This window comes from Testudinibacter sp. 'clade 2' (assembly GCF_006227735.1).
GTDB lineage: Bacteria > Pseudomonadota > Gammaproteobacteria > Enterobacterales > Pasteurellaceae > Chelonobacter.
This window is the reverse complement of record NZ_VDHB01000018.1, coordinates 1-50,125: the sequence shown is the minus strand read 5'-3', so window position 1 is coordinate 50,125 and position 50,125 is coordinate 1. Positions and strand designations below refer to the sequence as shown.

The 50,125-nt window shown below is 45.1% G+C and carries 54 protein-coding genes; 17 read left to right on the top strand and 37 right to left on the bottom strand.

What is annotated here, in order from left to right:
- Positions 1–46 precede the first annotated feature (46 nt).
- A complete protein-coding gene (gene topA / locus FHQ30_RS02500) occupies positions 47–2,653 on the bottom strand; it encodes a type I DNA topoisomerase (RefSeq protein WP_139611353.1) in 2,607 nt (868 codons plus the stop codon).
- 294 nt (positions 2,654–2,947) lie between these two features.
- On the opposite strand from topA, the gene msrA reads away from it, so the two are divergent.
- A complete protein-coding gene (msrA, locus tag FHQ30_RS02495; protein WP_267963822.1) occupies positions 2,948–3,481 on the top strand; it encodes a peptide-methionine (S)-S-oxide reductase MsrA in 534 nt (177 codons plus the stop codon).
- An 83-nt stretch (positions 3,482–3,564) separates the two neighbouring features.
- Here the strand turns inward: msrA and FHQ30_RS02490 are convergent, their stop codons facing one another.
- The 5 genes from FHQ30_RS02490 to FHQ30_RS02470 form a co-directional block, all read right to left on the bottom strand.
- Positions 3,565–3,843 (bottom strand): virulence factor, encoded by a 279-nt coding sequence (locus tag FHQ30_RS02490; RefSeq protein ID WP_139611355.1) that lies wholly within the window; start codon positions 3,841–3,843, stop codon positions 3,565–3,567.
- 4 nt (positions 3,844–3,847) lie between these two features.
- A complete protein-coding gene (locus FHQ30_RS02485) occupies positions 3,848–4,039 on the bottom strand; it encodes a DUF5397 family protein (RefSeq protein WP_132966569.1) in 192 nt (63 codons plus the stop codon).
- Between the two features lie 167 nt (positions 4,040–4,206).
- Complete coding sequence (locus tag FHQ30_RS02480; RefSeq protein WP_139611356.1) at positions 4,207–4,857, bottom strand: 3-keto-L-gulonate-6-phosphate decarboxylase UlaD; 651 nt, start codon at positions 4,855–4,857, stop codon at positions 4,207–4,209.
- A gap of 23 nt (positions 4,858–4,880) precedes the next feature.
- On the bottom strand, positions 4,881–5,351 hold the full coding sequence (locus FHQ30_RS02475; RefSeq protein WP_139609648.1) for a PTS sugar transporter subunit IIA: 471 nt from the start codon (positions 5,349–5,351) through the stop codon (positions 4,881–4,883).
- Between the two features lie 63 nt (positions 5,352–5,414).
- On the bottom strand, positions 5,415–7,211 hold the full coding sequence (locus tag FHQ30_RS02470; protein WP_139611357.1) for a PTS ascorbate-specific subunit IIBC: 1,797 nt from the start codon (positions 7,209–7,211) through the stop codon (positions 5,415–5,417).
- 364 nt (positions 7,212–7,575) lie between these two features.
- Here FHQ30_RS02470 and ulaR point away from each other — a divergent pair, with 364 nt between their 5' ends.
- Both ulaR and ulaG read left to right on the top strand, forming a co-directional pair.
- Positions 7,576–8,337 (top strand): HTH-type transcriptional regulator UlaR, encoded by a 762-nt coding sequence (gene ulaR, locus FHQ30_RS02465; RefSeq protein ID WP_139611358.1) that lies wholly within the window; start codon positions 7,576–7,578, stop codon positions 8,335–8,337.
- Positions 8,338–8,408: 71 nt separating this feature from the next.
- A complete protein-coding gene (gene ulaG / locus FHQ30_RS02460; RefSeq protein WP_139611359.1) occupies positions 8,409–9,476 on the top strand; it encodes an L-ascorbate 6-phosphate lactonase in 1,068 nt (355 codons plus the stop codon).
- Between the two features lie 132 nt (positions 9,477–9,608).
- On the opposite strand, the gene araD is transcribed toward ulaG, so the two are convergent.
- The 8 genes from araD to yiaK form a co-directional block, all read right to left on the bottom strand.
- The gene (gene araD, locus FHQ30_RS02455; protein ID WP_139611360.1) at positions 9,609–10,304 is read right to left on the bottom strand and encodes an L-ribulose-5-phosphate 4-epimerase; all 696 of its coding nucleotides are present in this window, start codon (positions 10,302–10,304) and stop codon (positions 9,609–9,611) included.
- A complete protein-coding gene (locus FHQ30_RS02450; RefSeq protein ID WP_139611361.1) occupies positions 10,298–11,158 on the bottom strand; it encodes an L-ribulose-5-phosphate 3-epimerase in 861 nt (286 codons plus the stop codon). The genes araD and FHQ30_RS02450 overlap by 7 nt, the downstream gene beginning before the upstream one ends.
- Positions 11,159–11,208: 50 nt before the next feature.
- Positions 11,209–12,693, bottom strand: coding sequence for an FGGY-family carbohydrate kinase (locus FHQ30_RS02445; RefSeq protein WP_139611362.1), 1,485 nt, complete (start codon positions 12,691–12,693; stop codon positions 11,209–11,211).
- A gap of 176 nt (positions 12,694–12,869) precedes the next feature.
- Entirely contained in the window at positions 12,870–13,847 is a 978-nt protein-coding gene (locus tag FHQ30_RS02440; protein ID WP_139611363.1) for a TRAP transporter substrate-binding protein, read from the bottom strand.
- Positions 13,848–13,885: 38 nt separating this feature from the next.
- Complete coding sequence (locus FHQ30_RS02435) at positions 13,886–15,166, bottom strand: TRAP transporter large permease subunit (protein WP_139611364.1); 1,281 nt, start codon at positions 15,164–15,166, stop codon at positions 13,886–13,888.
- Positions 15,163–15,645: a TRAP transporter small permease gene (locus FHQ30_RS02430; protein WP_132966591.1), complete on the bottom strand. Its 483-nt coding sequence runs from the start codon at positions 15,643–15,645 to the stop codon at positions 15,163–15,165. Before FHQ30_RS02430 ends, FHQ30_RS02435 begins: the two co-directional genes overlap by 4 nt.
- Positions 15,646–15,665: 20 nt before the next feature.
- Positions 15,666–16,130, bottom strand: coding sequence for a NanQ anomerase/TabA/YiaL family protein (locus FHQ30_RS02425; protein ID WP_139611365.1), 465 nt, complete (start codon positions 16,128–16,130; stop codon positions 15,666–15,668).
- Between the two features lie 30 nt (positions 16,131–16,160).
- Positions 16,161–17,159 (bottom strand): 3-dehydro-L-gulonate 2-dehydrogenase, encoded by a 999-nt coding sequence (yiaK, locus tag FHQ30_RS02420; RefSeq protein WP_139611366.1) that lies wholly within the window; start codon positions 17,157–17,159, stop codon positions 16,161–16,163.
- Positions 17,160–17,378: 219 nt separating this feature from the next.
- Between yiaK and FHQ30_RS02415 the strand changes: the two genes are divergently transcribed.
- From FHQ30_RS02415 to FHQ30_RS02395, 5 genes are all read left to right on the top strand, one after another.
- On the top strand, positions 17,379–18,185 hold the full coding sequence (locus FHQ30_RS02415; RefSeq protein ID WP_139611367.1) for an IclR family transcriptional regulator: 807 nt from the start codon (positions 17,379–17,381) through the stop codon (positions 18,183–18,185).
- A 323-nt stretch (positions 18,186–18,508) separates the two neighbouring features.
- Positions 18,509–20,017 carry a sugar ABC transporter ATP-binding protein gene (locus FHQ30_RS02410; RefSeq protein ID WP_267963827.1) on the top strand — a complete coding sequence of 503 codons (1,509 nt, stop codon included), beginning with the start codon at positions 18,509–18,511 and terminating at the stop codon, positions 20,015–20,017.
- An 11-nt stretch (positions 20,018–20,028) separates the two neighbouring features.
- Positions 20,029–21,096 carry an ABC transporter permease gene (locus tag FHQ30_RS02405; protein ID WP_139611369.1) on the top strand — a complete coding sequence of 356 codons (1,068 nt, stop codon included), beginning with the start codon at positions 20,029–20,031 and terminating at the stop codon, positions 21,094–21,096.
- Positions 21,097–21,109: 13 nt separating this feature from the next.
- Positions 21,110–22,228 carry an ABC transporter substrate-binding protein gene (locus tag FHQ30_RS02400; protein WP_139611370.1) on the top strand — a complete coding sequence of 373 codons (1,119 nt, stop codon included), beginning with the start codon at positions 21,110–21,112 and terminating at the stop codon, positions 22,226–22,228.
- Between the two features lie 76 nt (positions 22,229–22,304).
- Positions 22,305–23,210 carry an SMP-30/gluconolactonase/LRE family protein gene (locus FHQ30_RS02395; protein ID WP_139611371.1) on the top strand — a complete coding sequence of 302 codons (906 nt, stop codon included), beginning with the start codon at positions 22,305–22,307 and terminating at the stop codon, positions 23,208–23,210.
- A 52-nt stretch (positions 23,211–23,262) separates the two neighbouring features.
- Here the strand turns inward: FHQ30_RS02395 and thiI are convergent, their stop codons facing one another.
- Positions 23,263–24,711 (bottom strand): tRNA uracil 4-sulfurtransferase ThiI, encoded by a 1,449-nt coding sequence (thiI, locus tag FHQ30_RS02390; protein ID WP_139611372.1) that lies wholly within the window; start codon positions 24,709–24,711, stop codon positions 23,263–23,265.
- A 155-nt stretch (positions 24,712–24,866) separates the two neighbouring features.
- On the opposite strand from thiI, the gene xseB reads away from it, so the two are divergent.
- The 3 genes from xseB (at position 24,867) to dxs (ending at position 27,990) form a co-directional block, all read left to right on the top strand.
- Positions 24,867–25,109 (top strand): exodeoxyribonuclease VII small subunit, encoded by a 243-nt coding sequence (xseB, locus tag FHQ30_RS02385; RefSeq protein ID WP_132966607.1) that lies wholly within the window; start codon positions 24,867–24,869, stop codon positions 25,107–25,109.
- Positions 25,102–26,025 carry a (2E,6E)-farnesyl diphosphate synthase gene (gene ispA, locus FHQ30_RS02380; RefSeq protein WP_267963823.1) on the top strand — a complete coding sequence of 308 codons (924 nt, stop codon included), beginning with the start codon at positions 25,102–25,104 and terminating at the stop codon, positions 26,023–26,025. The genes xseB and ispA overlap by 8 nt, the downstream gene beginning before the upstream one ends.
- Positions 26,026–26,124: 99 nt before the next feature.
- Entirely contained in the window at positions 26,125–27,990 is a 1,866-nt protein-coding gene (dxs, locus tag FHQ30_RS02375; RefSeq protein WP_139611373.1) for a 1-deoxy-D-xylulose-5-phosphate synthase, read from the top strand.
- 217 nt (positions 27,991–28,207) lie between these two features.
- Here the strand turns inward: dxs and FHQ30_RS02370 are convergent, their stop codons facing one another.
- Genes FHQ30_RS02370 through ribH form a run of 5 tightly spaced genes read right to left on the bottom strand, consistent with a single transcriptional unit; the run spans position 28,208 to position 31,339 of the window.
- Positions 28,208–28,846 carry a LysE family transporter gene (locus FHQ30_RS02370; protein ID WP_267963824.1) on the bottom strand — a complete coding sequence of 213 codons (639 nt, stop codon included), beginning with the start codon at positions 28,844–28,846 and terminating at the stop codon, positions 28,208–28,210.
- 12 nt (positions 28,847–28,858) lie between these two features.
- Entirely contained in the window at positions 28,859–29,368 is a 510-nt protein-coding gene (locus FHQ30_RS02365; RefSeq protein WP_139611374.1) for a phosphatidylglycerophosphatase A family protein, read from the bottom strand.
- A 26-nt stretch (positions 29,369–29,394) separates the two neighbouring features.
- Positions 29,395–30,393, bottom strand: a complete 999-nt coding sequence (gene thiL, locus FHQ30_RS02360; protein ID WP_139611375.1) for a thiamine-phosphate kinase — start codon at positions 30,391–30,393, stop codon at positions 29,395–29,397.
- Positions 30,394–30,437: 44 nt separating this feature from the next.
- Positions 30,438–30,854 (bottom strand): transcription antitermination factor NusB, encoded by a 417-nt coding sequence (gene nusB / locus FHQ30_RS02355; RefSeq protein ID WP_132966618.1) that lies wholly within the window; start codon positions 30,852–30,854, stop codon positions 30,438–30,440.
- Between the two features lie 11 nt (positions 30,855–30,865).
- Complete coding sequence (gene ribH, locus FHQ30_RS02350) at positions 30,866–31,339, bottom strand: 6,7-dimethyl-8-ribityllumazine synthase (RefSeq protein ID WP_139608103.1); 474 nt, start codon at positions 31,337–31,339, stop codon at positions 30,866–30,868.
- Between the two features lie 306 nt (positions 31,340–31,645).
- Here ribH and potA point away from each other — a divergent pair, with 306 nt between their 5' ends.
- From potA to cdd, 5 genes are all read left to right on the top strand, one after another.
- Positions 31,646–32,764, top strand: coding sequence for a spermidine/putrescine ABC transporter ATP-binding protein PotA (potA, locus tag FHQ30_RS02345; protein WP_139611376.1), 1,119 nt, complete (start codon positions 31,646–31,648; stop codon positions 32,762–32,764).
- A complete protein-coding gene (gene potB, locus FHQ30_RS02340; RefSeq protein WP_139608105.1) occupies positions 32,745–33,605 on the top strand; it encodes a spermidine/putrescine ABC transporter permease PotB in 861 nt (286 codons plus the stop codon). Before potA ends, potB begins: the two co-directional genes overlap by 20 nt.
- A complete protein-coding gene (gene potC / locus FHQ30_RS02335) occupies positions 33,605–34,372 on the top strand; it encodes a spermidine/putrescine ABC transporter permease PotC (protein ID WP_132966627.1) in 768 nt (255 codons plus the stop codon). The genes potB and potC overlap by 1 nt, the downstream gene beginning before the upstream one ends.
- 82 nt (positions 34,373–34,454) lie before the next feature.
- Positions 34,455–35,501 carry an extracellular solute-binding protein gene (locus FHQ30_RS02330; protein ID WP_139608106.1) on the top strand — a complete coding sequence of 349 codons (1,047 nt, stop codon included), beginning with the start codon at positions 34,455–34,457 and terminating at the stop codon, positions 35,499–35,501.
- 105 nt (positions 35,502–35,606) lie between these two features.
- The gene (gene cdd, locus FHQ30_RS02325; RefSeq protein WP_139611377.1) at positions 35,607–36,527 is read left to right on the top strand and encodes a cytidine deaminase; all 921 of its coding nucleotides are present in this window, start codon (positions 35,607–35,609) and stop codon (positions 36,525–36,527) included.
- 105 nt (positions 36,528–36,632) lie between these two features.
- Here the strand turns inward: cdd and rplT are convergent, their stop codons facing one another.
- From rplT to FHQ30_RS02235, 17 genes are all read right to left on the bottom strand, one after another.
- Positions 36,633–36,989 (bottom strand): 50S ribosomal protein L20, encoded by a 357-nt coding sequence (rplT, locus tag FHQ30_RS02320; protein WP_084257409.1) that lies wholly within the window; start codon positions 36,987–36,989, stop codon positions 36,633–36,635.
- 40 nt (positions 36,990–37,029) lie between these two features.
- The gene (gene rpmI, locus FHQ30_RS02315) at positions 37,030–37,227 is read right to left on the bottom strand and encodes a 50S ribosomal protein L35 (RefSeq protein ID WP_034613912.1); all 198 of its coding nucleotides are present in this window, start codon (positions 37,225–37,227) and stop codon (positions 37,030–37,032) included.
- 99 nt (positions 37,228–37,326) lie between these two features.
- On the bottom strand, positions 37,327–37,872 hold the full coding sequence (gene infC / locus FHQ30_RS02310; RefSeq protein ID WP_255296791.1) for a translation initiation factor IF-3: 546 nt from the start codon (positions 37,870–37,872) through the stop codon (positions 37,327–37,329).
- Between the two features lie 403 nt (positions 37,873–38,275).
- On the bottom strand, positions 38,276–38,473 hold the full coding sequence (gene iscX / locus FHQ30_RS02305; RefSeq protein ID WP_132966632.1) for a Fe-S cluster assembly protein IscX: 198 nt from the start codon (positions 38,471–38,473) through the stop codon (positions 38,276–38,278).
- Between the two features lie 19 nt (positions 38,474–38,492).
- A complete protein-coding gene (gene fdx, locus FHQ30_RS02300; RefSeq protein ID WP_132966634.1) occupies positions 38,493–38,831 on the bottom strand; it encodes an ISC system 2Fe-2S type ferredoxin in 339 nt (112 codons plus the stop codon).
- A gap of 20 nt (positions 38,832–38,851) precedes the next feature.
- Positions 38,852–40,708 (bottom strand): Fe-S protein assembly chaperone HscA, encoded by a 1,857-nt coding sequence (hscA, locus tag FHQ30_RS02295; protein ID WP_139611378.1) that lies wholly within the window; start codon positions 40,706–40,708, stop codon positions 38,852–38,854.
- Positions 40,709–40,824: 116 nt separating this feature from the next.
- On the bottom strand, positions 40,825–41,340 hold the full coding sequence (gene hscB / locus FHQ30_RS02290) for a Fe-S protein assembly co-chaperone HscB (protein ID WP_139611379.1): 516 nt from the start codon (positions 41,338–41,340) through the stop codon (positions 40,825–40,827).
- 27 nt (positions 41,341–41,367) lie between these two features.
- Positions 41,368–41,691, bottom strand: a complete 324-nt coding sequence (gene iscA, locus FHQ30_RS02285) for an iron-sulfur cluster assembly protein IscA (protein ID WP_132966640.1) — start codon at positions 41,689–41,691, stop codon at positions 41,368–41,370.
- Positions 41,692–41,771: 80 nt separating this feature from the next.
- Complete coding sequence (gene iscU / locus FHQ30_RS02280) at positions 41,772–42,155, bottom strand: Fe-S cluster assembly scaffold IscU (protein WP_132966642.1); 384 nt, start codon at positions 42,153–42,155, stop codon at positions 41,772–41,774.
- Positions 42,156–42,180: 25 nt separating this feature from the next.
- On the bottom strand, positions 42,181–43,395 hold the full coding sequence (locus FHQ30_RS02275) for an IscS subfamily cysteine desulfurase (RefSeq protein WP_139611380.1): 1,215 nt from the start codon (positions 43,393–43,395) through the stop codon (positions 42,181–42,183).
- A 36-nt stretch (positions 43,396–43,431) separates the two neighbouring features.
- Positions 43,432–43,908: a Fe-S cluster assembly transcriptional regulator IscR gene (gene iscR / locus FHQ30_RS02270; RefSeq protein ID WP_139611381.1), complete on the bottom strand. Its 477-nt coding sequence runs from the start codon at positions 43,906–43,908 to the stop codon at positions 43,432–43,434.
- A 115-nt stretch (positions 43,909–44,023) separates the two neighbouring features.
- Positions 44,024–44,764 (bottom strand): tRNA (cytosine(32)/uridine(32)-2'-O)-methyltransferase TrmJ, encoded by a 741-nt coding sequence (gene trmJ, locus FHQ30_RS02265; RefSeq protein WP_139611382.1) that lies wholly within the window; start codon positions 44,762–44,764, stop codon positions 44,024–44,026.
- Between the two features lie 7 nt (positions 44,765–44,771).
- Positions 44,772–45,065, bottom strand: a complete 294-nt coding sequence (locus tag FHQ30_RS02260) for a type II toxin-antitoxin system RelE/ParE family toxin (protein ID WP_267963826.1) — start codon at positions 45,063–45,065, stop codon at positions 44,772–44,774.
- A 2-nt stretch (positions 45,066–45,067) separates the two neighbouring features.
- Positions 45,068–45,346, bottom strand: coding sequence for a damage-inducible protein J (locus FHQ30_RS02255; protein ID WP_139611384.1), 279 nt, complete (start codon positions 45,344–45,346; stop codon positions 45,068–45,070).
- Positions 45,347–45,612: 266 nt separating this feature from the next.
- Entirely contained in the window at positions 45,613–46,884 is a 1,272-nt protein-coding gene (locus FHQ30_RS02245) for a NupC/NupG family nucleoside CNT transporter (protein ID WP_139611385.1), read from the bottom strand.
- A 105-nt stretch (positions 46,885–46,989) separates the two neighbouring features.
- On the bottom strand, positions 46,990–47,913 hold the full coding sequence (locus FHQ30_RS02240; protein ID WP_139611386.1) for a pseudouridine-5'-phosphate glycosidase: 924 nt from the start codon (positions 47,911–47,913) through the stop codon (positions 46,990–46,992).
- Positions 47,910–48,998 (bottom strand): PfkB family carbohydrate kinase, encoded by a 1,089-nt coding sequence (locus tag FHQ30_RS02235; RefSeq protein ID WP_139611387.1) that lies wholly within the window; start codon positions 48,996–48,998, stop codon positions 47,910–47,912. The genes FHQ30_RS02240 and FHQ30_RS02235 overlap by 4 nt, the downstream gene beginning before the upstream one ends.
- 268 nt (positions 48,999–49,266) lie before the next feature.
- On the opposite strand from FHQ30_RS02235, the gene suhB reads away from it, so the two are divergent.
- Positions 49,267–50,070 (top strand): inositol-1-monophosphatase, encoded by an 804-nt coding sequence (gene suhB, locus FHQ30_RS02230; RefSeq protein ID WP_139611388.1) that lies wholly within the window; start codon positions 49,267–49,269, stop codon positions 50,068–50,070.
- Positions 50,071–50,125 lie beyond the last annotated feature (55 nt).

Below are 50,125 nucleotides of genomic sequence, written 5' to 3'. Positions count from 1 at the left end.
TTGTTTTGTTTTGTTTTGTAAAGATATGCTTTTTTCTCGCGTTTGGCTATTTCTTTCGCTCGATCCACTGTCCGTTAAGATAATCGGCTATCCACTTAGTCGCTTTGCCGTCTTTTTCAGACGTCACATACTGACGTTTTTCCTTGCGGCTGAAACGTACTATCGTTTTATTTCCTTCTGAGTCAACAGTTGGCGCTTCAGTTAAATAGTGGAATTTTTCCGGTAACCGCTCTTTGAATCGTACCAGTTCCTCAACATAAGGGGCGCGAGTTTCACGGGATTTCGGGAAATTATGTGCCGACATAAAGACGCCACTGGCGCCATCACGCAGCACAAAATAGGCATCGGATTTTTCACACGGCAGCTCAGGGAAAGCCACCGGATCCTCTTTTGGCGGCGCCACTTCGCCGTTTTTCAAAATTTTGCGGGTATTACTGCAATTGGTGCAGCCCATATATTTGCCGAAGCGACCCAGTTTCAGGTGCATCTCCGCACCGCACTTGTCACATTCGACCACCGGACCGTCATACCCCTTGATTTTATATTCGCCCTGCTCGATCAGATAGCCGTCACAATTTGGGTTGTTACCGCAAATGTGCAATTTACGCTGCCCGTCAATCAGATAGCTGTCCATTGCGGTGTGGCATTTCGGGCAGCGTTTGCGTTTGCGCAAGGCATCGGTTTCCGAATCATCGTCCAAAACATTCAACAATTCTGCTTCCGGAATCAGATTAATCGTGGTTTTGCAGCGCTCTTTCGGCGGCAACGCATAGCCGGTGCAGCCTAAAAATACGCCGGTGCTGGCGGTGCGAATCGCCATATTGCGCCCACATGTCGGACATTTGATTTCAGTTTCGACCAGACTGTTCGGGGTCATCCCGCCTTCAAGTTCGTCCAATTCAGCATTAGACAACTTTTGTGAAAAATCACTAAAAAATTGATTTAACTCAGTTTTCCAATTGGCGTTGCCGTTGGCAATTTGATCCAACGAATCTTCCATATTGGCGGTAAAATCATAGCTCATCAGTTCACTGAACGACTGATTCAAACGATCAGTGACGATCTCGCCCATTTTCTCGGCATAAAAGCGGCGGTTTTCAACCCGCACATAACCACGATCTTGAATCGTAGAAATAATCGAAGCATAGGTCGAAGGTCGCCCGATGCCGCGTTTTTCCAATTCACGCACCAATGCCGCTTCGGTGTAACGTGCCGGTGGTTTAGTGAAGTGTTGCTGTGGAATGACTTGGCTCAAATTCAATTTTTCATTGACCGCCACTTGCGGCAATACCTGATCTTCTGCACTTTTACCCATAATCGGCAGTACTTTGGTCCAACCGTCAAAGCGCAAAATCCGCCCTTTGGTTTTCAGCTCGTACTCCCCGGCTTGCACGCTGAGTGTGGTTGAATCATATTGTGCCGGCGGCATTTGACATGCCAAGAATTGGCGCCAAATCAAGTCGTACAACCGCACCGCATCTTTATCCATGCCGTTTAGATCTTTATCTTTCACCGCCACATCTGACGGACGAATCGCTTCATGCGCCTCTTGTGCATTGTCCTTGCTGGAATAAAAATTTGGCTGTTGCGGCAAATATTGTTTGCCGAACTGCTTTTCAATATAGCTGCGAGCCATATTCAACGCATCTTGGCTCAAATTGGTGGAGTCGGTACGCATATAAGTGATATAACCGGCTTCATACAGGCGTTGTGCCATCATCATGGTTTTTTTCACGCCAAAACCTAAGCGCGTGCTGGCAGCCTGTTGTAAAGTTGAGGTGATAAACGGCGCTTTCGCTTTTGAACTGGTCGGTTTGGTCTCTAAGCTACTGACAATGTAGTCGGCTTTTTGCAAGGCCGCAACCGCCACATCGGCTTGCTGTTGGTTGACCGGTTCAAACTTTTTGCCGTTAAATTGAGTGACATCTAAGCGAATACCTTGTTGCTGTTGGGTCAAGGTGTCAACCGCCACTTCCCAAAACTCTTTCGGATCAAACGATTTGATCTCTCTTTCGCGTTCAACCAGCAGTTTCACCGCCACCGATTGCACTCGCCCGGCGGAGAGCCCACGCGCCACTTTTTTCCACAGCAGCGGGGAGACCATAAAGCCGACCACGCGATCCAAAAAACGGCGAGTCTGTTGGGCGTTGACTCGATCTAAATTCAGCTGTTCCGGTTTTTCAAACGCATTTTTGATCGCATTTTTGGTAATTTCATTAAACACCACGCGGCTATAGCGGGCATCATCACCACCAATCACTTCACGCAAATGCCAAGCAATCGCCTCTCCCTCTCTATCCAAGTCGGTTGCCAGATAGATATGTTCCGCTTTTTTTGCCAGTGATTTCAGCTCCGCAACCACTTTTTCCTTACCCGGCAGAATCTGGTAATTGGCTTTCCAACCGTGATAAGGATCGATGCCCATGCGTTTCACCAACGCTTCTTGGTCACGTTCAGCTTTCAATGCTGCTTTTTCTTCCACGCTCATGCCTTTGGTCGAAACCGCCTTGCGTTTTTCACCGGTTGCAGAACCGGCTGTCGGCAAATCACGAATATGTCCGACACTGGACTTCACCACATAATCTTTGCCTAGATATTTATTGATTGTTTTGGCTTTTGCCGGGGACTCGACAATCACTAATGATTTACTCATTTTCTTCCTATTCTTATACGTTAATACTTTTCAATGTTGTCTGACCGCACTTTGCAGCTTCACAATCAGCGTGTTCCAATCAGCGTGCCCGTTAATCAAAATTAACATCAAGACATCATAAAATGCGCTGACAATATCAAGGTTTGCAGGGGATTACAATAGCTTTTCCGCCAAACAGTACAATTCTGCAAGGCTTTAGTTTTTAATCGCCCGATTTTTTGCTTGTGCGCTACCGCACTTTCACGCAAAATATAAACAAACATCAACCAACCCTCGGGTTATGAATAAGGAAAGATGATGCAAACAGCGATTTTTGCCGGCGGATGCTTTTGGTGTATCGAAGCGGTATATAACCAAATGCAAGGGGTGCAAAGTGCGGTTTCAGGCTATATCGGCGGACACCTCGCCGACCCAAGCTATCGTCAGGTTTGTGATAGCGACACCGGACACGCCGAAGCGGTAAAAATCGAGTTTGATCCACAGCAGATAAGCTACCAAACGCTGTTGGATATTTTCTTCGCAATTCACAATCCTACCGAGCTGAACCGTCAAGGTAACGATGTCGGCACGCAATATCGCAGCGAAATTTTTTATTTGAACGATCAGCAAAAACAGCTTGCCGAACAAACCATCATCGAGCTGCAACCGCACTTTAGCGCCCCAATTGTGACGAAAATCAGCCCTGTCACAACATTTTATCCGGCAGAAGCCTACCATCAAGGCTACTTCCTACAAAACCCCAACACCGGCTATTGCAGCATGGTGGTTGCGCCTAAATATTTAAAGGCTAAAGTCAAATTTGCTGAGTTATGGAAAATAGATTTGTAGCTGATGAGTATTTGTTATGCAGAAAAAATTGTGATGTGCAGAAAATTAACTTCTGCACTTTTATTAGCTTTTAACAACTGGTATTAGCTTTTAACAACTGGCGTGAAATCCGACCATTGCTCAATTCTGAAAGCTCGAATATCACGAACCGAATCAGGAAACCATTCCATCATTTTGAGTGCGCTCATTGCTTGAAATAAATTTGCCATATTTTCATCTGAATTGATATATAGACTTCCTTGAACCCGTTCAAATCCAAATTTTCTTAGGGTGCTACCAATATCAAAGTAAGCCTGAGCCACGCCTTTAGAATGGTTTTTTTCAGTATCTGCGACAACTAAATCAAATGAAATTGCATACATGAAACTATTTCGCCTCAGGATCTTCCAATAATTTGGATAATTTATAAATCTCTTGCTCACCACTTTCGATCAGCGTGATATTAACTAAAATATCTCCGTCCGGTAATACTTGGGCTTGCTCACCAACCTGATATGGAATGCCATAAACACCAAAGGTTTTAATCGCACCAACTGGGATTTGTGCTGTATTTTCCATTACCCTCTCCTTTAGTCAAAACGACCTTAGATGAATTTTACAACGTTATTGGTCGATGTAAAGTCTACAATTTAAATATAAACTGACGGAAGTATAAAAAACCTGCTGTTATTCGCAGCAGGTTTGAAGCTAGTGTCTTTTATTATTTCACTTAGTATATTAAGCCATTACCAATATTTCGCAATTTCCGCTCTAATCGCTTCTGCTGTGGCTTTGCCTTTTTCACCAACTAAAGCACGGCCAGCGATGAAGGCTTTTGCGTTGCGAATGCCGGCAAACAGGTGGATATCTTCCGGCACAATGCCACCGGTGATCGAAAGCTCCAGCCCCAAATCAGACAGTTGTTGCATTTTCACCAGATCTTCCTCAGTCCAGCCCACGCCAGCCAGTTCTGCATCACGCGAGCGGTGATAAATCGCTTGGCGAATGCCGAGATCAACCCATTTTTGTGCATCTTGCAGCGTCCAGTTGCCGTATAATTCGATTTGAATTTCACGCTTGAATTCGTCAGCCACTTTCTTGCAAGCACCAATGGTGGCAATATGGGCGGCAGCGGAGACGGTGATCCAGTCAGCGCCGGCTTCAAATGCCATTCTGGCTAGAATCGCCCCCCCATCGGTGGTTTTCATATCACATACCAAAATATGTTTCGGGTGATTTTTTCTTAAGGTGCTGACCGCACTCATGCCTTCGGCAAACGCTAAAATCGTGCCGACTTCAATAATATCTACATAGCCCGCTACATTATCAGCGGTTTCAACTGCGGTTGTTAAATCCAAAGAATCCAATGCAATTTGCAATAAAGGTTTGGTTGTCATAATTTCTCCTGTTTACTTTACATTTATTTATTCAACGCTTGATCAATAACTTGATAGATCTCTTCTTTTGTCTGGCAGGCTTTAATTTTCTCCAAATCCACACCACTTTCGCTCTCTTCATCTTCCAGTATTTGGGTAATCTCCATTAATCCCTGCATATGCTGATTCGAATCGCTGCCTGCCAAAGTAATCAACACATCGACCGGTGTTTCTTCACCCTCGAAAGTGACCGGGGTGCTGAGTGTCACCAGTGCAAAGGCGGTTTTATTCACACCATCTTCCGGTCTGGCATGTGGCATTGCCAAGCCCGGCGCTAAAATAATATAAGGGCCTAATTTTTTGATACTGTCCACAATAGCATTATGATACCGCACTTCGACTGCGCCGGACTTCACCAGCATATCAGTACCGATTTTAATCGCTGCCTGCCAATCTGTCGCCTGCTGATTCAACTTAATTGAATCATTATCGATGAGTGATTGTTTTAAGTTCATAGCCTTCCTCTATCTTCCTTTTGTAAAATCAGGCATGACGAATTCGTCATGCCGATAGCCAGTTTATTTTGTTTTAAAATTCTGTTCAATGATAGCAATCAATTCTTCACCAAAAGAGTTTGGATTCAACATATTTTGCACGCCCAGAATATATTTTCCGTTAGGGACTTGCATCTCACCTGCCAGATGTTTGGAAGAGACGATGATATCAGTGCTGTCAATTTTCGATTTATAATCAGAAATTGCGCAAGAATCCATGCTGTTCGGAATCCCTTTTTTGTCTAAGTAAGCGCCGATTTTCATTTTCATCATCATGGACGATCCCTGTCCGTTTCCACAAACCGCCAATACTCTGACCGGTTTGATACTTCCTAGTTCGTTGCTGCTATTATTGCTATTGTTACTGTTGTTGTCATCACTGCCTGAGTCATCGATACCATAACCGTCCATTTGATCCAAGGTTTTGCCTGCGGCAAGTGCTGCGGCTTCATCAGCACGCAATTTTTTAGAGGCGTATGCCATATACACAAAAGAAACCCCTAAAATCGCAAAGAAGAAGAATGGAATACTGTTGATACCTTGCAAAATTGGTGGGAATACCAGCGCCCAGTCTGCCATGCCCATCCAGCCGTTGAAAGCCGTGCCATTGTCAGCGAAAATTTGAATCGCCCAAGCAGAACCCAGCACTTCAATAATCCCCATTACAAAACAGATTTTCATCACCGATTTCCAACCACCAAAATGGTTAGCAAATACGCCGATGGTGGCATTGGAGAAGAACATTGGGATAAACCCAGGAATGATCATAATCGGCGAGCTGAACAGCAGCAACCCAATCACTGCCACAAATTGTCCGATTGCACCCCACATAAAGCCGAACACCATCGCATTTGGCGAATACGCATAAATCGCAGCACAGTCAATCGCCAACACTGCATTGGGAATAATACGCTCGGAAACCCCTTTAAACGCTTCCGACAACTCTGCCACAAACATCCGCACCCCGGCGACAATCACTTGAATCGCCACCGCAAATTTCAACCCGGTTTCAAGAATATAGATAGTCCAATGCGTTTTGCCTGCCATCTCCTGTAAATTAGTCAATCCGAACGAAAGCAAAATGATACCGAAGAATACCGTCATCACAATCGCAGTAGCAGAAATGCTATCGTGGAAAATATGCAGCCATTTTGGCAATTTTAAATGATCGACCGAATCGTTTTTATCACCCAATTTCGGTGCAATTTTAGTCGCAATCCAAGAGGCAAACTGCTGTTGGTGACCGATGGAAAATCCAGCCCCGCCAGTGACCGCTTGAGTTGCTTTATACATAATGTTGGAAGAAATCGACCAGTACAGCGCCATCAGAATCGAAGTATAGATGATGGTTTCCCACATTGATGCGCCCAACACCATATAGAATACCGCAACCAAACCCGCTTGTTGGAACATAATATGCCCGGTCAGCATGATGGTGCGAATACCGGTAAAGCGACGGAACACGACCAACAGAATATTCAGTGCCAACGCCATCAACACCGCATAACCAACCCAAGAGTAGTTATCCCCCATGGTTTCCATCGTTGCCATCATACTGGTGTAGGGATCAATCACCGAACCGGTCAAATGGTGATACTCTGATAATTTTTCAATCACGGGTTTGAATCCACTTACCAGTGTAGAAGCCCCCACTTGCACCAACATAAAACCGACAATCGTCTTAATTGTACCTTTTAAAACGGTGGTTGTGTCTTTGCGCAGAAGAATATAGCCAATACACGTAACTAAACCCAGCAATAAAGGGGCTTTTGTCATAACTTGGCTATAGAAAATATAAAATATATTATATAGTGTTTCCATAATTCGACTCCATCGATTCCATAATGATCGGGGTTGATTGATTACATCTGATGACTTTCCTTGGTTTGTCAGGGCATTTGATTGTACAACCTCATCTCCCCTGATTCGACAATCATAATAAGTCATCATTCATGAAGAAATAAAGATTAATTTTGATTTTTTGTGATCCAAATCGCTTATTTTAATAATTTTATAACATTAAAAATATCTAAACAAAAATCAAAAATTTACTTTATTATTATTTATCATAGTGTTAATTGAAATAAAGCAATCAATGATTACTTTTGACAAATAATCATTGATAATCATAGAAATGATTGGTATAGTTAATTTCAATCACATTATGCTCATATGTGAGGTTAATATGACGGAACTAAAAAGACAAAATGCAATTTTAGAGCTGTTGCATCGGCAAGGTTCGTTAACGATCAATGAAATCGTCAATGGTTTCTCGGTGTCTCCGGCAACGGCACGCCGCGATATTACCAAGTTGGATACGCAAGGAAAGCTGAAAAAAGTCCGTAATGGTGCTTATGTTGCAGAGGAAAGTAACAAAAGCACTACTTGGTCGCCGATGAATATTCATCAAACCTCTAACTATGACGAAAAAAGCAAAATTGCTAAAAAAGCCGCTGAATTGTGTAAAAACGGCGAGAGTATTGTGATTAACTGCGGTTCCACCGCGTTTTTACTGGGACAAGAGATCAATGGAAAACCGGTACAGGTCATTACCAACTACTTTCCATTGCTGAACTACCTGATTGAACAGAACCACGATAATTTAGTGGTCTTGGGCGGACAGTTTTATAAAGAAAAAAATCTTTTTCTAAGCACCGACCAAACCAGTGATGCGTTTTATGCCGGGCACTACATGTTTACCAGCGGCAGTGGCTTAAGTGAAGAGGGGTTGTTCAAAGTGGATCTGTTGTCCGCTATGGTTGAACAAAAAATGGTAAAACACGTCAACAAGCTGGTCGCGTTAGTTGATAGCTCGAAAGTCGGCGGACGAATCGGTACCATTTTTGCAACCGCAGAACAGTTGGATATCGTTATTACAGGAAAGGACGCCAATCCGAAAGTAGTCGCCGCCTTGAAAGAAAAAGGTGTAGACGTGATTTTAGTCTAAAAGTGCGGTTAGCTCTCTTGCAATAACGTTGTGATCAATCAAATTTGTTAACCAAAATAAAGGTAAATATTATGAGTAAAGTTGATGAAATTACACGTGAATCTTGGATTTTAAGCACCTTTCCGGAGTGGGGAACTTGGCTTAATGAGCAGATTGAGCAAGAGCAAGTGCAAGCTGGCACAGTATCAATGTGGTGGTTAGGCTGCACCGGAATTTGGTTTAAAACCGCCGGCAATACCAATATTTCGGTGGATTTCTGGTGTGGAACCGGAAAACGCAGCGGTAAAAATCCATTGATGAACAAACAACACCAAATGATGCGGATGGGTGGTGTACGTAACTTGCAGCCAAACTTGAGAACCTCCGTGTTTGTGCTGGATCCTTTTGCGATTAAACAAATTGATGCTGTGATGGCAACCCACGATCACGCTGACCACATCGACCCGAATGTTGCCGCCGCCGTTCTACAAAACTGTGACGAGAAAGTTAAATTTATCGGTCCGAAAGCCTGTGTTGAGTTGTGGCAAAAGTGGGGCGTGCCGGCAGATCGTTGCATTACTGCTAAAGTCGGCGATGAAATCGAAGTTGGCGATGTCAAAATCAAAGTGTTGGACGCTTTTGACCGCACCGCACTTGTCACCTTACCGGCAGGCGAATCCTCGACTGATAAAGCGATTTTAGATGGTATGGACGATAGAGCCGTCAACTACCTATTCCAAACCAGTGGCGGAAATATCTACCATTCCGGTGACTCACACTACTCCAACTACTACGCCAAACACGGTAACGAGCATAAAATTGATGTTGCCTTTATGTCATACGGTGAAAACCCACGTGGCGTGACCGACAAAATGACCTCTTCCGATATTTTACGCGCTGCCGAGTGTTTGAATACCCAAGTCGTGGTGCCGATTCACCATGATATCTGGTCAAATTTCCAAAGTGATCCGCGTGAAATCGAAGTATTGTGGAATATGAAGAAAGAGCGGTTAGGCTATCAATTCCACCCGTTCTTCTGGCAAGTCGGTGGCAAATACACCTTCCCGACCGACAAAGATAAAATCTATTTCCAACACTATCGTGGCTTTGAAGACATCTTTATCGATGAACCGGAATTACCGTACAAATCGTTCCTGTAATTGAAAGGAATCTTACAAGGGTTGTGGCGACACAGCCCTTTTTAGTGCTGAGTGCTTTTAGTTCTGAGTAATATGAAAAAATCTGGGGCGATATAATCGCCCCTTCTATATCAGCTCACAAAAATACTTAACTTACTGTCCGTAATACGCATTTTTGCCATGCTTACGCAGGTAATGTTTGTCTAATAAGGTTTGCTGCATTGCGCCGATGGTCGGATTCAATTGGCAGGCAAACAGATTCATGTAAGCGATCTCTTCCAATACCACCGCATTGTGCACCGCATTGTGCGGATCGCTGCCCCAGGCAAAAGGCCCGTGCGAATTGACCAATACTGCCGGCACATCTTGCGGCTGAATTTGGCGTGTGGCGAAAGTTTCGACGATCACTTTGCCGGTTTCCAGCTCATATTCCCCTTGGATCTCTGCATCGGTCATCAAACGAGTGCAGGGAATCGTGCCGTAGAAGTAGTCTGCATGGGTAGTACCCAGTGCGGTCAAATCTCTCCCGGCTTGCGCCCAAGTGGTAGCATGACGCGAATGAGTGTGCACAATACCACCAATTTGTGGAAATTGACGATATAACTCCAGATGGGTCGGGGTATCGGAAGAGGGTTTTTTGCTACCTTCTACCACTGCACCGCTATAAAGATCGACCACCACCATGTCCTCAGCTTGCATCACATCATATTCCACGCCGGACGGTTTAATCACCACCAAGCCCTGTTCACGGTCAATGCCGCTGACATTGCCCCAAGTAAAGGTCACCAAACCATATTTAGGCAACGCTAAATTGGCTTCAAACACCTCTTGTTTTAACGCTTCTAACATACAAACTCCCCTTCTTTCATTTTTTGTTCAATCCAACGGCGAGCGTTGATAATTTCTGCAATCGGTTCTTCGGATTTTTCAGTCCACATTTCAATCAAAAATGCACCACGATAATTCAGTTTTTGCAAGGTTCTGAATACATTGACAAAATCGACACAGCCTTCGCCAAACGGCACATCTCGGAACTGCCCTTTGCACGTTTCTGTCACCGCATAGGTATCTTTCAAGTGAATCGCTGCAATCCGATCGATGCCTAATTCCAATTCTTTGCTGACATCATTGCCCCAAGCCGATAAGTTGCCGACATCGGGGTAAACCGTAAACCACGGCGAAGCCAACAGCTTATCCCACTGCTTCCATTTGGTGATCGAGTTCATAAATTCAGTATCCATAATCTCGACCGCCAACATGACTTGCGATGCCGCCGCTTTCTCCACCGCCCACTGCATACCGTCGATAAAACCTTGCAGCGTGCTGTCGTCTTGCTGTTCATAATAAACATCATAACCCGCCAATTGAATGGTGCGAATGCCGATATCACTGGCAAGTTGAATGGCTTTTTCCATAATTACATAAGCTTCTGACCGCACTTTTTGGTCATGACTGCCGAAGGGAAAACGACGATGACCGGACAAGCACATTGACGGAATGGTAATGCCGGTTTCCAACACTGCTTTAACGATTTCCAAACGCTGCGCTTTGCTCCAATCCAAACGAGCCAAACGTTCGTCGGTTTCATCGATTGATATTTCGACAAAATCAAAACCACAGGCTTTGGCAATGGATAAGCGATCCTGCCAGCTTAGCTGTTTTGGCAACGCTTTTTCATAGATGCCTAATTTATGTTTTCTCATTGACTACCTCTTTGCCTTTTTAAATCAGAATAAATCACAACATATCACATTTAATCATTACAATGATTATTAAAATGCGTCAAACTTTCAAGCAATAATTTGTATTTTTTGTATTTATTTTGATATTTGTCATACACGGTCGGATCCGGCGTAATATGCTTCATCTGCGCAGCAATGATTTGCTGTGCTTGCTTACTGTCGCTAAACACTTGGTTGCCGACCATTGCCATCAATGCCGCCCCCAAACAACCGCTCTCTTCCAGTTGCGGAATCTCCAACGGCAAACCGGTCAGATCTGCCAGCATCTGCATCCAAACCTCCGAGCGTGACGGCCCACCGGTCACTCGTAGTACTTTGGTATTCGGAAAACGTTGACGCATTCTTTCCAAATGGTACATCAGGCTGAAAATCACGCCCTCATAGATTGCTTGCCATAGGTGTGCTTGAGTATGTATGGATTGCAACCCGTAAAAACCGGCTTGCATCCCAAGTCCGGCATTGGAGCCATATAGAAACGGCATAAACAGCACACTGCTGTCGGCTTTTGGCAGTTCTGCCACCGCACGGTTGATTTCCGCATAATCATCCACTTTCCATTGCCGAGTAAACCACTCTAAATTGGCGGCTGAGGTCGGGCTGGCTTCGTGCACAATAAATTCGCCCTGCTGGGCGTAGCGTCCGTAAACAAACGGCAGGTTCTGGCTATCGTCAATATGAGAAGTGATGCCACTGACCACCGACCAGGTGCCAAGTACCGTATTGAGCTTGGTTTCATCGTCCAAACCGGCACAAAGTGCGGTCGAAACCACATCAAACAATCCGCCGACTACCGCAGTACCGACTTTTAAGCCGGTTTGCCGCGCTGCCTCTTCATGGATATACCCGGCAATTTGCGGCGAACCGATAATCGGTGGCAGTGCCGGCATAATCTCTTCAATATCCAGCAGTTTAGCCAGTTCTGCATCGTATTCGCCGCTCTGCATATTGTATAAATTCGATTCCGAGATATTGGTCTCTTCGCACGCAATTTCACCGGTTAAACAGAAACGCAAATAATCATGCGGCATCAACACGCTGCCGATTTGCGCATAGCGTGCCGGTTCATGCTGTTTTAACCAACGCAAAATCGACACCGGATGCCCGGTCCATAATGTTTGACGGGTAATCGGGTATAATTTTTGCGGCATTTGTTCGGCTTGCCACTGTTTGACTATCGCCAATGCCCGTTGATCTGCTGAAATCACGCCGTAACCTAACGGGGCTTGGTTTTTATCCAATAAATACAGTCCCTTGCCTTGCGCTGAGATTCCAACACCTTTGATATTTTCCACCGCCACACCTGACGAGCGAATTGCGCCGGCAATCACCGCAGCACAAGCTTGCCATAATTCACCCATATCACGCTCAGCCCAACCGGGCTTGGCACTGATAATCGCCAGATTTTGACGATAACTGCCACACTCTTTGCCGTTGCTGTCATAAATCCCGGCTTTAATGAAAGTGCCACCGCAATCTACGCCTAACCAAAAATCCATATAGACTCCTATACCTGATTGAATATCGTTGACTATGGCAAGAATGACTGCTGTCAATCAGTCTTGCCATAGCAACTCACCTTATTGAAACGATGTGAGCGCTTAAAAGTGCGGTTCTGAAACTTGAGAAAGCGGATCACCGGTTTGGTCATCCGCTTTGGGTTATTATTGTTGATTTATTGCGCTAAGGCATCCACTTGTTTAATTAAAGTATCGCCATTACGCTCGATGAAATATTGACGAACCGGTTGTTCTACAATATCACGGAACGGCTTAGTATCCACTTTTTCCACCACTTCGATACCGGCTTTTCTGAATTTATCCAAAATATCCAGCTCGTTTTTGGCATTCAGTTCACGCTGATAAGCACCGGCTTCTTTTGCCGCATCCAAAATCGCCTGCTGTACTTCCGGTGCGAAGCTGTCAAATTTTTGTTTGTTCATCACCACCAACAGCGGAGTGTAACCATGGTTAGTCAAACTCAAATATTTTTGTACTTCATACAGCTTGGTCGACCAAACGATGCCGATTGGGTGCTCTTGAGCGTCAACGGCGCGGGTTTCAAGTGCGGTATATAATTCTGACAACGGCATCGGCACCGGATTAGCACCCAGCAATTTGAACGCCTCAACATACATTGGGTTTTGGTTGGTACGAATTTTTAAGCCTTTAACATCATCAGGGGTGTTGATCGGATGTTTAGAGTTGGTGATAGAACGGAAACCCACTTCCCAGAAGCCTAGCCCTTTCAAACCTTTATCTTCCAATTCCTTCAGCAGCCCTTGTCCGATTTCGCCGTCCAACACCCGATAAGCATGTGCTTTATCTTTAAAAATAAACGGAATATCGATCACATTCAAATTAGAAACCAAACCACTGAAATTTGGTGAACCGGACATTTCAATATCAATAGTACCGCCACGCACGGCGCTGATCATGGTTTGTGCATTACCCAGTGTGCTGTCTGGAAACAGCGATAACTTCAATTCACCTTTGGTTTTCTCTTTTAATAATTCGTCAAATTTTTTGGCAGCAATATGTTGAGTATCACTGCGTGGCGCTTCATAACCAAAACGTAACGTCGTTGCAGCTTGAGCGCTAACCGTTGCGGCAGCCAGCGTTAATCCGGTTAAAAGTGCGGTAAGTTTTTTCATAACATTCTCCTATTAGAGGTTGAAGTAAAACGTTTAAATTAAGGTTGTAGCCAGCTGAGTGGCGTTAAAATCAACGATGGAAACAAAACAAAAGCAAACAGCAGTCCCAATAGCATGAGCATATAAGGAAAAATCCCTTTTGCTGCCTGATCAAACTGCAATTTCGCCACGCCGGTGATCACGTTCAAGACATTGCCGATCGGTGGTGTAATCAAGCCAATTGATGTATTCAAGATAAACAGCACCCCGAAATAGACCGGATCAATTCCGGCTTCCTCCACCAGCGGCATCAGCACCGGGGTTAAAATCAGTACGGTCGGGGTCAAATCCATCACCATCCCGATAATAAAAACGGCGATCATAATGACAATTAGCAGCAAGGTTGGTGAGTCAATCAAGGGTTCCAACAGCTCGGTGATCATTTGCGGCAGTTCGGCAACGGTGATCAACCAACCGGAAACCTGAGCGGCCGCAACCAGCAGCATCACCACGGCAGTGGTTTTGCCTGCCGCCAGCAATACGCCGTACAGCTGTGTGATTTTTAACTCACGATATACAAACATGGAAACAATCAAGGCGTAAAATGCAGCTACCGCACCGGCTTCGGTCGGGGTGAAAATGCCCAAGCGGAAACCACCGATAATAATCACCGGTAACAACAATGCCCAAATACTGTTTTTAAACGAAATGCACAGCTCTTGTTTAGTGGCTTTCGAGAACGTCATCAAATTCAGGCGTTTGGATTGCCATGCCCACAATGCCGCCAAACAGCAACCCATCATGATGCCGGGGAAGATCCCTGCCATAAACAGTTTGGTGATCGATACACCACTGGCAACTCCGAAGATGATAAACGGAATCGAAGGCGGAATAATCGGTGCAATAATTCCTGCGGCACCGATCAAGCCGGCAGAACGTTCGACCGGATAGCCGGTGGTTTTCATCATTGGAATCAACATTGCTGCAACTGCCGCCGTATCCGCCACCGCTGAACCGGACAGACTCGCCATAATCATTGCGGCAATAATTGCCACAAAGCCCAAACCACCGCGTTTATGCCCAACTAATTTCATCGGTAAATCAATAATCCGTTTTGATAAGCCGCCTTCATTCATCAACTCTCCGGCAAGGATAAAAAACGGAATCGCCAACAGTGAAAAACTGTCTGCGCCACTGACCAAATTTTGTGCCAAGATTTGTGGATCAAACAGATCCAGATGCAGCATCAAGGCAACGCCACAGACGATCAAAGAAAAGGCAACCGGAATCCCTAACGCAATCGAACCCAGCAACACGCCGAGGAAAATAATAATTGTCATGCTAATTCTCCTTTGGCTAATTGGATCGCATTGGAAACCAAGCGAATCAGTAACAATAGACCAATTAAGCCGCTCATAATCACACCCGCCAGAAAATTAACCCCGGTAGGGATTTCCGAGATCGGCGCATAATTGCTCATATTCAGTTGCATTTGGGCATAGCTGCCGACAAAAATCAGGTAGCAGCAGTACAACATCACCCCATCGGTCAGGACGGTAAGCAGTTTACGTTTAAAAGGCGACAGTTTATCGATCAATACCGACACACTGACATGCCCATTCTCTTTAAAAACTAACACCGCCCCCAAAAAAGTGACCCAAACAAACGCATAGCGGGATAACTCTTCGGCAACAGTAATACTGGTATGGAAGCTGTAACGTAGCACCACATTGGTAAACACCATGATCGCCATTGCTGACAGCAGTAACACCACGATGGTTTCCAAGATTTTGCTGGTATAGAAAATGACGTTATTCATTTGAACTCCTGACAAACTGATTAAAGTTCACTGACGGCAATTTTGACGACAACCTTACGAATTTTCGCCATTTCGCCATCGAAGCATGCCGGACGGTGGATATCACTGGGGAAAAATACTGCAAAATTACCGGGGCGCATCACCAGTTCCGATTCAGCGTCAACATCTTGATAAAATAAAATATCACGTTCAGTATCGTAAGGTTTTGCCACCGTATTGCCGCCACGATCCACCGCAACACCAATCCGCTCTTGTCCGCTGTGCAGATATTGCACGTCGAGATAGCGACGATGAACTTCCGGCAAAATGTGTGTTTTCGGCTGCGTTTCCAAATCCAACACCTGGGCATAAATCAGCTCGCCCTTGATCGGATAGCGCCCTGCTGCCAATTGGTCGAAATCGGTATGCTTCAGAAAATCCAGTGCAGCAACCACCGCACCGGGATAGAGATGTTCCTCTACTTGTGAAATATGACCAAAAAACATAATGTATTCCTTAAGATTATCTTGTTCGGATTAGAGTGATTTCAATTTTGCCCAGACAGTATCATCGACCGGAATGCCATTGGCGCGGTTGTCTGCCAAAATGGTGGTAAATTCATGCCCCGGCAACCGCACTTCAATATTGGGATCGGCACGTTCTGCGGTTTTCACATAATCCATAATCCGTTGCAGCTTTTCGTCTTTGGTTTTACCATCAATCAAACGATCAACTTCGATGGCAATAAACACTTGTGAAACGCAATATTCGTCATCTTTCTCTTCGGTCACTTCCGCTACGGACAAGCCGTTGGAAAGCAAGGTTGCGATCATATCCAACACAATCGACAGTCCTGAACCTTTCCAATAGCCCATCGGCAATAGACGGCGATTTTTTTCGACCGTGCCCGGATCTTTGGTCAAATTGCCGTCATCATCAAATCCCGCATCGACAAAGGTTTGACGGCCGGCAAGACGATTGACTTCCAACATGCCGTAGGAATACATCGAGCAGGACATATCCACCATCGTAATCGGATTGCTTGGAATCGCAATAATCAACGGATTGGTACCAATACGACACTCTTTAGCGCCCCACGGCGGCATTACCGCAATCGAGTTGGTCCAGCAAATGCCGATGTAGCCATTTTCTGCCGCCTGCCAGCCATAACCGCCGCCACGCATCCAGTGGTTGGCATTTTTCAGCGCTACCACCCCGATTCCATGTTGATCAGCCAATGCCATTGCGCGATCCATCATCTCTTTTGCGGTTAAATTGCCGATTGCCTGATGGGCATCCCACTGCTCGATTGCGCCAAGAGAAAGCACTTTTGTCGGCTTAGCTGTCGGATCAATATCGCCTTTTTCCAACTGTTGGATAAAACGTGGGAAACGGTTGACACCATGGGAGTAAACGCCGGATTCGGTGGTGTCGGCAAACATGGTTGCACAGGCTTCCGCCGTGCCTTCTTCGACATCACGCGCCAATAAAACCCGTTTGAATTCTTGTTTTAATTCGCTGTAACTGACTTGCATAATAACCTCTACTGTTGCTTGAAAATTTCATATAGTGAAATGATATTTCATATATTGTATGAATTTTAATAATTAAGCAAATTTAATTTCAAATTAAAATAACTATAAATCAAATACTTATAAAATTTTATTGATATTGTGATCCTTATCGCATTTTTAGATTGACCTTTTCGATAAGAAAGAGGAATAATAGAGCTTGTCAATTATGAGAGCAGAAATATGTCAGATCACATTGAATCAGAAGGCAAAAAATCGGTTAATAATCAAAGTTTAGTTCGTGGCTTAACCCTGCTTGAAATTTTGAGTAACTTTCCTAATGGCTGTCCTTTAGCAAAATTGAGCGAGCTGTCTGGCCTGAATAAAAGCACTACCCACCGTATGCTGCAAAGCCTGCAATCTTGTGGTTTTGTCAAACCGACCAACACCATGGGGACTTATCGGCTGACCAGCAAATGCTTATCCATCGGGCAAAAAACCCTCTCCTCATTAAATATCATCAATATTGCTTCGCCGCTGTTGGAAGAACTGAACCTTGAAACTGGTGAAACCGTCAATTTCTCATTGCGGGAAAACGGACACGCCATCATGATCTACAAGCTGGAGCCGACCATGGGCATGATGCGAACCCGTTCCTACATCGGGCAACATCTGCAACTCTACTGTTCGGCAATGGGCAAAATTTTTATGGCGTACGACCAGCGTGATTACCTGCCACTGTATTGGGAAAAAAACAAAAGCAACATTAAAAAACTCACCTGTAACACTATTACCAAACTGGATGATATGAAAAATGAGTTGGCAACCATTCGTGATTTGGGTTTTGCGATGGATGCCGAAGAGAATGAAATTGGTGTCAGTTGTATTGCCTGCCCGATTTTCGATATTAACGGTAAAGTGGTTTACTCGGTGTCAATCTCGCTGTCGACCGCACGCCTCAACCAAATCGGCAAAACCGCACTTTTGCAACGCCTGAAAAAAACCGCCAATGCTATTTCCAACGAATTAGGCTCAACCAACAGTATTTAAATCAATCACAAACATCCCCTATTCATTGTGTGGCATCAGCGCCACACAATCAAAAATAACACTCAATTCTGCCTCCTATCTTTCATAAATTTAGTAGGGTCTGTTGATCTTTGTTTTTTGCTGTTAACCGTTTTTTAACGAATAAATTTTGATGTTGCTCACAAAATAACAATCTCACAATTTCAAATAACAAAATATTATTTCATAATTTGAAAAGAAGCCTCTCAAAGTCAACCCAGTGGGCAGCACTCAAGCGTGCTGTTTTTCCTCCAAACCAAGGAAACACTATGCACAATAATCACGCTGAACTCCCGCGCCTCAGTATGCAGCATATCGTGAAGCGCTTTGGCAACAATATTGCTGTCAATGATGTGAGTCTCAATATTTATCCCGGTGAAATCGTTGCCTTGCTAGGCGAAAACGGGGCGGGAAAATCCACACTGATCAAAATTCTGGCGGGCATTTACCCAAATGACGGTGGACAAATTTTGTTTGAAAACCAAGCTATTGACTCTGCGCTGTCACTAAAAACCGATAATCTGCAACCAATCTCCTTTATCCATCAGGATCTCGGCTTAATTGAATGGATGACCGTCGCTGAAAATATGGCGTTTGTGATGGGATTTCCAAAACGTTTCAGGCTGATCAACTGGCAAAAAGTGCGGTCTCAGGCAGAAAAAGCCCTAGCAGCAGTGGGCATTAATCTGGATCCCGACACTCGTGTTTTTGATCTGTCACGTACCGAAAAAGCCTTGCTTGCCATCGCTCGAGCGATTGCGGTGAATGCTAAAATTTTGATTTTGGACGAACCGACCGCCTCACTGCCCGCCAGCGACGTTAAACATCTTTTCACTGTGCTGCGCACCTTAAAACAGCAAGGGGTCGGCATGATCTATGTGACTCACCGACTGGACGAAGTGATTGAAATTGCTGACCGTATCTATGTGATGCGTGACGGTTTTCCGGTTGCAGAAGGGAAAACCAGCGACTATTCGGTGAAAGATCTGGTCGAGGTGATCGTCGGCGAACAGACCCGAGATCACCAGCGCCGTCCTCTACCGCAAGACACGCCACCGGTCATCACCCTTTCTGACGTCACCATCGGCGACACCGGCCCGGTGTCATTCTCACTACACCGTGGTGAGATGATCGCTCTCGCCGGACTGCGTGGTGCCGGGCAAGAAGAAGTAGGTCGCTTGTTGTTCGGCTTACGCCGAGCGGATCAAGGCAGCATTACCTTATTGGAACAGGATTACCGCCCGACTTCACCACAAGAGGCGATTCAAAAAGGAATCTCGCTGGTTGCCGGAGATCGCGCCAACGAAAGTTTGGTGATGTCGATGACCACCACCGAAAACCTATTCCTCAACCCTATCATTAAACAGAAAACCGCACTTCGATGGTATGATCGGGCACAGGAACTGAAAGAGAGCTGGTTTAAATTCCAACAATTTGATATTCGCCCTAAAAATATGTTTATCGAGGTCAGCGCCTTATCCGGTGGCAACCAGCAAAAGATCGTCATGGCACGCTGGCTACACCTCGATACCCCGGTGCTAATCCTGGAAGATCCCACTGCCGGGGTCGATGTCGGTGCCAGAGCGGAAATTTATGATGTGTTAAATAAAGCCCTGGCCAACGGCATGGCGATTATCGTGATCTCAACCGATTTTGAAGAGATCGCCCACCTTTGCAACCGTGCACTGGTATTCAACCGTGGTAGTGTGGTCGGCGAACTGTTTAATCAAGAGATCACCTTTGCGCGACTACTACAACTGGCTTCTGCCGCAACACCCCATCACACCTCACCCGTAACGCATTCAGCGATATAAGGATTGTTATTATGGCTCAAACTTCTGTCAAATCTACCGCACTTGAACAAGCCGTATCCCTGCGTCGGGACGGTTTTATGCCTTGGTTGTCGCAACAATCAACCCGTTATGGGCTGCTCTGGCTGTGTGTGATACTGGTATTGGTGTTTTCACTGACCACACCAACCTTTGCCTCGATGCTGACCTTGAATGCGATTTTGGAAACCAAATCCAAAATTGCGTTGCTGGCACTGGCGGCCACCACCACGATGATTGTCGGTAAAATTGATCTCAACGTCGGCTTTGGCATCGTGTTATGGCATATTTTAGCCATCAGCTTGCAGATTCAATTTGGTTTTTCGTGGCAAATGGCGGTGATCACCGTATTGGTTATTGCGGCACTATACGGATTATTAAACGGCATTTTAGTCGCCCTGGCGGACATTGACAGTTTTGTTGCCACACTCGGCTCCGGCACTGTTTTGTACGCGATTGCATTATGGCACTCCGGTGGGCGACAAATTGTCGGTGATCTGCCAGATGCGTTCTATGATCTCAACAGCACTGCGCTTTTCGGCATTCCGATCTCGGCTTTTTATGTGCTGATTGTTGCGATTATTTTGTGGATTATCACTGAACATACCCCGATTGGTCGCTGTATGTATGCAGTCGGTGGCAATCCGGCAGCCGCACGCCTGAACGGCATCTCAATCAAAAAATATACCATTGTCTCCTTTATCGCCTCCAGCACTTTGACCGGCTTCACCGGTGTGTTGATCGCCGCACAGCAAGGCGTAGGACAAGCCAGTGTCGGCATGGACTACTTATTACCGGCATTAGTCGGCGCATTTTTAGGCAGCACTACGATTCGACCAGGCAGAGTCAACGTCTGGGGAACGGTGGTCGGTATCGCCATTTTAGCCATCGGTATTTCCGGCATTCAACAATTTGGCGGTGCTTTCTGGGTCGAACCGTTATTTAACGGCACCACCCTATTGCTGTCGATTACCATCGCCGGATATGCTCAACGCAAACGTTTGTCAAACCAAAAATTGGTTCAGAAAAAAGAACCGATTACCCCTGAAACACAACCTCAATAATAAGGATAAGCTCATGAAACGCATCGCTAAAAAATCCCTTATCGCTACCGCACTTTTCGGCGTGGTCTTCAGCTTCAGCCAAACGGCTTTTGCCGAAGATGCCTTTGTTGCCCAAGCGAAACAAACCGTTGCTGCCGCCACTGCACCACAAACGGTTTGGGACGGCCCAACCAGTGGTCCGCAGCTACAAAAAGATAAGTCTGTCATTTTTATTGCTTCCGACATGAAAAACGGCGGCGTGTTGGGTGTCTTGGACGGTATGAAACAAGCAGCAGCCGTGGCGGGTTGGAAACTGGATGTGCTGGACGGTGCCGGTTCGGTCAGCAATCAATTGGCATCGCTCAATCAAGCGATCGCCAAAAAACCGGATGCCATCGTCATAGGCGGTTGGAACCCGAATGTGGCACGCAACCCGTTGAAAAAAGCCCATGAACAAAACATTACCCTGATTGCTTGGCACGCATCACCACAACCGGGCCCGATTGATCAATACAATGTCTTCTATAACGTGACTTCTGACTCCGACCAAATTGCTAAATTATCAGCGCTACTCGCCGTCGCCAAATCCGAAGGCAAAGCCCAAGTGGTGATTTTAACCGATTCGCTGTATGAAATCGCATTGCGCAAAGCCAACGTGATGAAAGAGACGATTGAGCAATGCAGTGGCTGTAAAGTGCTCGAATTCGTCGATACGCCACTGGCGGACACCTCCAGCAGAATGCCGGGTTTGACCTTCAGCACCTTGCAGAAATATCAGGATAATTTCCAATACACCCTCGCCATTAACGATCTCTATTTTGATTTTATGGCGCCGTCACTGCGCAGCGCCGGCATCAAGGGCGATGCCGCACCTTATAACATCTCGGCAGGCGATGGCTCCGTCACCGCTTATCAACGCATTCGCGCAGGTGAGCACCAAGTGGCAACCGTGCCAGAACCGCTAAATTTGCACGGCTGGCAATTGGTTGATGAACTAAACCGCGCATTTTCCGGTGAAAAACCGTCCGGTTATGTCACCCCGGTACATTTGGTCACCAAAGAAAATATTGCCTATGATGGTGGCGACAAAAATAACTATGACCCACAAAACGGTTATCAAAATGCCTATCGTAATATCTGGGGCGTGAAATAATCTGTTCAATAATCAACGGGATATCGACGGATATCCCGTAAACCTTATCGGTCATAATCACTCATGGATATCAATCATGACTATTAATATTTATGATTCAGCCTACGCTTATCTATTTGATCAAAATACTTCAGTGGAATGCCTGTTCACAGATGCCGTTTGGGCAGAAGGGCCGGTCTGGCTGCCGGACGAAAGTGCGGTTATCTTCAGCGATGTAAAAGGCAATAAAATGTTTAAATGGCGCGAAAAAGGCACTGAGATTTTTCGCAGCCCTTCCGACTTTGCCAATGGCAATGCCCTTTGGACGGATGGCTCACTGTTAACCTGCCAACATGGCAGCCGTAGCCTCAGCCACACCGATAAACAAGGCAAGGTGTCGACTTTAGTTGATCATTACGACGGGCGCCGCTTCAACTCCCCTAACGATCTGGCGGTGAAATCCGACGGCACGGTGTGGTTTACCGATCCACCCTACGGCATTCTTAGCAACGACGAGGGCTATCAAGCCGCCAGTGAGATAATCGGCTGCTATATCTACTGCTACTGCCCACAACAAAACCAGACTAAACTGGCAACGTTTAATACCATGCGCCCCAATGGGCTATTTTTCTCCCCTGACGAAAAAACCTTATATGTAGCAGACATGTCCAGCGTAGAATTCAGCGACGGGTTACACCACTTGGTCGCCTTTGATGTCAACGGATGCCAACTGAGCAATCGCCGCACTATTTGCGAAATCAACCCTGGTATTCCGGACGGATTTTGTGTGGATCAGAATGGATTAATCTATTGCAGTTGCGCTGATGGCGTGCTGATCATTACGCCACAAGGAAAAACCATCGCAAAAATCACGTTGGGCAAAACCACGTCAAATTGCACCTTAGGCGGCAAGGCTCAAAATCAATTGTTTATCACCGCCAGCAACTGCCTGTTCCGAGTGCGATTAAACACCAAAGGCTTTCAATATAATGCTTTTGATTAGGCTAACTCGCTTCGATACACCATGTTACGGGTGTATCGAGTAGCAATTCTACCTATAACTTCAACACTTTAACATTGTGATAGCCCAATTGGTGTAAATACAACGCTTGCAATTTGCTCATCACCCCACGCTCGCAATACAGCAGATACTGTTTGTCGGTATCTAGCTTGGCAAATGCGGTTGCCAATTTATAAAACGGGATGGCTAACATGGTTTTACCACTCAGTAATAATGGCTTTTCCTCAACTTCATCAACACTGCGCACATCAACCACCACGTCGTTCTCGCCAACCACGGTGGTGGTTTCTACCTCGTGGGTAATGTCGGAAGTTTGCTCACCGATGTTACGAATATCCAAATATTGTGCACTGCCGACCGCACTTTCTAATATACTGAAATCAAAATGCGCCTCTTCCTGCTCAATCTTCGTTTTAATCGCTTTTACGGTCGGATTTTTTGAGATCACGCCACAAAATTCCGGCATCGATTTAGCAATATCATCAGTGCCGATTTGTTTTGCCAATTCAATAATTTGCTCTTTATCGTGAGTAATCAGCGGTCGTAACATCAACGCTTCAGAGGCTTCATCAATCAAGCGTAAATTGGTCAGGGTTTGGCTGGAAACCTGCCCTAGCGCTTCCCCGGTGACGATGGCTTGAATCCCGAAACGCTCGGCAACTTTCGAAGCGGCACGCACCATCATCCGTTTTAACACCACGCCCATTTGCCCGTTATCGACTTTTTCCAAGATCTCTGCCACCACCGGCTCAAAATTGATTGCCACAAACCGCACTTTGTGCGATGAACTATAGCGTTGCCAAATATGGTACGCCATCTGTTTAACGCCAATTTCATGCGCTGCACCGCCCAGATTGAAGAAACAATAGTGCACTCGCGAACCACGTCGAATTAGCATATAACTGGAGACACCGGAATCAAAACCACCGGAAATCAGCGATAACACATCTTCCTGAGTGCCAATCGGAAAGCCACCCAATCCAGCATAACGCTGTTTAACCACCATCATATGATCGTCTTCAATATCAATCCGCACGGTGATATCCGGATTGGTCAACTGGACTTTGGCGCTGGCAATCTGTTGGTTCAAGCCACCACCGACATAGCGTTCTACATCAAGCGAACTGAATTCATGCTTGCCTTTGCGGCGCACACGTACACAAAAAGTGCGGTTTTCCAGTAGCTCACGTTTGGCTTGCAAAGTTTGTTCAAAAATATCGTGCAAACTGCTAAACGGCTTATCTTCCACTTCTAAAATGTGGTGGATACCCGGTGTGCGCTGCAAATATTCCAACAGCAAATCGCGCTGTTGCGGATCTTTACTCCGCACTTCGATGTAATCCCAATGGCGAACCACCGCCACGGTTTGATCGTATTTAGCCAAGGTATTACGGATATTGCAGGTTAAGATTTTGATAAAGCGTTTGCGCACCGACTCGCTTTTGATCATGATTTCAGGGAATAATTTGATGATAAATTTCATGTAGACAGACTGTTTTTAAAGGTTAAAAAAAATTTAGCGACATTGTACACGAAATTTATAAAAAAACACCGACAACAAATTGAATCTGAAGTACAATGTGCGGTTTATAAAACAATATAAAGATCAACAGACCCTAATCAGTAAGGACTTGTTTCATGGACAAACTCGGCAATGCAAAAAAAACCGATTTTGAATCAACACTTTCTCAATTGGAAAGCATCGTATCTCGTTTGGAGTCAGGCGAATTGCCGCTGGAAGAGGCATTAAGCGAGTTTGAAAAAGGGATTAAATTAGCGCAACAGGGGCAACAACGCCTACAAAAAGCCGAACAACGAGTGCAAATCCTGTTGGAAAAAAGCAGTGTCGCACCGCTTGCAGACTATGATAACAATGACTAATCAACACCACGATCAAGCCATGCCGAATTACTGTTTTAGCGACGATCTGAACAGCTTGCGCCAACGAATTAACGGCTTTTTACAGCAACGCTTGCAACGCTTCGACAGCACTCCGGCACCATTAGCCAATGCGATGCGTTACGGTATTCTATTGGGCGGCAAGCGTTTGCGCCCATTTCTGGTTTATGCCTGTGGTCGTATGCTGCACGCCGAACCGCAAGCGCTGGATTACGCCGCAACAGCAATTGAAGCAATTCATAGTTACTCGCTGATCCACGATGATCTGCCGGCAATGGATAATGATACGCTGCGCCGCGGGCAAAAAACCTGCCATATTGAATTTGACGAAGCCAGCGCTATTCTAGCAGGCGATGCGTTGCAGGCTTTTGCTTTCGAATGCCTGAGTGATATGCCGATGGTGTCCGCTGAACAAAAAGTGGCGTTGATCAAAACCCTTGCCGTCGCTGCCGGTGGACAAGGGATGTGTTTGGGCCAAAGTTTGGATCTCGTTGCTGAACAAAGTGCGGTCAGCCTGGAATTTCTACAACGAATCCATCACAATAAAACCGGCGCGTTAATTACCGCTGCTGTTGAAATGGGCTTGCTCTGCTCACCGCACTTTGACGATCTTGCTTTGCGTCAACGGCTCGTCCGTTATGCACAAGCGATTGGTTTAGCGTTTCAGGTGCAAGACGATATTTTAGATATCACCGCTGACAGCTCCACCTTGGGCAAAAATGCTGGCTCAGATCTGTTGTTAGACAAAAGCACCTATCCCAAATTATTAGGCTTGGATGGCGCCAAACAAAAAGCAGAACAATTAATTGCCAGCGCCAAAGCAGAATTACAGGATTTGAATTTTAATACTGAACCGCTAATCAATTTGGCGGATTATATTATTCAACGGCATAATTAATGCCCTTATTCGACTTTGAATAATAAAATTTAAATAATGAAGTTTAAATAACAAAGTTTAAATAATAAAGAACCCTTGATTTTAACGATGCAACCTACTATGCAAAATTACCCGATTTTAGCTTTAATCAACACCCCTGACGATCTGCGCTTGTTAAATCGCGATCAACTGCCAGCACTGTGTGACGAACTGCGACAATTTTTGTTGGAATCCGTCAGCCGCACGAGTGGGCATTTAGCCTCTGGTTTAGGCACTGTCGAGCTGACCATTGCCTTGCACTATGTCTATCAAACCCCGTTTGACCAGCTGATTTGGGATGTAGGTCATCAAGCCTATCCGCACAAAATTCTGACCGGACGCCGCAACAAAATGCACACCATTCGACAAAAGGGCGGCTTGCATCCGTTTCCGTGGCGCGAAGAGAGCGAATACGACGTGTTGTCGGTCGGCCACTCCTCCACCTCAATCAGTGCCGGTTTGGGCATTGCGATTGCAGCGGAAAAAGAGAATGCCAACCGCAAAACCGTGTGCGTAATCGGCGACGGCGCCATCACTGCCGGTATGGCATTTGAAGCCCTGAACCATGCCGGAGCAATGCACACCGATATGTTGGTGATTTTGAACGATAATGAAATGTCGATTTCAGAAAACGTCGGCGCGTTGAACAACCATTTGGCACGACTGCTATCCGGTTCGTTCTACTCCTCAATTCGGGAAGGCAGTAAAAAAATCTTAGAAAATCTGCCGCCGATTAAAGAGTTTATGAAAAAAACCGAAGAACATGTGAAAGGTTTTGTCTCCGGCGGTACGTTGTTTGAAGAGTTGGGTTTTAACTACATTGGCCCAATTGACGGTCATAATGTAGACGAGCTGGTTTCCACCCTGAAGAACATGCGCAACCTGAAAGGCCCACAATTTCTGCATGTGATGACCAAAAAAGGCAAAGGCTATGCCCCGGCAGAAAACGACCCGATCGGTTTTCACGGTGTACCAAAATTTGATCCAACATTGGGGATGCTACCAAAATCCAAAGCCAATATCGCCAGTTATTCGACTATTTTTGGCGATTGGCTGTGTGACATGGCAGCACAAGATACCAAATTAATCGGCATTACCCCAGCCATGCGTGAAGGATCAGGGATGGTCGAATTTTCCAACCGCTTTCCAGAGCGCTATTTTGATGTCGCCATTGCCGAGCAGCACGCCGTTACCTTTGCTGCCGGGTTGGCTATCGGTGGCTACAAGCCGGTGGTGGCGATCTACTCCACCTTCCTACAGCGGGCTTACGATCAACTGATTCACGATGTGGCAATTCCGAATTTGCCGGTGTTGTTTGCAATTGATCGTGCCGGGGTGGTTGGCGCCGACGGGCAAACCCATCAGGGCGCTTTCGACATCAGTTTCATGCGCTGCATTCCCAATTTGGTGATTATGACCCCAAGCGACGAGAACGAATGTCGCCAAATGCTGTACACCGGTTATCACTTGAATGCGCCTGCGGCAGTGCGTTATCCACGTGGATCCGGCATTGGCTGTGAGTTGCAGCCTCTAAATAGCTTACCAATTGGTAAAGCCAACAAAGTCCGTGACGGCAAAAATATTGCGATTTTAAATTTCGGTACATTGTTGCCACAAGCGCTAGCCGCCGCAGAGAAATTGAACGCCAGCGTGATCGATATGCGCTTTGTTAAACCGTTAGATCAGGCTTGCATCGCCGAAGCGGCGCAACAGCACGACATGTTGGTCAGCTTAGAAGACAATGCGATTCAAGGCGGCGCCGGAAGTGCGGTTGCCGAAACATTAAACCACTTGGCATTACGTGAAAAAATCATAATTCCGCCACTGCTACAATTGGGGTTCCCCGATCATTTCATTGCCCAAGGCGAACAGGCAGAAGTGTTAGCAGAATTGCAGCTGGACGCTGCTGGTATTGCGCAGCAAATTAGCGCATTTTGGCAGCAATAATCACTGTCGGATAATAAAAATAAAAAATGTTGAGATTTTTATGAACTTTTCGACATATCTTTAGTCTTAATTTATGCTAGTGCACTGCAAATGCAGTTGTCTTTTTACATTTTACTTATTGTAAGACCTCCCCCGATATTTATTCATTGAATATCGGGTTTTCTTTTTTATAACCGTTATTTTTTATAACCGCTTAAGCTTAAAATAAATGGCGCGCTTACACCATCAACTGAATCGCGCTGGCGATCAAAAATAATCCGAAGCCGATAAACACCAGCCCCGACAGATTATCAATATAGCGACTATAATTCAGATAAAACGATTTAACGCCTTGGCGGGAAAAAAGGTGGGCGATAAGATAAAAATAGATAAAACTTTCCAGCAGAATCATCACTGCAATAAAACCAATTTGCCAATAATCGGTTAAACTGCCGACTAATAAAGAAAAAATACCGCTGAAATAGATAATCGCTTTAGCATTGGCAAGATTGACCAATAAGCCTTGCCGAATGTTCGCCCAATCGGAAACTGGATTGAGTGCACGTTGATCACTGATCTGCGCCAGACTGATATTACTTTTCACCCGCAGCATCAGGCTGCCGAGATAGCTGAGATAAGCACCACCCAACAGCAATACCGCACTTTCAATCGGGGGATACAATTTGAAAAGTATCGCTAAGCCGAGCAGGCTTGCGCTCAGCCAAACCACTAAACCTAAGATAATTCCAACCACGCCCAACACCGCACTGCGCTGACTCTCACTGATCGCTTTGCGCGCTACAAAAAAGAAATCAGGACCGGGACTGACCAACGCAAACAAATGCACAAAAAACAGTTTAATCACTAAAGCAAGCATGGCTAATCGACTCTACAATCTGCCTAAGGTAAACAACAATAACAAGCAAAGTGCGGTATAAACCGCCGCCAGCAAATCATCGAGCATAATGCCGAGACCATTCTCGACATTTTTATCAAAATATTTGATCGGATACGGTTTCACAATATCAAAAAAGCGAAACAGCATAAATGCCAAACAATACCACAGCCAATTCTGCTGCGGCACAAACGCCAGCACCAGCCAGATCGCAATAATCTCATCCCACACAATCGCACCGTGATCGTGCACGCCCATATCGTGTGCCGTTTTTTCACACAAATAAATGCCAAGCACAAAGCCCGGCACTGCCAGCAACAATAAAAAAAACGGCGATACAAACTGTAATAAACCGATACCCAGTAACCAGCCGGCGAGAGTTCCCCAAGTGCCGGGGGCCGGTGACAATAATCCCGAACCAAAACCAAGCGCCAGAAAATGCACCGGATTACGCATGTTCAACTTGCTTAAGGCTCTTTTTTTATCATCTATTTTATCGTTCATTGACTGCCGTCCTTTTCTATTCAGATTTAAAAATGCTCAAAGCCTTGAACATCCGGCAGCGCCACTTTTTCAGCACCACGTTTTAAGCGAATCATTTGATTGGCATTTTGGCTGCGAATCTGTCCGATGCAGGTGTAATCAACCCCGATATGGGTTAATTCTCGTTCTAGTTTCGCGCAATTTTTATCTGCCACAGTAAAACATAGCTCATAATCCTCTCCCCCAGCCAACGCAAATTGCTCTGCTTTTTCGGCACCAAAAACCGCAATCAACTGTGGCGACAACGGCAGTTTGTCCAGCTTCAGGCTGGCGCTGACCGCACTTCGTTGTAAAATATGTGATAAATCTGCCAGCAAACCATCGGAAATATCAATCGCAGCACTGGCATAAGGCGCAATGCTTTGTCCGAACAGTACTCTTGGTACCGGGCGCAAATGGCGTTCAATGAGATAAGTTTCAGCTTGGCTAAGTGCGGTATCGCTGTTTTGCCCTCGTTTTTGCTGTAGCAAAGCTAAACCTGCCGCACTGTCACCCAAACTGCCGGTAACGTAAATCCAATCGCCTTTTTCTGCGCCGTGACGACACAACGCTTTGTCACGCGGAAGTAATCCGTGCGCGGTGATCGAAATCGAAAGCGGGCCTTTAGTGGTGTCGCCGCCAATCAGATCGACATTATAGTGATCTAAAATTTCAAAAAAGCTGCGGCTAAACGTTGCCAACCAATGGTGATCCACCTTCGGCAGCGTTAAGGCAAGCGAAATCCATGCCGGTTCAGCCCCCATTGCCGCCAAATCGCTCAGATTGACAGCAACGGCTTTATACGCCAAATCGGCAGGATCGATGTCGCTAAAAAAGTGGATGCCTTCGACTAAAGTATCTGTGGTGATCGCCAAACGTTGGTTGGCTTTGATCTCAGTGATGGCACAGTCGTCGCCAATGGCTAAGGCAACGTCCTTGCGCGGTGTGCGGGTGGAAGCGTTAAAATACTGACGAATAATACTAAACTCGTTATTTTGCTGCACCATTTAATCTCCTACCGCACTTTGTGATTTTAAATTTTGACTCTAGCTTATTTTCGTCCGAGCGCCGGTGCCAGTTTATCTAACACGCCGTTAATATATTTATGGCTCTCTTCTGCGCCGAATACTTTCGCCACTTCAATCGCTTCATTAATCACGACTTTATACGGCACATCCGCTTGATATTTCAATTCGTACGCTGCCATCACCAAAACCGCCCGCTCAATCGGATCCAATTCGCCGAATGCTCTGTCCAAGTGCGGTTCCAGTGTCTGTTGCAAATCGTCGCTATGCTCAGCACTTTGGCTCAATAGCTTACGGAAATACGGCATATCAACCCCTTTCATTTCTTGATCGGTAATGAAGGAGAGTTCTACTTCGGCAATCTCATTTTTAGAAATAAACCAAGAATACAGCCCTTGCACCGCACATTCTCTGGCACGGCGACGTGGTGATACTTTACTCATTATATTCTCCGTTAGGCGTTATCAATCGCATTCAGCAAATTGATCATTTCCAATGCAACCAGTGCCGATTCAGCGCCTTTGTTACCGGCTTTTGTGCCCGCTCTTTCAATCGCTTGTTCGATATTTTCCGTGGTCAATACACCAAACGCCACTGGAATTTCTGCCTGCATTGCCACTTGCCCCAAACCACTGCTGGCTTCCCCGGCAACATATTCAAAATGCGCCGTGCCGCCACGGATCACCGTACCCAATGCCACGATCGCATCATATTTTTTGCTGTCGGCTAAACGACGTGCCACTAATGGCAGCTCATAGGCACCCGGTGCGTATACCAGGGTAATATTTTCGTCTTTGACTTGTCCGATACGTTTCAAGGCATCGACTGCCCCTTCACGCAAACTTTCATTGATAAAACTGTTAAAACGGGCGATAACCACCGCAACTTTAGCTTCTGGCGCAGCCACGACACCTTGTAAAATTTTCATATGCTACCTTGTGAAATTGGAGAAAACCATGTTGTTAAATTAGTGTTGTTAAATTCGATCGCGGATTCTATCACAACATTCGATTTTATTCAGTACTAAATTCCGCTCAGTGTTGGCTTTAATTGATACACGCCTGCCCGGCTTTCCATTCTACTCAGTAAAGTGCGGTTTTTTGCCTCATTCACGCAATTTCTCTTTTTAATCTAGAAATCAACTGTGGTATTCTTAGCGCCGATTTATCCCTTTATTCAGAGACTATTGTTGATAATCGCGATAACGTGGTTATTTAGGAGGAAAACAAAGACAGTGGAAAACGTTGTTAAAACCAAACCGGTGATTGAGCTGCGTTCAATCCGTAAGGAATATGACGGCAAAGCCATCATTAACGATTTTGATTTATCCATCAATCATGGTGAATTTATTACCATTTTAGGGCCTTCCGGTTGTGGAAAAACCACGATTCTGCGCCTGATTGCCGGTTTTGAGGAACTGAACGGCGGACAAATTATTCTGGATGGACAAGACATTAGTCAAGTTCCGGCAGAACAGCGTCCGGTCAATACCGTTTTCCAAAGTTATGCGCTGTTTCCGCATTTGAGTATTTACGAAAACGTAGCGTTCGGGCTAAAAATGCAGAAAGTACCGAGCCATGACATCAAACCACGCGTGTTGGAAGCACTGCGCATGGTGCAGCTCGAAGAATTTGCCGATCGTAAACCGGCACAACTTTCCGGTGGACAGCAGCAACGGGTGGCAATTGCCAGAGCGGTGGTGAATAAACCCAAAGTGTTGCTGTTGGACGAGTCGTTATCGGCGCTGGATTACAATCTGCGCAAACAGATGCAAAATGAGCTGAAAGCGCTGCAACGTCAACTGGGCATCACCTTTATTTTTGTGACCCACGACCAAGAAGAAGCCTTGAGTATGTCGGATCGGATTATCGTGTTGCGTGCCGGCAAATTACAACAAGACGGTACGCCACGCGAAATTTACGAAGAGCCGAACAATTTGTTTGTGGCGCAATTTATCGGTGAAATCAATATTTTTGATGCCATGGTGATCGAACGTCTGGATGAAAAACGGCTCAAAGCCAATGTCGAAGGCCGAATCTGCGATATTTTCGCGACACAATCGGTTTCCGCCGGCAGTCAACTGAAAGTGTTGCTGCGTCCGGAAGATTTACGCTTGGAAGAGGTTAACGAAACCGAGAAAGTCAACGGCATCGTCGGTTATGTGCGCGAACGCAACTACAAAGGCATGACGCTGGAATCCACCATCGAACTGGAAAGCGGCAAAATGGTGTTGATCAGCGAATTTTTTAACGAGGATGATCCAGACGTGGATCACTCGTTGAACCAGAAAGTGGCGATCACTTGGGTTGAAAGTTGGGAAGTGGTGTTAGAAGATGAAGATAACAACGCATAAATTTCAGAATATCACCGTTGCCATTATTTTCGGCTGGCTGATTTTCTTTGTGTTGGTGCCGAATATACTAGTATTAGGAACCAGTTTTCTCACCCGAGACACCAGCAACCTGATCGATTTCACTTTTTCACTCGACAGCTACAAACGCCTGTTTGATCCGCTGTATGCACAAGTGATGTGGAACTCGCTGTATATGTCGGGTTTGGCAACCATCATCTGCCTGCTGATCGGCTATCCGTTTGCGTTTATGATTGCCAAACTGCCAAGCAAATACCGCCCGATTCTGCTGTTTATGGTGATTTTGCCGTTCTGGACCAACTCCTTGATCCGCATCTACGGCATGAAAATTTTTCTTGGTGTGCGTGGTGTGTTGAACAATACGTTGATGTCGCTAGGTATTATTGATTCGCCGATTCGAATTATCAATACTGAAATCGCGGTGATCATCGGTTTGGTGTATATCCTGCTGCCGTTTATGATTCTGCCGCTCTACTCTGCGATTGAAAAATTGGACGGCCGCTTGCTGGAAGCCGCCAAAGACTTGGGCGCCGGCACAGTGCAGCGTTTTGTACGGATTATTCTGCCGTTGACGATGCCGGGCATTATCGCTGGCTGCCTGTTGGTGCTGCTGCCGGCCATGGGCATGTTCTATGTCGCTGATCTATTGGGTGGTGCGAAAGTGCTGTTAGTGGGGAATGTGATTAAGAGTGAGTTTTTGGTTTCACGCAACTGGCCGTTCGGCTCGGCTATCAGCATCGGGCTAACCATTCTGATGGCGTTGCTGTTATATATTTACTACCGTGCAGGTAAGTTGTTGAATAAAAAACCGGAGTTGGAATAATGGGTCGTTTACTACGCAGTGGTTTTATGTTTGTGGTATATGCCTATTTGTATATACCGATTATTATCCTAATCGTCAACTCGTTCAATGCCGACCGCTACGGCTTGAGCTGGAAAGGCTTTAGCTGGAGCTGGTACGAACGTCTGTTCAACAATGACACCTTGATTCAAGCCGCAATTCACTCGGTGACGATCGCATTTTTTGCCGCCACTTTAGCCACCATTATCGGCGGCTTGACCGCAATAGCGCTTTACCGTTATGCCTTTCGCGGCAAAAAATTCGTCGGCGGCATGCTGTTTATCGTGATGATGTCACCGGATATTGTGATGGCGGTTTCGCTGTTGGCGCTATTTATGCTATTCAGCATCAAGTTGGGCTTTGCGTCTTTATTATTGGCACATATCACGTTCTGCCTGCCGTATGTGGTGGTCACCATTCTGTCACGCCTAAAAGGGTTCGATGTCAAAATGTTGGAAGCCGCCAAAGATTTGGGTGCTGGCGAATTGACGATTCTCGGCAAAATCATTCTGCCATTGGCCTTGCCGGCAATTGTTTCCGGTTGGCTGCTCAGCTTCACCATTTCGCTGGATGATGTGGTGGTGTCGTCCTTTGTGACCGGCGTAAGCTATGAAGTGCTGCCACTGAAGATTTTCTCAATGGTAAAAACCGGCGTCACTCCGGAAGTCAACGCCTTGGCGACCATTATGATCTTGCTCTCGTTATTCTTGGTCACCTTAAGTCTGTTTATCGGACGCAAAAACAAGTAGTATTGGGTTACCCGCATTACAAAAGTGCGGGTATTTCTTGCTGCTATTTATCTTCTCTATTTTTTTGTTGGAGTATTTTACGATGAAAAAACTAAGCGCAGTCTTTACCGTCGGCATTCTTGGCTTAGCCGTGCAAGCCGCTGCAAATGCCAAAGATGAAGTGATCTACCTCTATGACTGGGCTGAGTATATTCCGCCCGGACTACTGGAAGATTTCACCGCAGAAACCGGGATCAAAGTGATTTTTTCCAGCTTTGAATCCAACGAAACGATGTACGCCAAAATGAAGACCATGGGCGACAGCGGTGGCTACGATGTGATCGCACCGTCCAACTACTTTGTTTCCAAAATGCGCAAAGAAGGCATGCTGATGCCGTTGGATCACAGCAAGCTGCCATCGCTGCAAGAGCTGGATCCGGAAATGCTGGATAAACCTTATGATCCGGGCAACCAATACTCTGTGCCGCAAATCTTCGGCGCCACTGCGATTGCTTACAACAGTGACGTTTATCCTGCCGGTACGTTTAACTCTTGGAATGATTTATGGAAACCGGAATTTAAAGACAAACTGCAATTGACCGATGATGCCCGTGAGCTGTTTCACATGACCTTAGTCACCATGGGCGAAGATCCGAACACCACTAATCCGGAATTAATCAAAAAAGCCTACGAAAAATTGCTGACCCTACGCCCGAATGTACTGACCTTCAATTCTGACAATCCTGCCAACTCGTTTATTGCCGGTGAGGTCAATGCGGGCATGTTGTGGAACGGCTCAGCGTTCATCGCACGCAAAGAAGGCATGCCGATCAATATCAGCTGGCCAAAAGAAGGCGCGATTTTCTGGATGGACACATTGGCAATTCCTGCAACCAGCAAAAATCCGGAAGCTGCCCACAAGCTGATTAACTATCTGATCAGCGCCCCGGTTGCCGAAAAAGTGGCATTAGAAGTCGGTTATCCGACCCCAAATCTACTGGCACGAAAAAAACTGCCAAAAGAAATTGTGGAGGACAGCCAGTTGTATCCACCATTGGAAGTGATGAAAAGCAGTATTTGGCAAGACGATGTCGGTGATGTTTCTGCCGTGTATGAAAACTATTTTCAGCAGTTTAAAGCAGCAAAATAACAATTACTTGATTAATCTCACAAAAAAGGTCTTCTTTAGAAGATCTTTTTTACGTTATAGCATAAGATAAAGCACCAACGGCGTGTTACTACGGAGGATTTTTTCATGCCTAATCACTATCGTTCCAATTCACATATTTCAGCCCAAGTGCGGTCAGCCTGTGCCAAATTAACCAATCAAGACTTGGCACAAACCGTATTGACCATTTTGACCGAACAACGTTTTGTTGGGCGTTTACCGCACTTTACTGTGCAGCACCTTTGCCACAAATTCGATTTGACGGCACGGGAGCTTTCGATTGCACTGCTACCGATCGCTGCTGCATACTCTCTCGCACCGATTTCACATTTTTATGTTGGTGCAGTTGCTATTGGTAGCTGCGGAAATTTCTACTTTGGCGCCAATATGGAGTTTATCGATACCGGTATGCAGCAGACCGTCCATGCCGAACAAAGTGCGATTGCGCATGCTTGGATGCAGGGTGAAACCGCACTTGAAGAGATTTCGGTCAATTACGCCCCTTGTGGCCACTGTCGCCAATTTATGAATGAACTCAATACCGCAGAAGGGCTGATCATCAACCTGCCACAGCACAAAAATCAACGCCTGAGTGAATATCTGCCGAATAGTTTCGGACCTAAAGATCTTAATATCAATGAATTACTGCTGACACCACGCCATCACGGTTTCAGCCTACTTAACACTGAAGATTTATTGATCGATACCGCACTTGAAGGTATCAACATCAGCCATGCACCTTACAGTGGCGCCTACGCTGGTGTTGCGTTGGAAACTGAAGACAACTTCTATTTCATCGGCAGTTATGCAGAAAATGCGGCTTTCAATCCAAGCCTACCGGCGCTACAAGTCGCTATCAATCACTTAATTCTGAGCGGATTCGAATTACAAAATATTAAAAGAGCGGTTCTGATCGAGAAAAAAGCTGAAATCAGCCAAAAAGTGATGGCAAAACAGCTACTGGCAACCTTATGCAAACTACCGTTGCAATATCTTTCAATTGACTAATAACAAAAAAGCCGCTTGGTCGTAACCTCGCGGCTTCTATCTATATGGATTAAAAACTGAAAAAGGGAGCTTGGCTCCCTTTCTCTCTTTTTGCAATCGCTTAAATTAAGCTAAAGCAGATTTGGCTTTTTCAACTAAAGCGGTGAAAGCCACTTTATCGAATACAGCGATGTCGGCAAGAATCTTACGATCGATTTCAACAGACGCCTTTTTCAAACCGTTGATGAAACGGCTGTACGACAAACCGTTTTGACGGGCCGCTGCGTTGATACGCGCGATCCACAATTGACGGAATTGACGTTTGCGTTGACGACGGTCACGGTAAGCATATTGACCTGCTTTGATAACCGCTTGGAAAGCAACGCGATACACGCGTGAACGCGCACCATAATAACCTTTAGCAGCCTTAAGAACTTTCTTATGACGAGCTCTGGCAACAACACCACGTTTTACACGGGCCATAGGGATCTCCTTTGATCTATTTTAACTGGAATGAAATGAACTATGCGTACGGCAAGCAGGCTACCACTAATACTTGGTCAGCTTTCGCTACCATTGATTTGTGGCGTAAATGACGTTTACGTTTAGTCGATTTCTTGGTCAAAATATGACGCAAGTGAGATTGTTTACGCTTAAAACCGCCGGAAGCTGTTTTTTTGAAACGCTTCGCAGCACCGCGTACTGTTTTAATTTTTGGCATAATTGGATTAACTCCGCATTGTATTATTAATCAATATAATCAGGCGAATAAAAAGCGCTTGGCTTGCACCAACCGCACTTTATTACTTGTTAGCGCTGATTACTTCTTCTTCGGCGCAAGCACCATCACCATTTGACGGCCTTCCAGTTTTGACGGAGCAGACTCCACCACGGCGATGTCAGCCAGATCGTTTTTAACACGTTCCAACACATCGGCACCGATTTGCTGATGGGCCATTTCACGTCCGCGAAAACGGATTGTGATCTTGGTTTTATCCCCATCTTCCAGAAAGCGAATCAGGCTGCGTAGTTTTACCTGATAGTCACCTTCGTCTGTACCAGGACGGAATTTGATTTCCTTAACCTGAACAACCTTTTGCTTTTTCTTCTGCTCTTTAGCCGTTTTGCTCTTTTCGTAGAGGAATTTGCCGTAATTCATAATTCGGCATACCGGCGGCTCTGCATTCGGGCTGATTTCAACCAAATCCAAAGTGGCGGCTTCCGCCATTTCCAGCGCTTGTTGAATACCGACAATTCCTGCCTGCTCGCCTTCAGCATCGATCAAGCGAACTTCTTTCACCTTAATCTCGTCATTAATACGATTTGGGCGTTGCGTCTGAACTCGTTTTACAGCTTTAATAGTCATCTTCCTCTATTTATTATAAGCAGGCTCACGCAATATTTTGCAGCTGAGCAGTTGAAAATTTTGCCGAATATGGCAAAAAAGTGGCGTAAATTTTAAAGAAAAACGCAGGGTTATGCAAGGGAATTTGTCAAAATCTTTGTATTTAATCAGCCTGCTAGCAACTAACAGGCTATGCTTTCGGTTTGCACAATGAAAACCTAAACTTATTGCACTCACTGCAACCATTGCAGCTTTATCTGTCTGTGCCTATCAACCAGAAAAAGTACAGACCGGTTGCCAAGCTTAACTCGCCCTGTTTTGAAAAGTAACTTATCGATGACCTATCGCTAACAGCAGAATCTATAGCAATAAAAAATGCGGTAGCCAATTGCTCAGCTACCGCACTTTTTTTCATTAATCCCGACTAATCATCAAACTCATCTAGCCAGAGCAATAAGATCGCTTCCAAGATTTTTTCATTAGATTTTTGCGGATCGTCATCAAATCCGTCTAGATCACAGATCCAGGCGTGCATATCGGTAAAACGTACGGTTTTAGGATCAGTATCGGGATATAACTCCGACAGCGCCCATGCAATATCTTGCGTATCCTGCCATTTCATCTTGAAAATCCTTTTAGAATTAATGCTCTTCTCTGGCGTGATTGATGGTGTAGCGCGGAATGTCGATCACTAAGTCTTGGTTGCCGACCACTGCTTGACAACTTAAGCGGCTTTCAATTTCCAAACCCCAAGCTTTATCCAACATATCTTCTTCCAGATCGCTACTTTCATTTAACGAGTCAAAGCCTTCACGCACCACCACATGGCAAGTAGTACAGGCACATGATTTTTCACAGGCATGTTCAATTTCAATCCCGGCATTTAACGCAGCATCCAAAATGCTTTCGCCACGTTCGGCTTCTACTACCATTCCTTCCGGGCATAAGCTTTCATGAGGAAGAAAAATTAACTTTGGCATTTCTAAATCCTTTTTAATAATTAATTGTTTTCAAGTTCATCGATACTGTGACCTTGCAGCACGCTACGCACCGATTGATTCATTCGGCGGGCGGCAAAATCACGGGTCACGATATCAAGTTGTTTAATTCCCTGCTTGATCAACTCGCTGTCTTGTTGTTCAAGCTGCTGTCGTAATTTGTCGATTTGCACTTCAATTTGCGCTAATTCTTCGGCAGACAGTAATGTTCGGTCTTGCTTTAGAGCTTCTTCTACGCCCTCGATCACACGGCTCGCTTCAACACGCTGTTCCGTCAAACGGCGCGCTTCAATATCCAGTTCAGCATTTTCGATCGAAGCATGAATCATCTCTCTGATTTCATTTTCACTTAAACCATAAGACGGTTTCACCTGAATTGATGATTGCACTTTGCTGGATTTTTCCATCGCAGTCACACTGAGTAAACCATCGGCATCAACCTGATAAGTCACCCGAATATGTGCCGCCCCGGCCACCATCGGTGGAATACCACGCAAGGTGAAACGGGCAAGCGAGCGGCAATCCGCCACCATTTCCCGTTCGCCTTGCACGATGTGCACCGTCATTGCGGTTTGCCCATCTTTGAAAGTGGTGAACTCTTGTGCTCGTGCGGCCGGAATGGTGGTGTTGCGCGGAATGATTTTTTCCACCAGACCGCCCATGGTTTCTATTCCCAATGATAACGGTGTCACATCCAGCAACAACATATCGGCGTCTGTTTTATTACCCACCAAAATATCGGCTTGAATCGCTGCGCCTAATGCCACCACTTTATCCGGATCAATCGAAGTCAACGGCGTTTTACCGAAAAATTCGCCCACTTGTTCGCGGATTAACGGTATGCGGGTTGAGCCACCGACCATCACTACTTGCAATACGTCCTCTTGACCGACCTGTGCATCTTTCAACGCACGACGGCACGCCATTAGCGAGCGTTTCACCAACGGCTGAATCAGTTGATCAAACTGGGGGCGGCTGATTTCGCCCTGCCATGTTTTAAACTGCACCTTGACCGCACTTTCTGCACTTAATTGTACTTTAGTCGCAATCGCTGTTTCCAATAGCTGGCGGCGTTCAATGTTATTGGTCGCAACAATACCCGATTGTTGTTCAATCCAATCGGCAAGTAGGTGATCGAAATCATCACCGCCAAGTGCGGTATCACCACCGGTGGCCAGCACTTCAAACACACCTTTTGATAGCCGCAAAATAGAAATATCAAAAGTGCCGCCCCCTAAATCATAGACGGCAATCACCCCTTCTTGTCCGGAATCTAAACCGTAGGCAATTGCCGCTGCCGTGGGTTCATTGAGCAGACGCAATACTTGCAGGCCGGCTAAACGTGCCGCATCTTTGGTCGACTGCCGTTGAGCATCATCAAAATATGCTGGTACAGTAATCACCGCACCCGACAGTTCACCGCCTAAACGGGCTTCCGCCAGGTGATTGAGTTTTTTCAGAATATCGGCTGAAATTTGTACCGGGCTAAAATTACCTTGTGCGGTTTCAATTAATGGCAAGCCGTTTTCGCTCGCTTGAAAGTGATACGGCAAATTGGGATAACGTTGTTGTACATCGACTAAACTGCGCCCGATCAAACGTTTGACCGAGATGATGGTCTGTTGCGGTTCGCTGACCGCCCTTGCTAAAGCAGCACAACCGACCAATGGTTTATCCAGTGCATAATTGACGACCGAAGGAATCAAAACGTTGCCGTCTACATCGGCTAAAATTTCGCTAGCACCATTACGCACGGTCGCCAATAACGAGTTGGTCGTACCTAAATCGATCCCCACCGCCAAACGGTGTTGATGTGGCGCAGCAGTTTGTCCGGGTTCGGCAATTTGAAGTAATGCCATGTTATGTTTCCGTTTTTATCAGAATAAGAGTAAAAGTAAAAAACTAATAAGCGAAGTGCGGTTTTTGTGTGGCATAGATTCGCTTATCCGTATTGTAAACAGCCGTTAGTATAACATTAGCCGTATAAGCGATCTTCGATTTGTTCTACTTCCAACAACAGTTTTTCAATAAATTTCAAACGGTCTATCTGCTGTTTTAGTTGCGCCCATCCTTTTTGCCGAATCGCTGTTTCAATCGCCTGTAATTGTTGTCGGCGTAAAACTTCAGCTTTATCGCGCAAGGTCGCAATCTCATCTTCGTCACAACTACAAGCTGCTGCTTCCAGAGCTTCACGCAACATCAATTGTTGCAACAAAAATTCGCTGTCTTTCACCGTCTCTTCCGGATTGAGTGGCTGTGTCCAATTCAGTTGTAAAATCGCTTCGGCACGACGAATCGGATTTTTCAGCACTTGGTAAGCGTCATTAATCTCAGCGGCATACTGCACCGCTTTCAATTGTTCTGCACTGGAGGAGGTCGCAAAATTATCTGGGTGATAAGCTTTTTGCAAGCTTAAATAACGCTGAGATAAAAGTGCGGTATCGAGATTAAATTCAACGGCTAGATTAAAAAGTTCAAATGGGTTTTGCATTCTGTTTCCTAGTCGATTAACCGCACTTTATACCGTGAAGCTCTCGCCACAGCCACATTCGTCTTTTTTATTCGGATTATTAAATTTGAAGCCTTCGTTCAGCCCCTCTTTGACAAAATCCAATTGCGTACCTTTTAGATAGACCAGACTTTTGCTATCGATAATCACTTTTACACCGTGTTGTTCAAACACCTGATCATCTTCGTTCAGTGTATCGACAAATTCCAACACATAAGCCAAACCGGAACAGCCCGATGTTTTCACGCCTAAACGCAAACCAACCCCTTTGCCACGGTTTTGTAAAAATGTGCGTACACGATTGGCTGCACTTTCAGTTAAATTGACACCCATATCATTTCCTTATTTTACTACTAAAGATGACCCTGAAATGGAAAGCCCCACCCGGCACAACACCGAGTGGGGGAATAGTATTATTTATTATTTTTAGCTTTATAATCGGCAATTGCCGCTTTGATCGCATCTTCTGCCAGAATTGAACAATGAACTTTCACCGGCGGCAATTCCAATTCTTCGGCGATTTGGCTGTTTTTAATCGAACCTGCTTCGTCCAAAGATTTACCTTTAACCCATTCGGTGATCAATGAACTGGAGGCAATAGCAGAACCACAACCGTAGGTTTTAAAACGTGCATCTTCGATGATGCCGTTGTCGCTGACTTTGATCTGCAACTGCATCACATCACCACAAGCCGGTGCCCCTACCATGCCACTGCCGACGTTTTGTTCTTTTTTGTCAAATGACCCCACGTTACGTGGATTTTCATAATGATCGATAACTTTTTCACTGTATGCCATTTTCTTGCTCCTATTCTTTACTTAATTAGTGGGCAGTCCACTGTACTGAATTTAAATCAACACCTTCTTTAAACATATCCCACAACGGTGACAGTTCACGCAATTTATTGACTGCTTTTTTGACCAACTCGATGGCGTAATCCACCTCTTCTTCTGTGGTATAACGCCCGATAGAAAAACGAATCGAACTGTGCGCCAATTCATCATTCAAGCCTAAGGCACGCAGTACATAAGACGGCTCAAGGCTTGCTGAAGTACAAGCAGAACCGGAAGAGACCGCTAAATCACTCAGCGACATCATCAACGACTCGCCTTCAACATAATTGAAACTGATGTTCAAATTGCCGGCGACACGCTGTTCCAATGAACCGTTGACATGCACTTCTTCGATATCTTTCAAACCGTTATACAGTCTGTCACGCAGTGCTTTGATGCGTGGAATTTCGGTCGCCATCTCTTCTTTACAGATCCGATAGGCTTCACCCATTCCCACAATTTGATGTACCGGTAATGTGCCTGAACGCATCCCGCGCTCATGACCACCGCCGTGGATCATCGCTTCAATCCGCACCCGTGGCTTACGACGTACATACAAGCCGCCGATACCTTTCGGTCCATAGAGTTTATGACCGGAAAACGACATCAAATCCACATTCAATTTGCTTAAATCAATCTCAACTTTACCGACACTTTGCGTCGCATCGGTGTGGAATAACACTTTTTTCGCACGGCACAAGTCGCCGATTTTTTCGATATCCTGAATCACACCGATTTCATTATTCACATGCATAATCGACACCAAAATAGTATCGTCACGCATTGCAGCTTCCAGTTTTGCCAAATCGACCAAACCATCCGCTTCCGGCTCCAGATAAGTGACTTCAAAACCTTCACGTTCCAACTGACGACAAGTGTCCAACACCGCTTTATGTTCGGTTTTGCAGGTGATGATATGTTTACCTTTAGTTTGGTAAAAGTGCGCCGCCCCTTTGATCGCCAAGTTATCGGATTCAGTTGCGCCGGAAGTAAATACGATCTCTCTTGAATCTGCACCAATCAAATCCGCAACTTGATTACGCGCAATATCCACCGCCTCTTCAGCCTGCCAGCCAAAACGGTGCGAACGGGAAGCCGGATTACCGAAAATTCCGTCATAGGTCATAAATTCCATCATTTTTTTAGCAACTCGCTCATCTGCCGGGCAAGTTGCCGCATAATCCAAATAAATTGGTAATTTCATTTTCACTCCTGAAAAATTAACACTATCAACCGCACTTTAAGCGCGACTGACAACTTGAAATGGTTGTTGATCCAAATGTTTTTTTAACGCACTGCGTTGGTTCTGCTTATTCACCAAATCGGCAATCGTAATCCCGTTCAGAAAATCCTCGATCTCCTCACTCAACTGCGCCCACAATGAGTGTGTTAAACAAGTAATTCCGCCCTGACAGTTTCCTTTGCCTTTACACTTTGTCGCCGTAATGTTTTCATTCACTGCAGCGATGATCATACCGATCGCAATTTTATCAATCGGCATTCCCAACAAATAACCACCGCCCGGTCCACGCACACTTTTGACCAGACCGTAACGGCGCAATTTTGCAAATAGCTGTTCTAAATAGGAAAGTGAAATTTGTTGACGATCTGAAATTTCAGCCAACGTAATCGGCATTTCGATTTCGCCACGTTGTGAATGGAGCGCAATATCCAACATTGCCGTCACCGCGTAACGCCCTTTAGATGTCAATTTCATAGCCTGTCCTCAATCATTCTGGTATAGGCTGATTCTTTCATACCAGACTATTTTAGTCAACTTTAAATCCGACTATTTCTGTATGTTTTCATCTATCGTAGCATTCACGATTTATTTACTCGCTTGCAACCGTACTTTTCTTTACCGCCGCCAGCATTCCCTGCAAAATATTCAGTTCGTTTTTGCGCAGATCAGCTCGGGCATACAAACTACGCAATTTCGGCATCACGCCACTATTTTGAATAAAATTCAACTGCCGATAGAGCTGCTCAGTTTGGTTAAAAAAATAGTCCAGCTCCTGCTGAGTCGGTTTTTCGTTGACCTCCGTGACAAGTGTGGTTGGCTCCGATTGCCGGCTGCCTAACATCGCCATGCGAATTTCATAACTGACTAATTGCACCGCCATCGCTAGGTTCAATGAGGCATAATCCGGGTTGGCGGGAATGTTCAAATGAAAACCGCACTTTAGCAGCTCTTCATTGGTCAATCCGACCCGTTCACGCCCAAAAACAATCGCCACTTTACCACCCTGCTCAGCGTAGCGCACTGCCTGCTTCCCACAACCACGCGGATCAATTTGCGGAATCGCCAAATGTCGGCTGCGCGCACTGGTGCCGATCACCAACGAGCAATCCGCCACCGCTTGATTAAAGTTTTCCACAACTACCGCACTTTCCACTATATCATTCGCCCCGGCTGATAAGGCGATTGCCTGCTCATCGGGCAAGGTTTTTGGTGCGACCAAATACAGCGACGACAACCCCATCGTCTTCATCGCCCGCGCCGTCGAGCCGATATTGCCGGTGTGTGAAGTTTCTACGAGTACAATTCGGATGTTTTTTAATTGAATTTGCATTGCCATATCAATAATTACTCGCCAGTTTGCGAGCGCTGTGCAGCACTCTTAAAATAATCAGGCTTTCCTTTTCTAACACATAAATCAGAATAAAGGGAAAGTGCGGTACAATCAGCTTGCGGTAGCGACTGGAAACCTCTCTAACTTTTTTGCCAAGTTGAGGATTTTGCTGTAATAGCTGCGCCATCTCTTCAAACTTTGCATCTACCTGATCGGCCAAAGCCAAACCTGCATGTTCAAAAAAATAATGAAAAATCTGTTCTCGATCTTGCTGTGCCTGCGCTTCCCAAAATAGCTTCACGACTATTCCTCAGTTAGTTGACGACGTAATTGTTGCATTTTTTGCTGACTCTGATCGGCATCAAATAAATATGTTTGTTGGCTTTCATAACGCTGAATAGCTTCATTTATTTGGGTTTCAAGCCAATAAGCATGCGTATTGCTCTGGTATTCCAGCTCTTCTGCTGCCAGCTGTTCCGCTCTTTCACGCATTAACTTAGTCAAATCTGTCTGCTGTCTTTTAGCCGCTTGCATTGCCAATTGCTTTGTTTGCGCATCTATCCGAAAATGGATCGTTTCCATTCTTCCCCCCTAATTTATGGTGTCATTTGTGTTGTCGATTATATCTGAATATACAGCGACGACAACCCCATCGTCTTCATCGCCCGCGCCGCCGAGCCGATATTGCCGGTGTGTGACGTTTCTACGAGTACAATTCGGATATTTTTTAACCTATTTTCCTTTTCAATATCGATTGGTTAAATCATTAAGAGCGATATAAACAAAAACCTGATTTTGATTCATCATCAAAATCGGGGGTATTATACAGTTATTGGTATTAAATCTAATTAGCCGATCAACGCTACTCCAGTTAAACCAATAAATAAACCCGCAATAGTAGCACTCATTAAATTAGATAATGATCCTGCGATAACTGCTTTTATTCCCATCTGAGCGATTTCAGCGCGGCGATTAGGTGCCATAGTGCCGATCCCTCCGATTAAAATAGCAATTGAGCCTAAATTTGCAAATCCGCATAATGCAAAGGTGATAATAGCTTTAGTTTTATCAGCAAGTACCATCGGCGGATTTTCACCCAAGTAGCGCCCAAAATCAAGGTAAGCCACAAATTCATTAATCACTAATTTTTGACCGATCATTGAACCTGCTACATGAGCCTCATTCCAAGGTACGCCGATAATATAAGCCAGTGGTTGAAATAACCAGCCTAAAATCATCTGCAAACTCAGTTCAGGCTGATTAAACCAGGCACCAATCCCACCTATTATCCCGTTCAATAACGCAATCAACGCAACAAAGGCAAGCAACATCGCTCCAACATTCAGTGCTAATTGCATACCTGCCGACGCACCACCCGCTGCTGCATCTAAAATATTGGCAGGTTTATCTTCATGGCTATTATGATCAATATCATCATTAACCTGCTCTGTCTGAGGCATTAAAATCTTGGCAAATAATAACCCACCCGGTGCTGCCATAAATGAAGCTGCAATTAAATAGGGAACAGGAACGCCCATTGCTGCATATCCTGCCAATGCAGAACCAGCTATAGAAGCTAAGCCACCGCACATAATTGCGAATAGTTCGGATTGGGTCATTTTTGCAATATAGGGTTTTACCACTAAAGGTGCTTCAGTTTGTCCGACAAAGATATTAGCTGCTGCTGACATTGATTCTGTTTTCGATGTTTTTAATACCACTTGCAGCAATCCGCCTAAAATTTTAATCACCCACTGCATAATACCAATGTAATAGAGCACTGAAATTAATGAGGCAAAAAAGATGATCACCGGCAATACTCGTAACGCAAAAACAAACCCACCTCCGCCAAATACTTCGAACATTCGATCACTGACCAAGCCGCCAAAAAGAAAGCCTATCCCATCATTACCATAATCAATCACTTTCTGGACACCATTTGAAATTGCTAATAACGCATCTCGACCAGCAGGCACATATAGAATTAATGCGCCAATTCCGATCTGCATTCCCAAAGCGCCAAACACTGTACGATAATTAATAGTTTTACGATTACTGGATAATAAAAATGCTATCGCCAACAATACAAAAATTCCAACGATACTTAATATAGAACTCATAAAAACCTCACATAAAAAGAAGTAAAAACAACGATGTTAACTACAACTCAAACAGCTATTCGATATAAAGATCAAATAGCCGCTCAATAAGGCTTTGGCAAAATATTAGGGGGCTATAATTTTATGATAGTGAACTGCAATTTGAGCTGCTAGTTTGGCATTATTAAAAACCAAATTAATATTCGAATTTAAGCTCTCGCCTCCTGTTAATTCAGCCACTCTAGCCAATAAGAATGGCGTGCTTTCTTTTCCAATAATACCTTTTTCGACCGATTCTGCGACTGCCTGCTCAATCGCTTGATTTATTTCCAGTTCTGGCATCGCATATTGTTCAGGAATAGGATTAGCAATGACTACACCGCCAGTGAGCCCGATAGACCATTTGGCTTCAATTGCTGAGGCAATAGCTTCTGCGGAATCAAGCCGAACACTGACCTCAAAAGGGCTTGTTCTGGAAAAAAACGCTGGTAGTTTTTTAGTTTGATAACCAATTAAGGGAACACCGAAAGTCTCTAAATATTCCGTCGTCAAACCAAGATCCAGAATCGATTTGGCTCCAGCGCACACGACTGCAACATTGGTATGTGCCAATTCTTGTAAGTCTGCCGAAATATCAAAGCTATACTCCGCACCACGATGCACACCACCAATTCCACCGGTAGCAAAGACTTTAATACCTGCCATTGCTGCTACGATCATTGTTGCTGCAACCGTTGTTGCCCCATTGGTTTTAGCGGCGACAACAAAAGGCAAATCTCTGCGGCTCACTTTAGCAACGGCATGCCCTTCTTTACCCAAAAGTTCAATCTCTTCTACGGATAATCCCGCTTTTAACCGCCCTTTAATAATCGCTATCGTCGCCGGGACAGCACCGTTTTGACGAATAACTTTTTCAACCTCCAACGCTGTTGCTACATTTTGCGGATATGGCATTCCATGAGAAATAATGGTTGATTCCAAGGCGACGACCGGAATATTATTTTTCAATGCTTCAACAACTTCCGGTGCTATATCAAGATATTTATTCATAATTGAACCTCCAAGAGTTTTTTTACACTATCATCAGATAAATTGGGATTATTAGTAAACTCAGAGGATAACGCCATCGCAGCGCAAGCTTGAGCATAACGAACACTGTCCGCAAACGTAATATTTTCCAACCAACAGCAAACCAGTCCCGCCATCATTGCATCACCGGCACCAGTTACATTCACAATATTGACCTTTAATGGCTCTGCCCAGCCAGCCATTCCATCTTTTTCACTAAAATAAACACCACGCGATCCCAAACTTAATACCAATCGTTTAAGCCCCTGCTGGTGAAACCATGTGGCAACGTTTAATACATCGTCATTTGTTTTTATTTCAATACCACTTAATGCTTCAGCTTCCAAGCGATTAGGTTTTAGCGTATGAATATGCGAAAGCCAATTTTTAATTTTCATGGCTTTAAACGTTGAAACTGAATCAACAAATATCGGAATATCAGCACTATTGCTAAAAATCCACGCTAATGTTTTTTCAGTTAAATTACAGTCAAGTACGATAGCATCAGCATGTTGAATAAAAGTAAGTCGCGAAGATAACAGCGCTGGCGTGAGATTCTTTAATATATCCATATCATTAATGGCAACCACCATTTCACCATTGTCATCCAACAACGAAAGATAAGTAGAAGTTGTTTCATTATGTAGCTGATAACATCGGTCAACATAGGCTCCAGCCTGTTTTGTCCGTTCCAATACGGTTTCACCGTACAAATCATCACCGACTACCGAAATCAAGTGTGATTCTTTTCCCAGCATAGCAATATTTTGCGCTATATTTCGCCCCACCCCACCGGGCGTACATTTAATTTTTCCTAAATTAGAATCACCAAAAACAATATTACCCAAAGAGTATCCGGCAATATCCATATTGGTTCCGCCAATTGTCACAACCCGTTGCTGCGGCGATAAAATATAGCCCTTCCCTCTTATTTGACCTTTATGCATTAAATTCATAATGTAACCGGCTACGCTAGAGCGGCTTAATCCCAAATTATCTGCAATTTGTTGTTGAGGCATTAAAGGATCTTTACGTAACAGCTCCAAAATTTGTTGTTCACGATTCATAGTCAACACCTGTTTGTTTTTCAACTTTTGTTTAAGATATCCTATGGCAAAACTAAAAATAAATAGGTTATAATTTAATCTGTGATATGCAGCACAAATTTCGAACAATAAAATTTATATTTTGTGATCTAAAAAGCAAAACAATCTGGCTATACCACTAAAATTTACCTCGCAATTTCCGTCACAATTCTTTATAATCCGCTCAGTTTTTATTTTGTCATGACAAAATAAATTTTCTTCTCTTTGTTCTTTAAAATCCGGTGGAATTATGAATCCAATGTTAAATATCGCTATTCGTGCTGCACGAAAAGCAGGCAATGTGATTGCCAAAGGCTATGAGCGTCCTGACAGTCTTGAAACAACAACCAAACGTGCTAATGACTACGTCACCAATATTGATAAAGAAGCTGAGCAGGCGATTATCGAGGTGATCAAAAAATCTTACCCTGAGCACACTATCATTACTGAAGAGACTGGGGTGATTGAAGGCGAGAACAAAAATGTACAATGGATTATCGACCCACTGGATGGCACCACCAACTTTATCAAATCCTTTCCGCACTTTTCTGTTTCGATTGCTATCCGTGAAAACGGCCGTACTGAAGTCGGTGTCGTCTATGATCCGATTCGTAACGAACTGTTTACGGCGGTGCGTGGCGAAGGCGCTAAATTAAATGAAACTCGTCTGCGGGTGGAAAACAAGCGCGAGCTTGACGGCACCGTGCTGGCAACCGGTTTCCCGTTCAAAGCTAAACAGCATATGCCAACCCAACTCAATATTATGCAGTCTTTGCTGGAAAACGTTGCGGATTTCCGTCGTTCCGGTTCTGCTGCATTAGATTTAGCCTATGTTGCCGCCAATCGCGTGGACGGCTATTTTGAAATCGGGTTGAAACCTTGGGATTGTGCTGCCGGTGATTTGATTGTGCGTGAAGCGGGTGGTATTGTCAGCGACTTTGTCGGTGGGCATAACTATTTGAAATCGGGTAATATGGTTGCCGCTGCGCCACGCATTGCCAAAGCGATTTTGACCAAACTGCAACCGCACTTGAGCGATGAACTGAAAAAATAATATTATTATAAGCATTTCTAAGGCGATTTCTTCAATCGCCTTAGACTGCTGACAA

Excerpts from the sequence above, each read along its gene's own strand:
- FHQ30_RS02435 (WP_139611364.1), bottom strand. The coding sequence starts at position 15,166 with ATGACAATTATTATTTTCCTCGGCGTGTTGCTGGGTTCGATTGCGTTA.
- topA (WP_139611353.1), bottom strand. The coding sequence starts at position 2,653 with ATGAGTAAATCATTAGTGATTGTCGAGTCCCCGGCAAAAGCCAAAACA.
- xseB (WP_132966607.1), top strand. The coding sequence starts at position 24,867 with ATGGACAAACTCGGCAATGCAAAAAAAACCGATTTTGAATCAACACTT.
- FHQ30_RS02490 (WP_139611355.1), bottom strand. The coding sequence starts at position 3,843 with ATGTATGCAATTTCATTTGATTTAGTTGTCGCAGATACTGAAAAAAAC.
- FHQ30_RS02275 (WP_139611380.1), bottom strand. The coding sequence starts at position 43,395 with ATGAAATTACCAATTTATTTGGATTATGCGGCAACTTGCCCGGCAGAT.
- FHQ30_RS02445 (WP_139611362.1), bottom strand. The coding sequence starts at position 12,693 with ATGGATTTTTGGTTAGGCGTAGATTGCGGTGGCACTTTCATTAAAGCC.
- FHQ30_RS02405 (WP_139611369.1), top strand. The coding sequence starts at position 20,029 with ATGGCTCAAACTTCTGTCAAATCTACCGCACTTGAACAAGCCGTATCC.
- iscU (WP_132966642.1), bottom strand. The coding sequence starts at position 42,155 with ATGGCATACAGTGAAAAAGTTATCGATCATTATGAAAATCCACGTAAC.
- iscX (WP_132966632.1), bottom strand. The coding sequence starts at position 38,473 with ATGAAATGGCAGGATACGCAAGATATTGCATGGGCGCTGTCGGAGTTA.
- FHQ30_RS02415 (WP_139611367.1), top strand. The coding sequence starts at position 17,379 with ATGTCAGATCACATTGAATCAGAAGGCAAAAAATCGGTTAATAATCAA.
- trmJ (WP_139611382.1), bottom strand. The coding sequence starts at position 44,764 with ATGCAAATTCAATTAAAAAACATCCGAATTGTACTCGTAGAAACTTCA.
- thiL (WP_139611375.1), bottom strand. The coding sequence starts at position 30,393 with ATGGTGCAGCAAAATAACGAGTTTAGTATTATTCGTCAGTATTTTAAC.
- araD (WP_139611360.1), bottom strand. The coding sequence starts at position 10,304 with ATGTTAGAAGCGTTAAAACAAGAGGTGTTTGAAGCCAATTTAGCGTTG.
- FHQ30_RS02365 (WP_139611374.1), bottom strand. The coding sequence starts at position 29,368 with ATGAACGATAAAATAGATGATAAAAAAAGAGCCTTAAGCAAGTTGAAC.
- FHQ30_RS02255 (WP_139611384.1), bottom strand. The coding sequence starts at position 45,346 with ATGGAAACGATCCATTTTCGGATAGATGCGCAAACAAAGCAATTGGCA.
- ulaG (WP_139611359.1), top strand. The coding sequence starts at position 8,409 with ATGAGTAAAGTTGATGAAATTACACGTGAATCTTGGATTTTAAGCACC.
- hscB (WP_139611379.1), bottom strand. The coding sequence starts at position 41,340 with ATGCAAAACCCATTTGAACTTTTTAATCTAGCCGTTGAATTTAATCTC.
- FHQ30_RS02245 (WP_139611385.1), bottom strand. The coding sequence starts at position 46,884 with ATGAGTTCTATATTAAGTATCGTTGGAATTTTTGTATTGTTGGCGATA.
- msrA (WP_267963822.1), top strand. The coding sequence starts at position 2,948 with ATGATGCAAACAGCGATTTTTGCCGGCGGATGCTTTTGGTGTATCGAA.
- FHQ30_RS02470 (WP_139611357.1), bottom strand. The coding sequence starts at position 7,211 with ATGGAAACACTATATAATATATTTTATATTTTCTATAGCCAAGTTATG.
- FHQ30_RS02475 (WP_139609648.1), bottom strand. The coding sequence starts at position 5,351 with ATGAACTTAAAACAATCACTCATCGATAATGATTCAATTAAGTTGAAT.
- iscR (WP_139611381.1), bottom strand. The coding sequence starts at position 43,908 with ATGAAATTGACATCTAAAGGGCGTTACGCGGTGACGGCAATGTTGGAT.
- FHQ30_RS02425 (WP_139611365.1), bottom strand. The coding sequence starts at position 16,130 with ATGTTTTTTGGTCATATTTCACAAGTAGAGGAACATCTCTATCCCGGT.
- FHQ30_RS02480 (WP_139611356.1), bottom strand. The coding sequence starts at position 4,857 with ATGACAACCAAACCTTTATTGCAAATTGCATTGGATTCTTTGGATTTA.
- FHQ30_RS02430 (WP_132966591.1), bottom strand. The coding sequence starts at position 15,645 with ATGAATAACGTCATTTTCTATACCAGCAAAATCTTGGAAACCATCGTG.
- thiI (WP_139611372.1), bottom strand. The coding sequence starts at position 24,711 with ATGAAATTTATCATCAAATTATTCCCTGAAATCATGATCAAAAGCGAG.
- FHQ30_RS02485 (WP_132966569.1), bottom strand. The coding sequence starts at position 4,039 with ATGGAAAATACAGCACAAATCCCAGTTGGTGCGATTAAAACCTTTGGT.
- ulaR (WP_139611358.1), top strand. The coding sequence starts at position 7,576 with ATGACGGAACTAAAAAGACAAAATGCAATTTTAGAGCTGTTGCATCGG.
- rpmI (WP_034613912.1), bottom strand. The coding sequence starts at position 37,227 with ATGCCAAAAATTAAAACAGTACGCGGTGCTGCGAAGCGTTTCAAAAAA.
- iscA (WP_132966640.1), bottom strand. The coding sequence starts at position 41,691 with ATGGGTGTCAATTTAACTGAAAGTGCAGCCAATCGTGTACGCACATTT.
- ispA (WP_267963823.1), top strand. The coding sequence starts at position 25,102 with ATGACTAATCAACACCACGATCAAGCCATGCCGAATTACTGTTTTAGC.
- nusB (WP_132966618.1), bottom strand. The coding sequence starts at position 30,854 with ATGAGTAAAGTATCACCACGTCGCCGTGCCAGAGAATGTGCGGTGCAA.
- suhB (WP_139611388.1), top strand. The coding sequence starts at position 49,267 with ATGAATCCAATGTTAAATATCGCTATTCGTGCTGCACGAAAAGCAGGC.
- FHQ30_RS02450 (WP_139611361.1), bottom strand. The coding sequence starts at position 11,158 with ATGAGAAAACATAAATTAGGCATCTATGAAAAAGCGTTGCCAAAACAG.
- FHQ30_RS02370 (WP_267963824.1), bottom strand. The coding sequence starts at position 28,846 with ATGCTTGCTTTAGTGATTAAACTGTTTTTTGTGCATTTGTTTGCGTTG.
- rplT (WP_084257409.1), bottom strand. The coding sequence starts at position 36,989 with ATGGCCCGTGTAAAACGTGGTGTTGTTGCCAGAGCTCGTCATAAGAAA.
- FHQ30_RS02240 (WP_139611386.1), bottom strand. The coding sequence starts at position 47,913 with ATGAATAAATATCTTGATATAGCACCGGAAGTTGTTGAAGCATTGAAA.
- FHQ30_RS02330 (WP_139608106.1), top strand. The coding sequence starts at position 34,455 with ATGAAAAAACTAAGCGCAGTCTTTACCGTCGGCATTCTTGGCTTAGCC.
- potC (WP_132966627.1), top strand. The coding sequence starts at position 33,605 with ATGGGTCGTTTACTACGCAGTGGTTTTATGTTTGTGGTATATGCCTAT.
- FHQ30_RS02410 (WP_267963827.1), top strand. The coding sequence starts at position 18,509 with ATGCAGCATATCGTGAAGCGCTTTGGCAACAATATTGCTGTCAATGAT.
- FHQ30_RS02235 (WP_139611387.1), bottom strand. The coding sequence starts at position 48,998 with ATGAATCGTGAACAACAAATTTTGGAGCTGTTACGTAAAGATCCTTTA.
- FHQ30_RS02395 (WP_139611371.1), top strand. The coding sequence starts at position 22,305 with ATGACTATTAATATTTATGATTCAGCCTACGCTTATCTATTTGATCAA.
- potB (WP_139608105.1), top strand. The coding sequence starts at position 32,745 with ATGAAGATAACAACGCATAAATTTCAGAATATCACCGTTGCCATTATT.
- infC (WP_255296791.1), bottom strand. The coding sequence starts at position 37,872 with ATGACTATTAAAGCTGTAAAACGAGTTCAGACGCAACGCCCAAATCGT.
- dxs (WP_139611373.1), top strand. The coding sequence starts at position 26,125 with ATGCAAAATTACCCGATTTTAGCTTTAATCAACACCCCTGACGATCTG.
- hscA (WP_139611378.1), bottom strand. The coding sequence starts at position 40,708 with ATGGCATTACTTCAAATTGCCGAACCCGGACAAACTGCTGCGCCACAT.
- FHQ30_RS02400 (WP_139611370.1), top strand. The coding sequence starts at position 21,110 with ATGAAACGCATCGCTAAAAAATCCCTTATCGCTACCGCACTTTTCGGC.
- cdd (WP_139611377.1), top strand. The coding sequence starts at position 35,607 with ATGCCTAATCACTATCGTTCCAATTCACATATTTCAGCCCAAGTGCGG.
- ribH (WP_139608103.1), bottom strand. The coding sequence starts at position 31,339 with ATGAAAATTTTACAAGGTGTCGTGGCTGCGCCAGAAGCTAAAGTTGCG.
- yiaK (WP_139611366.1), bottom strand. The coding sequence starts at position 17,159 with ATGCAAGTCAGTTACAGCGAATTAAAACAAGAATTCAAACGGGTTTTA.
- FHQ30_RS02440 (WP_139611363.1), bottom strand. The coding sequence starts at position 13,847 with ATGAAAAAACTTACCGCACTTTTAACCGGATTAACGCTGGCTGCCGCA.
- fdx (WP_132966634.1), bottom strand. The coding sequence starts at position 38,831 with ATGCCAAAGTTAATTTTTCTTCCTCATGAAAGCTTATGCCCGGAAGGA.